Annotated in this window: 53 protein-coding genes, 1 pseudogene and 1 riboswitch; of the genes and pseudogenes, 18 read left to right on the top strand and 36 right to left on the bottom strand. The window is 45.9% G+C overall.

From position 1 onward, the window contains the following. The first annotated feature begins 655 nt into the window (after positions 1-655). Entirely contained in the window at positions 656-1,111 is a 456-nt protein-coding gene (locus NL647_RS25780) for an RNA-binding protein (protein ID WP_005451980.1), read from the top strand. Here NL647_RS25780 and murI read toward each other — a convergent pair. The 3 genes from murI to NL647_RS25765 all read right to left on the bottom strand — a co-directional run bounded on the left by murI (position 1,074) and on the right by NL647_RS25765 (position 4,540). Further along, positions 1,074-1,880 (bottom strand): glutamate racemase, encoded by an 807-nt coding sequence (gene murI, locus NL647_RS25775; RefSeq protein WP_005451981.1) that lies wholly within the window; start codon positions 1,878-1,880, stop codon positions 1,074-1,076. The genes NL647_RS25780 and murI overlap by 38 nt on opposite strands. Before the next feature lie 40 nt (positions 1,881-1,920). Continuing rightward, complete coding sequence (locus tag NL647_RS25770) at positions 1,921-2,604, bottom strand: ATPase (RefSeq protein ID WP_050937483.1); 684 nt, start codon at positions 2,602-2,604, stop codon at positions 1,921-1,923. Between the two features lie 82 nt (positions 2,605-2,686). Further along, positions 2,687-4,540 carry a TonB-dependent receptor gene (locus tag NL647_RS25765; protein ID WP_253650809.1) on the bottom strand — a complete coding sequence of 618 codons (1,854 nt, stop codon included), beginning with the start codon at positions 4,538-4,540 and terminating at the stop codon, positions 2,687-2,689. A gap of 57 nt (positions 4,541-4,597) precedes the next feature. Further along, positions 4,598-4,799: riboswitch (cobalamin riboswitch) on the bottom strand. 184 nt (positions 4,800-4,983) lie between these two features. On the opposite strand from NL647_RS25765, the gene trmA reads away from it, so the two are divergent. Further along, positions 4,984-6,093, top strand: coding sequence for a tRNA (uridine(54)-C5)-methyltransferase TrmA (trmA, locus tag NL647_RS25760; RefSeq protein WP_005451984.1), 1,110 nt, complete (start codon positions 4,984-4,986; stop codon positions 6,091-6,093). Between the two features lie 65 nt (positions 6,094-6,158). Here trmA and NL647_RS25755 read toward each other — a convergent pair whose 3' ends face one another. Beyond that, positions 6,159-6,524 carry a YijD family membrane protein gene (locus NL647_RS25755; RefSeq protein ID WP_005430908.1) on the bottom strand — a complete coding sequence of 122 codons (366 nt, stop codon included), beginning with the start codon at positions 6,522-6,524 and terminating at the stop codon, positions 6,159-6,161. Beyond that, positions 6,524-7,165 carry an HTH-type transcriptional repressor FabR gene (gene fabR, locus NL647_RS25750; RefSeq protein WP_005430912.1) on the bottom strand — a complete coding sequence of 214 codons (642 nt, stop codon included), beginning with the start codon at positions 7,163-7,165 and terminating at the stop codon, positions 6,524-6,526. Before fabR ends, NL647_RS25755 begins: the two co-directional genes overlap by 1 nt. A gap of 261 nt (positions 7,166-7,426) precedes the next feature. On the opposite strand from fabR, the gene sthA reads away from it, so the two are divergent. Next, a complete protein-coding gene (gene sthA, locus NL647_RS25745) occupies positions 7,427-8,857 on the top strand; it encodes a Si-specific NAD(P)(+) transhydrogenase (RefSeq protein ID WP_275661150.1) in 1,431 nt (476 codons plus the stop codon). Positions 8,858-8,925: 68 nt separating this feature from the next. Here the strand turns inward: sthA and dinF are convergent, their stop codons facing one another. The 3 genes from dinF to lexA all read right to left on the bottom strand — a co-directional run bounded on the left by dinF (position 8,926) and on the right by lexA (position 11,974). Further along, a complete protein-coding gene (gene dinF, locus NL647_RS25740) occupies positions 8,926-10,269 on the bottom strand; it encodes an MATE family efflux transporter DinF (protein ID WP_253650808.1) in 1,344 nt (447 codons plus the stop codon). 55 nt (positions 10,270-10,324) lie between these two features. After that, positions 10,325-11,119, bottom strand: a complete 795-nt coding sequence (locus NL647_RS25735; protein ID WP_253650807.1) for a class I SAM-dependent methyltransferase — start codon at positions 11,117-11,119, stop codon at positions 10,325-10,327. A gap of 234 nt (positions 11,120-11,353) precedes the next feature. Next, a complete protein-coding gene (gene lexA / locus NL647_RS25730; RefSeq protein WP_005438488.1) occupies positions 11,354-11,974 on the bottom strand; it encodes a transcriptional repressor LexA in 621 nt (206 codons plus the stop codon). Positions 11,975-12,342: 368 nt separating this feature from the next. On the opposite strand from lexA, the gene plsB reads away from it, so the two are divergent. Continuing rightward, positions 12,343-14,769 carry a glycerol-3-phosphate 1-O-acyltransferase PlsB gene (gene plsB, locus NL647_RS25725; protein ID WP_045491459.1) on the top strand — a complete coding sequence of 809 codons (2,427 nt, stop codon included), beginning with the start codon at positions 12,343-12,345 and terminating at the stop codon, positions 14,767-14,769. 84 nt (positions 14,770-14,853) lie between these two features. Here plsB and ubiA read toward each other — a convergent pair whose 3' ends face one another. Beyond that, positions 14,854-15,708 (bottom strand): 4-hydroxybenzoate octaprenyltransferase, encoded by an 855-nt coding sequence (ubiA, locus tag NL647_RS25720; protein WP_253650806.1) that lies wholly within the window; start codon positions 15,706-15,708, stop codon positions 14,854-14,856. After that, positions 15,709-16,248 carry a chorismate lyase gene (locus NL647_RS25715; protein ID WP_009695930.1) on the bottom strand — a complete coding sequence of 180 codons (540 nt, stop codon included), beginning with the start codon at positions 16,246-16,248 and terminating at the stop codon, positions 15,709-15,711. 153 nt (positions 16,249-16,401) lie between these two features. On the opposite strand from NL647_RS25715, the gene NL647_RS25710 reads away from it, so the two are divergent. After that, the gene (locus NL647_RS25710; RefSeq protein ID WP_005451996.1) at positions 16,402-16,812 is read left to right on the top strand and encodes a flagellar basal body-associated protein FliL; all 411 of its coding nucleotides are present in this window, start codon (positions 16,402-16,404) and stop codon (positions 16,810-16,812) included. Between the two features lie 103 nt (positions 16,813-16,915). On the opposite strand, the gene glpG is transcribed toward NL647_RS25710, so the two are convergent. The 6 genes from glpG to ftsY all read right to left on the bottom strand — a co-directional run bounded on the left by glpG (position 16,916) and on the right by ftsY (position 22,411). Next, positions 16,916-17,758: a rhomboid family intramembrane serine protease GlpG gene (glpG, locus tag NL647_RS25705; protein ID WP_005451997.1), complete on the bottom strand. Its 843-nt coding sequence runs from the start codon at positions 17,756-17,758 to the stop codon at positions 16,916-16,918. Then, positions 17,758-18,078 carry a thiosulfate sulfurtransferase GlpE gene (gene glpE / locus NL647_RS25700; protein WP_005452002.1) on the bottom strand — a complete coding sequence of 107 codons (321 nt, stop codon included), beginning with the start codon at positions 18,076-18,078 and terminating at the stop codon, positions 17,758-17,760. The genes glpG and glpE overlap by 1 nt, the downstream gene beginning before the upstream one ends. A gap of 412 nt (positions 18,079-18,490) precedes the next feature. After that, positions 18,491-19,348: an RNA polymerase sigma factor RpoH gene (rpoH, locus tag NL647_RS25695; protein WP_005452003.1), complete on the bottom strand. Its 858-nt coding sequence runs from the start codon at positions 19,346-19,348 to the stop codon at positions 18,491-18,493. A gap of 175 nt (positions 19,349-19,523) precedes the next feature. After that, entirely contained in the window at positions 19,524-20,492 is a 969-nt protein-coding gene (gene ftsX, locus NL647_RS25690) for a permease-like cell division protein FtsX (RefSeq protein WP_053049954.1), read from the bottom strand. Further along, a complete protein-coding gene (gene ftsE, locus NL647_RS25685; RefSeq protein WP_005452005.1) occupies positions 20,482-21,156 on the bottom strand; it encodes a cell division ATP-binding protein FtsE in 675 nt (224 codons plus the stop codon). The genes ftsX and ftsE overlap by 11 nt, the downstream gene beginning before the upstream one ends. A 22-nt stretch (positions 21,157-21,178) precedes the next feature. Then, positions 21,179-22,411, bottom strand: a complete 1,233-nt coding sequence (gene ftsY, locus NL647_RS25680; RefSeq protein WP_017817453.1) for a signal recognition particle-docking protein FtsY — start codon at positions 22,409-22,411, stop codon at positions 21,179-21,181. Between the two features lie 223 nt (positions 22,412-22,634). Here ftsY and rsmD point away from each other — a divergent pair, with 223 nt between their 5' ends. Both rsmD and NL647_RS25670 read left to right on the top strand, forming a co-directional pair. Beyond that, positions 22,635-23,234, top strand: coding sequence for a 16S rRNA (guanine(966)-N(2))-methyltransferase RsmD (gene rsmD, locus NL647_RS25675; protein ID WP_187992635.1), 600 nt, complete (start codon positions 22,635-22,637; stop codon positions 23,232-23,234). A 25-nt stretch (positions 23,235-23,259) separates the two neighbouring features. Next, complete coding sequence (locus tag NL647_RS25670; RefSeq protein WP_005438504.1) at positions 23,260-23,526, top strand: DUF1145 domain-containing protein; 267 nt, start codon at positions 23,260-23,262, stop codon at positions 23,524-23,526. A 65-nt stretch (positions 23,527-23,591) separates the two neighbouring features. Here NL647_RS25670 and NL647_RS25665 read toward each other — a convergent pair whose 3' ends face one another. The 4 genes from NL647_RS25665 to NL647_RS25650 all read right to left on the bottom strand — a co-directional run bounded on the left by NL647_RS25665 (position 23,592) and on the right by NL647_RS25650 (position 26,586). Then, a complete protein-coding gene (locus tag NL647_RS25665; RefSeq protein ID WP_005452008.1) occupies positions 23,592-24,176 on the bottom strand; it encodes a YhgN family NAAT transporter in 585 nt (194 codons plus the stop codon). A gap of 112 nt (positions 24,177-24,288) precedes the next feature. After that, complete coding sequence (locus NL647_RS25660; protein WP_187992634.1) at positions 24,289-24,510, bottom strand: YecH family metal-binding protein; 222 nt, start codon at positions 24,508-24,510, stop codon at positions 24,289-24,291. Positions 24,511-24,579: 69 nt separating this feature from the next. Further along, the gene (locus NL647_RS25655; protein WP_005452011.1) at positions 24,580-25,200 is read right to left on the bottom strand and encodes a lysoplasmalogenase; all 621 of its coding nucleotides are present in this window, start codon (positions 25,198-25,200) and stop codon (positions 24,580-24,582) included. A 1,020-nt stretch (positions 25,201-26,220) separates the two neighbouring features. Continuing rightward, on the bottom strand, positions 26,221-26,586 hold the full coding sequence (locus NL647_RS25650) for a hypothetical protein (protein WP_005430355.1): 366 nt from the start codon (positions 26,584-26,586) through the stop codon (positions 26,221-26,223). Positions 26,587-26,827: 241 nt separating this feature from the next. On the opposite strand from NL647_RS25650, the gene NL647_RS25645 reads away from it, so the two are divergent. Then, complete coding sequence (locus tag NL647_RS25645) at positions 26,828-27,157, top strand: DUF2500 domain-containing protein (RefSeq protein ID WP_009695938.1); 330 nt, start codon at positions 26,828-26,830, stop codon at positions 27,155-27,157. A gap of 1 nt (position 27,158) precedes the next feature. Here the strand turns inward: NL647_RS25645 and NL647_RS25640 are convergent, their stop codons facing one another. Continuing rightward, entirely contained in the window at positions 27,159-28,172 is a 1,014-nt protein-coding gene (locus tag NL647_RS25640) for an acyltransferase (RefSeq protein WP_009695939.1), read from the bottom strand. Between the two features lie 250 nt (positions 28,173-28,422). On the opposite strand from NL647_RS25640, the gene NL647_RS25635 reads away from it, so the two are divergent. Then, positions 28,423-28,803, top strand: coding sequence for a cystatin domain-containing protein (locus NL647_RS25635; RefSeq protein ID WP_253650805.1), 381 nt, complete (start codon positions 28,423-28,425; stop codon positions 28,801-28,803). Positions 28,804-28,892: 89 nt separating this feature from the next. Here the strand turns inward: NL647_RS25635 and arsJ are convergent, their stop codons facing one another. From arsJ to rhtB, 6 genes are all read right to left on the bottom strand, one after another. Further along, positions 28,893-30,110: an organoarsenical effux MFS transporter ArsJ gene (arsJ, locus tag NL647_RS25630; protein ID WP_038897950.1), complete on the bottom strand. Its 1,218-nt coding sequence runs from the start codon at positions 30,108-30,110 to the stop codon at positions 28,893-28,895. Between the two features lie 258 nt (positions 30,111-30,368). Then, on the bottom strand, positions 30,369-30,863 hold the full coding sequence (locus NL647_RS25625; protein WP_047517568.1) for a cyclin-dependent kinase inhibitor 3 family protein: 495 nt from the start codon (positions 30,861-30,863) through the stop codon (positions 30,369-30,371). A gap of 11 nt (positions 30,864-30,874) precedes the next feature. Beyond that, positions 30,875-31,876: an ArsJ-associated glyceraldehyde-3-phosphate dehydrogenase gene (locus NL647_RS25620; protein ID WP_253650804.1), complete on the bottom strand. Its 1,002-nt coding sequence runs from the start codon at positions 31,874-31,876 to the stop codon at positions 30,875-30,877. 27 nt (positions 31,877-31,903) lie between these two features. After that, on the bottom strand, positions 31,904-32,239 hold the full coding sequence (locus NL647_RS25615; protein WP_005452016.1) for a metalloregulator ArsR/SmtB family transcription factor: 336 nt from the start codon (positions 32,237-32,239) through the stop codon (positions 31,904-31,906). A gap of 102 nt (positions 32,240-32,341) precedes the next feature. Next, the gene (locus NL647_RS25610) at positions 32,342-33,565 is read right to left on the bottom strand and encodes an EAL and HDOD domain-containing protein (protein WP_005452018.1); all 1,224 of its coding nucleotides are present in this window, start codon (positions 33,563-33,565) and stop codon (positions 32,342-32,344) included. 28 nt (positions 33,566-33,593) lie between these two features. Beyond that, positions 33,594-34,208, bottom strand: a complete 615-nt coding sequence (gene rhtB / locus NL647_RS25605) for a homoserine/homoserine lactone efflux protein (RefSeq protein ID WP_005452019.1) — start codon at positions 34,206-34,208, stop codon at positions 33,594-33,596. A gap of 65 nt (positions 34,209-34,273) precedes the next feature. On the opposite strand from rhtB, the gene NL647_RS25600 reads away from it, so the two are divergent. Both NL647_RS25600 and NL647_RS25595 read left to right on the top strand, forming a co-directional pair. Beyond that, complete coding sequence (locus NL647_RS25600) at positions 34,274-35,263, top strand: alpha/beta fold hydrolase (protein ID WP_005452020.1); 990 nt, start codon at positions 34,274-34,276, stop codon at positions 35,261-35,263. A gap of 171 nt (positions 35,264-35,434) precedes the next feature. After that, a complete protein-coding gene (locus NL647_RS25595; RefSeq protein ID WP_253650803.1) occupies positions 35,435-36,259 on the top strand; it encodes a Cof-type HAD-IIB family hydrolase in 825 nt (274 codons plus the stop codon). 69 nt (positions 36,260-36,328) lie between these two features. On the opposite strand, the gene NL647_RS25590 is transcribed toward NL647_RS25595, so the two are convergent. Beyond that, the gene (locus tag NL647_RS25590) at positions 36,329-36,799 is read right to left on the bottom strand and encodes an EVE domain-containing protein (RefSeq protein WP_005452022.1); all 471 of its coding nucleotides are present in this window, start codon (positions 36,797-36,799) and stop codon (positions 36,329-36,331) included. Between the two features lie 41 nt (positions 36,800-36,840). Between NL647_RS25590 and NL647_RS25585 the strand changes: the two genes are divergently transcribed. Next, the gene (locus NL647_RS25585) at positions 36,841-38,391 is read left to right on the top strand and encodes a COG3650 family protein (RefSeq protein ID WP_253650802.1); all 1,551 of its coding nucleotides are present in this window, start codon (positions 36,841-36,843) and stop codon (positions 38,389-38,391) included. Beyond that, entirely contained in the window at positions 38,391-38,987 is a 597-nt protein-coding gene (locus NL647_RS25580; protein ID WP_253650801.1) for a tRNA-uridine aminocarboxypropyltransferase, read from the top strand. The genes NL647_RS25585 and NL647_RS25580 overlap by 1 nt, the downstream gene beginning before the upstream one ends. Positions 38,988-39,095: 108 nt before the next feature. On the opposite strand, the gene NL647_RS25575 is transcribed toward NL647_RS25580, so the two are convergent. From NL647_RS25575 to NL647_RS25545, 7 genes and pseudogenes are all read right to left on the bottom strand, one after another. Continuing rightward, complete coding sequence (locus NL647_RS25575; RefSeq protein ID WP_180824382.1) at positions 39,096-41,582, bottom strand: EAL domain-containing protein; 2,487 nt, start codon at positions 41,580-41,582, stop codon at positions 39,096-39,098. Between the two features lie 138 nt (positions 41,583-41,720). Beyond that, a complete protein-coding gene (gene yigB, locus NL647_RS25570) occupies positions 41,721-42,437 on the bottom strand; it encodes a 5-amino-6-(5-phospho-D-ribitylamino)uracil phosphatase YigB (RefSeq protein ID WP_005430399.1) in 717 nt (238 codons plus the stop codon). Between the two features lie 12 nt (positions 42,438-42,449). After that, the gene (gene xerC, locus NL647_RS25565; RefSeq protein WP_005430404.1) at positions 42,450-43,391 is read right to left on the bottom strand and encodes a tyrosine recombinase XerC; all 942 of its coding nucleotides are present in this window, start codon (positions 43,389-43,391) and stop codon (positions 42,450-42,452) included. Continuing rightward, the gene (locus tag NL647_RS25560; protein ID WP_005430403.1) at positions 43,357-44,088 is read right to left on the bottom strand and encodes a DUF484 family protein; all 732 of its coding nucleotides are present in this window, start codon (positions 44,086-44,088) and stop codon (positions 43,357-43,359) included. Before NL647_RS25560 ends, xerC begins: the two co-directional genes overlap by 35 nt. Further along, on the bottom strand, positions 44,082-44,912 hold the full coding sequence (gene dapF / locus NL647_RS25555) for a diaminopimelate epimerase (protein ID WP_012126593.1): 831 nt from the start codon (positions 44,910-44,912) through the stop codon (positions 44,082-44,084). Before dapF ends, NL647_RS25560 begins: the two co-directional genes overlap by 7 nt. A gap of 10 nt (positions 44,913-44,922) precedes the next feature. Then, positions 44,923-46,176, bottom strand: a complete 1,254-nt coding sequence (gene lysA, locus NL647_RS25550; protein ID WP_005452029.1) for a diaminopimelate decarboxylase — start codon at positions 46,174-46,176, stop codon at positions 44,923-44,925. Between the two features lie 61 nt (positions 46,177-46,237). Further along, positions 46,238-46,449, bottom strand: a pseudogene (locus NL647_RS25545) (lipoprotein). Between NL647_RS25545 and cyaY the strand changes: the two are divergent. Further along, complete coding sequence (gene cyaY, locus NL647_RS25540; RefSeq protein WP_005430390.1) at positions 46,429-46,743, top strand: iron donor protein CyaY; 315 nt, start codon at positions 46,429-46,431, stop codon at positions 46,741-46,743. The pseudogene NL647_RS25545 and the gene cyaY sit on opposite strands and share 21 nt — an antisense overlap. Positions 46,744-46,816: 73 nt before the next feature. Here the strand turns inward: cyaY and NL647_RS25535 are convergent, their stop codons facing one another. Next, positions 46,817-49,345, bottom strand: a complete 2,529-nt coding sequence (locus NL647_RS25535) for a class I adenylate cyclase (protein ID WP_005452031.1) — start codon at positions 49,343-49,345, stop codon at positions 46,817-46,819. Positions 49,346-49,693: 348 nt separating this feature from the next. Here NL647_RS25535 and hemC point away from each other — a divergent pair, with 348 nt between their 5' ends. The 4 genes from hemC to NL647_RS25515 are packed head-to-tail and all read left to right on the top strand — an operon-like array spanning position 49,694 to position 53,743. Next, complete coding sequence (hemC, locus tag NL647_RS25530; RefSeq protein WP_005438556.1) at positions 49,694-50,632, top strand: hydroxymethylbilane synthase; 939 nt, start codon at positions 49,694-49,696, stop codon at positions 50,630-50,632. A 2-nt stretch (positions 50,633-50,634) separates the two neighbouring features. After that, entirely contained in the window at positions 50,635-51,363 is a 729-nt protein-coding gene (locus tag NL647_RS25525) for a uroporphyrinogen-III synthase (protein WP_017817444.1), read from the top strand. A 17-nt stretch (positions 51,364-51,380) separates the two neighbouring features. Then, positions 51,381-52,562, top strand: coding sequence for a uroporphyrinogen-III C-methyltransferase (locus tag NL647_RS25520; RefSeq protein ID WP_253650800.1), 1,182 nt, complete (start codon positions 51,381-51,383; stop codon positions 52,560-52,562). Beyond that, on the top strand, positions 52,562-53,743 hold the full coding sequence (locus NL647_RS25515) for a heme biosynthesis protein HemY (RefSeq protein ID WP_045401048.1): 1,182 nt from the start codon (positions 52,562-52,564) through the stop codon (positions 53,741-53,743). The genes NL647_RS25520 and NL647_RS25515 overlap by 1 nt, the downstream gene beginning before the upstream one ends. The last annotated feature ends 917 nt before the right edge of the window (positions 53,744-54,660 follow it).

The following is a 54,660-nucleotide window of genomic DNA, read 5'->3' as shown; positions in this document are numbered from 1 at the left end:
GCATGTGTTAGGCCTGCCGCCAGCGTTCAATCTGAGCCATGATCAAACTCTTCAATTTAAGATTTTGTTCGGCTCAATGAATACTGAACATTACATAAGTAATGTTTGAATTGACTGTGCTCTTATTGGTTTTCACTTTAAAAAGTGAAATAAAACAGCTCAAGGCTGCTTCCCAATTCGAATGGTCACTTCGTTTCATTGAAACCTAATTTGATACCGAAGTATCTAATTGGATTATCATCAACGAGTGCCCACACAGATTGATAGGTCTATATTTTTAAAGAACTTTTCTAACTAACTTGCCGCCTCAGCGCCTCGTCGTTAGGGGTGCGTATCTTACGCTTCCCGCTTTGAGAGTCAAGTATTTTTTCAAATTCTTTTTTCTCTCTTCCGACTCGCTGTGTGACTTTCGTCTCACTCCGTGTCGGTGGATGCGCAGTATAGGGAGTTGAGAAATTAGCGCAACCTTTTTTTGAAAAAAACTTTCTAAGCGGTTATTTATCCACCAAATGCGTTATATCTGCATATTTCTTCGTCACATTTGAGACATATCACAGCAATTGGTTGGAAAAACACCAACCATATACGTAAGATTCATGTGTCTATTTTGTTAATAGGCAGCCAATCTCTTTATCATCTATATGTAGTAATCAAAATGACGTCTAAAAAAAATCTGATCTTGTGTGCTGGGTTGGCGGTCATTGGGGGAATCATCTTCTCTCAGTTACCTGTGTCACCTGCCTTGAGCTTTGTTATCGGTGTTGTCGCTACTGCTTTTCTTTTTTCACTTTCTAGCAAAACACCTGTTCTTCAATCTTCGGATTCCGATCCTTCAACTAAAACGCTGTATGTCGGCAACCTTCCTTATAAGGCAAATGAAAGTCACGTTCGAGATTTGTTTGCTGAGTATGGTCAGGTCTATGCAGTACGCTTAATGAAAGATAAGCGCACTGGTAAAAGGAGAGGGTTTGGTTTTGTAGTGATGGCTGCGGCAGATGCAAAACCTGCTATCGCTAAACTTAACGAGAAGGAATATATGGAGCGTACACTTAAAGTGCGTATTGCTAACGATCCTAAACACCCTGATGGCGGTAAACCTGAACAGGATTAAACCCTAAGGTCGCCAAACAGGTATTCAGTGCATCTTCTTGCCAAGGAGGTGCACTGGCATAAATCTTCTTACTCCCTTCCTCTTGGCTTTCTTCCTTCATATCGCTGAGTAGTAATGCTTTCACTCGACGAGCAATGGCTTCGCCAGAATCAATTAACGTAACCTCTCCACCTAACGCTTGATGGATTTCCTCTTTAATCAAAGGAAAATGAGTGCACCCCAATACAGCTACATCGACTTTATTACGTAATGGGAGAAGAATGCTTTCGAGCTCTGGAATAGAAATACTTTCGCCACGCAGCTTTTCTTCTGCCATATCCACTAAGCGAGTGGAACCTAATAGTTCGACAGGTTTGCCTTGAGCAAAGTCACGGATCAGTTCATGAGTATATTGACGAGTCACGGTCGCGGGCGTAGCAATAAGTCCTACACCCTGAGAAGCGAGTAATGAGGCCGGCTTGATCGCAGGCACCACTCCGACAACCGGAATGGATAGATTCGCACGCAATGATGGCAACACTATGGTACTTGCGGTATTGCAGGCGATGACTACTATGTCAGCTTGATGCTCTTCAACCAATGCTGCCACCAGCTTATTAACGCGAGTGATCAGCACATCTTGGTCTAGCTCGCCATATGGGTAAGCTTCGTTATCGAACAGATACAAGTAATCCATGTTTGGTAGAAGTCGGTGGATTTCTTGGAAGACCGATAGCCCTCCGACACCGGAATCAAACACTAGGACTTTTTTCTTACTTGATGCTCGCACGAGTCTTACCTGCAAATTAGAGACTCGGCGATCATACTGGTTAGATTTGTTTTGGCAATGCTTTGGCTCGGTATCTTTGATGACTGAATCGCTCCCCTGTTTCCACTTCAAGCTTAGCCAACTCTATATGTCCTTGAAATGATGAGGTTGATGTCACCAATGTATGGAATTCGCCATCTTCGCCACAGGGATCAATATGACCGGGTAATGACTCAATCAACGTTTTGTCATACCAACATCCACACCACTCCGGCGGCAATACATTTCCATCGGTGGTAATCAACATGGTTTGAATTCCACGCTCGATAATTTCAAATGCCAATGCCTTGCTTTCTTCCCCCAACAAAGGGAATACACATTCCCAGCCGGCAGGTTCAATATAGCTGCGTCGATAATCAGCAATACCATTACAAAACATATCACCGAACGCGACAGCTTCTACATTCAGCCCACTGCTTTGTAGTGCATTAACGATCGTCGATTGATAAATGTCGTTATTCGGGAACACTTCAGGCAGTTCGATAGTAATGAGCGGAAGGCCAAGTAAGTCCGCCTGCATTTGCACGACCTCAAGCGGGGTTGCTTGAAAAGGGACTTCTTTATCAACATAAGTGGTGTACAAGCCAACTACCTGATAATGCGGATCTTCGTTTAGACGCTCCAACGTTAATGTAGAGTCTTTTCCGCTTGACCAGCTAATCACAACACGTTTTGGTTTAGTCATCGTCTTTCCTTGTTACCTATTTCCACCAGCGCTTTACTTACAAAAAGAAAGACCGCCGATATGGCGGTCTCGTTTAGCTTGATTAAAAGCGGTAGTCTGCCGAGACAAAGTACTGACGCCCTGGCGTCGCGTAACTAGTGTACATCTCGTAGTTTTTATCGAAAGCGTTGCTTAGCTTCGCATTAATATCCCAGTTTTGGTTCACGGCGTAAGAAGCAGTGAAGTTCCATAGGCTGTAGCTCGGTAGTCTGGTACTGCCATTAAAGCGTTCACCTTGGTACAGGTACTGCGAGCCCAACGTCCATTGGTCAAACGTTGCGTAGGCGTTCCACTTAGCACCACGCTTGGAGCGGTACGCTAGCTGAGTATCTTTTGCCCCAGACTTATCGACAGGATCTTTATAATCTAAGTAAAACTCGTGAGAAACGATATCCGTGTCGAATTTCACCTCTAGTTCGACACCTTTGATCTCAGCTTCACCAACGTTTTGCATGCCAGAGCCTTTCCAAATCAACATGTTCTCAATTTGGTTGTAGTAACCCGTCACCGTCCAATCAACAATCGATACAGCACCTGATAGCGACAGCTCGGTATTTTCTGATTCTTCTGGTTTTAGGTTTGGCATTTCGTAGCCTGGGTAATACAAATCAACAAAGCTCGGCGCACGGAAAGCAGTACCATGACTCAGGGTTAACTCGTAACCTTCGTAAAAACTCCAACCCGCAGCGGTTTGCCATGTGGTGTTGTTACCAAATTGATTGTTGTCGTCATTACGTACGCTTGCTTCTAACGTCCATACGTCATAAACATATTGAGCAATGGCACTAACACCAAAGTTAGTTCTTGGGTTCTTCTCTGGATCATAGTCTTTAGCTGGTCCCCAACTGTTCGCCGCAATGTAGCCTTTTGCTAGCTTCTCAGTACGGTAATCCAAACCGCCACCAATACTCAGTTCTTCGTTAACGCTGTACGAGTTCAACCAAATCGCGTTGAACTGCTCAATAGCAACATGATCGCCAGTAGATTTGTTTTGACCTGATTTATGGTCGTAGTTGTCTTGTTGACCATAAGCCAATTTTAATTCAGATGAGTAAACGTCTTTGTTGTATTCCAGCGATAAGTCGGTGCCTACATACTCTACTTCACCAGTTTTTTTCTCATGACCACTCCAAATACTACTGTTGTCGTAATCGTATTCATTGTTGTAAGCACTCACCCCAACGTAACCAGACAAGTTGTCAGAAAAGTTTTGTTGGTAACCCAACTTCAGGTTTAGCGTTTCGAAGCCATGCTCATCGCCATCATTCAATCCTAGCTGAGGCTTAACATTAAAACCATCGGTTTTCTCGTATCCTAAGACACCCTTAAAGTGTTTACCTTCACCCACAGGTTTAGAGACCACAAACGTGCCTTTTTTATGGTTATTTGAGCCATAACCTGCAGACACTCGACCTGAATCGTCATTAATAGGCGCACGAGTAATAATGTTGATTACGCCAGAGATCGCTTCTGAACCATAGATAGAGGCTCTTGCACCACGAATGTAATCGATACGTTCGACAGAGTTGATTGGAAATTGGTTAAAGTCGATACCACCCATGATTGCACGAGGCATACGCACCCCATCAACTAAAACGAGTACTTGAGACGAGCTACCACCTCGAACGTAGATAGATGCGGATTGACCACGCCCACCGTACTGAGCAACTTCAACACTCGGCAGTGTACGGAACACATCAAACAGACTATTTGCTTGCAGGCGTTTAATGTCTTCTTTGGTTACCGTGACGGTTTGTGCAAGAACAGCACCATCAATTTGCTTGAAGCGGTTTGCCGTAACCACAACCGTTTCATCTGCGGAAACTTCTTGGGCCTGTGAATAAAAGGTAGGTGAAAGCAGCGATGCACACGTGATCGCAAGAAATGTTTTTCTCATTGTATTGTCCTAAGTCGCGTAATTCCTACCGAGCCCTACTCGTGTTGAGCAGTCCAGTGCAGTGGCTCAGTTGCTGGCAGGTATTCGGACTTAAGAGCAAGGTTGTACCGCCTACTTACTCGACTTCCCACATAAACTAATGCAGTGTCTTGATGAGCGTTCGTTCTCTTTTACCGCTGCGCGTCAGTTCTGGATTCTCACCAGATTCCCATTTCAGCCATCTAGATTGCTAGATAGCACCAGCTTGGGGCAAATACTATTAAGCTATTGATTATTTGTCCAGCCAATATTACCTCTGACAATTGTAACGATTTGGTTCATTGGTGTATCAACTGACACAGAACACACTATCTTTAAATCAATTGGGGCACAAAACTGGACATCCTATTGAGATTGAATAAAATCTGCGCTCTTAAATTGAATGCACCATAAAAGGTAAGATCATGGCTACTCTTGATGTAAACCCACAACGCTACCAAGAACAACTGGCTGAAAAAGTCGAACGTCTGAACGATATGTTCGCGCCATACAACGTGCCAGAACTGGAAGTGTTTGAATCACCAGAGCAGCACTACCGTATGCGTGCTGAGTTCCGCGTTTGGCATGAGGGTGAAGACCTTTACTACATCATGTTCAACCAAGAAACTCGTGAGAAATACCGCGTTGACCAATTCCCAGCAGCAAGCCGTCTGATCAACGACCTGATGCCACTATTGGTTGAAGCGATGAAAGACAACGAATCGCTACGTCGTAAACTGTTCCAAGTGGACTTTCTATCAACGCTTAGCGGTGAGATTCTGGTTTCACTGCTTTACCATCGCCAACTGGATGAAGAGTGGATTGAAAACGCGAAAGCCCTTAAGCAGCGTTTGAATGATGAAGGCTTCAACCTAAACATCATTGGTCGTGCTCGTAAAATGAAGATTGTCTTAGACCGTGACTACGTGATCGAGAAGCTAGACGTAAATGGTCAAAGCTACATCTACCAACAAGTAGAAAACAGCTTCACTCAACCAAACGGCAAAGTCGCTGAGAAGATGTTGGAATGGGCAGTCGACTGTACTCAAGAAAGCACTGGTGATCTCCTAGAGCTATACTGTGGTAACGGTAACTTCTCTTTGGCGTTGGCACAAAACTTCGATCGCGTTCTTGCAACTGAATTAGCGAAGCCATCTGTGGTTTCTGCGCAATACAACATTGCAGCGAACGAGATTGATAACGTTCAAATCCTACGTCTATCTGCAGAAGAGTTTACTCAAGCAATCGAAGGTAAGCGTGAATTCCGCCGCCTACAAGATGCAGGTGTGGATCTGAAGAGCTACAACTGCAACACGATTTTTGTCGATCCACCACGCTCAGGTATGGATGTCGACACTTGTAAGATGGTGCAAGGTTACGAGCGCATCATGTACATCTCTTGTAACCCAGAGACACTTAAAGAGAACTTGGACATTCTATGCGAAACCCACAACGTGACACGTTTTGCTCTGTTTGACCAATTCCCTTACACACACCACATGGAAGCAGGTGTACTGTTAGAACGCAAAGCGTAATCCACCAGCATCAAACATAAAAAAAGCGAGCTCAATGGCTCGCTTTTTTGTTGGATTCGTTTTGCTTATTCAGCGGTGGTCTTCTTTTCCATGAAACCCAGTTTCTTACCGATCCACGCTAGGAGAATCATTGAAACCAGAATTGCGAAGAAGTTAGAACCTGCTTCTGGGTATTGCGCTTTGATAAACGCAGAGTGACCAAATGCACCTACGAAGAAACACGCCAGACCAACAAGTGGGATATCTTCTGATACTGGGTTGTTAAGGTATTCTTGGTACAGCGCCTGTACAGCTAGCACGAGTGCAATCAGAGGGAAGATTGAAAAAGACACTTCGCTCATGGTCAACCATGACAACAAAGCATCACCACACATACCTGCAACCAGTGCCAAAATCAGCGTTTTCTTTTCAGATTTATTTCCATTCGACATTATTCTATCCCGCCTTTTAATCGGTTACGTTCACGTTCTTTGCGATACCAATAGGCCCCTTTGGCTATCATTCGCAATTGCATGATCAATCGCTCGGCGAGTTCATCGCGCTCGCGTCGATCTAAATCTAAAGCTTCCGCACCAGAGCTAAACACCAAAGTAACCGACGCCTCTGCTTGAGTGAACGCCTCTTCTTTGGTCATTCCGGTGCTCATTAAGTACTCAGTTAATTCTGCCGCAAAATGCTGAATTTCTCGAGCGACGGCAGTACGAAATTCAGAGGAAGTGCCGGAGCGCTCACGCAACAATAAGCGGAAAACGTTAGGACTACTTTCAATGAATTCCATAAAGGTTTCAACTGAAGTTCGAATCACACTGCCTTCTTTGACAATACGCTGACGCGCCTGACGCATCAGTTGTCGCAACAACAGACCACCTTCATCAACCATGGTTAAGCCTAGCTCGTCCATGTCTTTGAAGTGACGGTAAAAAGAAGTTGGTGCAATTCCTGCCTCTCGGGCAACCTCACGCAAGCTGAGATTGGAAAAGCTGCGATCCGCACTGAGTTGATTAAATGCCGCATCGATCAACGATCGACGTGTTTTTTCTTTTTGCTGCGCGCGGATTCCCATCGATTTCATTCTTTAACTTGCTCTTTTTCTATTGGGTACGAGAGCTTCAATATAACGCATATCGCCCCCACGTATAAAGCGACGTTATCTGCCGATAAGCGGCGAGCACGTTACTATCGCCATGCATCTAATTGCAATCGCCTCACTTCAAATAGTAGACATACAGCATACCAATTAGTTCTTTTGGGCGATTCTGCGTGATCACTTCCACTCTCTAGCAGGCATTACGTGTTCCCAATAGAGTAAATGAGTTAAAATCCCGCTACAGCAATGTTAAGCAAATATAACAAGGAAGACATCATGGCGCATGCTAATCACTATGACGTGATCGTAATTGGTAGTGGCCCTGGCGGTGAAGGGGCGGCAATGGGATTGACCAAAGCCGGACTGAATGTTGCCATCGTAGAAAAGGAAAGCAGTGTTGGTGGCGGTTGTACGCACTGGGGAACCATACCATCCAAGGCATTGCGTCATGCGGTTAGCCGTATCATCGAATTCAATAGCAACCCATTATTCTGCCGTAATAACACCAGCCTTCATGCAACATTTTCTGACATTTTAGGTCATGCGAAATCGGTCATTGATAAGCAAACTCGACTTCGTCAGGGCTTTTATGACCGCAATTCATGCACACTGTTGTTTGGTACTGCGCGCTTTATCGATAACTACTCCATCGCCGTCATGCAAAGCGATGGTACGGAAGAAGTGTACTCAGCAGATAAATTTGTTATCGCGACAGGCTCTCGTCCATACCAACCAAATGACGTCGACTTCTTGCATGAACGCATCTACGACAGCGACTCTATCCTGAGCCTGAAGCACGACCCTCGCCACATCATCATTTACGGTGCGGGTGTGATTGGTTGTGAATACGCATCTATTTTCCGTGGTTTAGGCGTGAAGACCGACTTGATTAACACTCGTGACCGCCTGCTCTCTTTCCTAGATAACGAAGTCTCGGATGCATTGTCTTACCACTTCTGGAACAGTGGCGTGGTCATTCGTAACGATGAAACATTCGAGAAAATCGAAGGCACCGAAGATGGTGTTATCGTGCACCTTCAATCTGGCAAGAAGATGAAAGCAGACTGCCTGCTGTATGCTAACGGTCGAACGGGTAACACAGACAAACTTAACTTACGTGCGGTTGGGCTTGAGGGTGATTCGCGCGGACAGCTCAAAGTAGATGGTAACTACCGTACAGAGGTAGAACACATCTACGCAGTCGGTGATGTAATTGGCTACCCTAGCCTAGCGAGTGCAGCGTATGACCAAGGTCGTTTCGTGGCACAAGCCATCACTAAAGGGCAAGCTGACGGTAATCTGATTGATGACATCCCAACGGGTATCTACACCATTCCAGAAATCAGCTCAGTGGGTAAAACCGAGCAAGAACTGACTGCGGCGAAAGTGCCTTACGAAGTGGGACGTTCTTCGTTCAAGCATCTAGCTCGTGCACAGATTGCAGGTAAAGACATCGGCAGTTTAAAAATCCTCTTCCATCGCGAAACCAAAGAGATTCTTGGTATTCACTGCTTTGGTGAGCGCGCTGCGGAAATCATCCACATCGGTCAGGCCATCATGGAACAAAAAGGCGAAGCCAATACGATTGAATACTTCGTCAATACCACCTTTAACTACCCGACGATGGCAGAAGCGTATCGCGTAGCGGCGCTAAACGGTTTGAACCGATTATTCTAATTCAATTGGGTTGCCATGATCCAAAAGCTAAAACAGCAGGTTTCGACCTGCTGTTTCTATTTGAGTGACTAGGCAAGAAAGCTTCCCTTACGCCATTGATAAAAGAAGATAGCGCCGAGTCCAATCCCTCGCATTGCCATGAAACTGGTCATCGCAAACCATAGTGCATGGTTTTGCCAGCCAGAGAACAAAAAGAAGATTGCAAAGAAGCAGCAAGTCGCCACGAACATACTGTTTCGCATGTCTTTACCTTTGGTGGCACCAACAAAAATGCCATCAAACAGGAAGCACCACATCGACGCCAATGGCATGACCACCAGCCACGGCAGATATACCGCCGCTTGCTGCTGCACCGCTTCAATCGAAGTGATCATGGCGATCAAGTGCGATCCCGCCAAACCAAATACCGCAGTCAAACCTAAACAGATGATAAGGCTCCAAAAGAAAGTACCAATCAGCGAAGCATTGAGCTGCGCTCGGTCTTTGGCACCAATCGCTTTGCCAACCATGGCTTCCATGGCGTAAGCAAAACCGTCCATGCCATAAGAAATCATCATCAAGAAACTCATCAATACCGCATTAGCCGCAACCACATCATCACCAAAGCTCGCACCTTGGAAAGTCATAAAGCTAAACGTAGCTTGTAAACAGAGCGAGCGTAAGAAGATATCGCGATTGAGTTTTACGAAACGCCCTAGCCCATGTTGAGTATCAGTTAGCAGGCTTTTGGGTGATGGCAACAGACGGGCACACCACGTCCTCCATACACACATCAAGCCAAACGCCATGCCAGAGTAATCAGCAATCACCGAGGCTAGCGCTGCCCCTTCAACTTTCCAACCCAAACCAATCACAAACAGTAAATCGAGCGCGATATTGGTCACGTTAGTGATGATCACCATCCACATTGGGGCTTTGGAGTTTTGCGTTCCGAGCAGCCAGCCCAACAGCACAAAGTTCATCAGCGCAGCGGGGGCACTCCATACTCGGATAGAGAAATATTGCATACCGTAGTGCTTCACTTCAGCACTGGCATCACTCCAACCAAATATCAGATCCGCGATCGGGTTATGGGCAATAAGGAAGACTAACGCAAACAGCAATGCCATGAGTGAGCCTTGCATAAACACCAAGGCGAGTTGTTTTCGGTCTTCACCACCATAGGATTGCGCCGCTAATCCAGTAGTCGACATACGTAAAAAGCCAAGCAACCAAAACGTCACACTGATCATGGTACTACCAAGCGCAACACCACCTAGATACCAAGCGTGTTCAAGGTGACCGATCACCGCAGCGTCAACCAAGCCCAATAGTGGAACAGTAATATTCGACAGCACCATAGGGATAGCGAGCGCTAACACTTGGCGATGCACTTGAGGATTCAATAAAGGAGAGAAGATAGAGTTTGTCACAGGCACCTCGTTGTTTAGATCAGCGAGTGTACCTGAGTGTTCAATGCCTAGCCAATTACCACTTGATGTGAACGAGAACTGGCGTGAGACGATGCTTCAACATTGGGATCTTATTCAGCCAGCGCTGCCATGCTTTCCAGCGTGAGCAAAATCGGTCGAATGGCGAGAAGGCTTTGACCCATTGCGCCCATGGCAGCCAATGCAGTACTTGTTGTGCTGGTACTTCAAAACCATGTGCATACGTATCTGAGCCGAGCTTCTGACCCCATTTACTTTCGGTTAAGTCACCTGCTAGTACCATGCACACTTCTGCCGATACAAAATGACGACCCAGAGTTTGGATGAAAGTCGCAACGCGCGATTCATCACAATCGAGTAAAGCCATCTCACACAGAATCAATACTGGTGCTTTTTCGGGAATGCGTAGTTCATCTAACCAACTCATGTCTTCTACGCTGCCGCAACGATGCTCGTAACGTTCATTTTTGTGGAACAATCGCTGACGCCAAACTAGATTCTCAGTGACATCCAGTTCAATCCAGTGACAACGACCATTGTCCAAACGGTAGAAGCGTGTATCTAAACCTGCACCAACATTGATGATCCAAGCGTCTGAGTGTTGTTGAAGAAAGTGACTGACCTGCTGATCGCACAGCTGAGTTAAAGTCACGTGCAGCAGCTGCTTCTGATCGACGTCGCCACTGATGCAATCTGGTGCCATCTTGCAGCTCAAGCACGCTTTTGCAGCGATCGGATCGTACACCAAGCCGTTATCGACCAAGCTTTCGCGGCTACGCAAAAACAACGGTTTCAACAGATGATTGGGTACGTGATGTTGAGGCTTGGACATGGGCATTTCCTTGCGCCGAAAAGAAAATGGTTAAATGGAATTAGATGATAATAAATCTCAATATCACTTGCAAGTTTTAACGCAACAGCCAAACGCTCTGAATCAGTGCGAGCGTAACTATGCTCGGAAGAAAAGAAATATGCTTTGAAGAAAATAAAAGTGGGAATAGAAAGTGCAGAAAACACAAAGCCCAGCAGAACACTGGGCTTTATTAGAATGCTTGAGGTAAGAAACCTACATCCAGTCAGTGTTACGGATGATGCCAACCGCCAGACCTTCAATCGTCAGGTGTTGCGATGTTAGGTCAACTTGGATTGGTGAAAACTCTTCATTCTCTGCATGCAGTAGAACAGTAGAACCTTTACGCTCTAAACGCTTCACCGTCACATCATCATCAACACGTGCAACCACAACTTGACCGTCGCGCACATCTTGAGTTTTGTGCACAGCCAGCAAGTCGCCGTCCATAATACCGATGTCTTTCATACTTTCGCCGTTTACGCGAAGTAAGAAATCTGCTTTTGGTTTGAACATCGCAGGGTCCACTTGGTAGTGAGACTCCACATGCTCTTGAGCCAGAATCGGCTCACCAGCAGCAACTTGACCAATCAAAGGCAGACCTTGATCGTCGTTTGCCGCATCTTCGAGTAGGATTCGGATCCCGCGAGATGCGCCTGGAATAATTTCAATCGCTTGTTTACGAGCAAGCGCTTTTAGGTGTTCTTCTGCGGCATTCGCAGAGCGGAAGCCAAGCTCACGCGCAATCTCTGCACGAGTTGGTGGCATTCCGGTGTCTTCGATTTTGCTTTTAATCAAATCGAAGACTTGTTGTTGGCGTGGCGTTAACGGCTTCATATGTCACCTGTCTTTTTATACAGTTAACTGTGAGTATATCCAGTAAATGAACAAATGAAAACCCAATTGGTTGTTTTTTAATTTATTTGCGCCAGTTTCAGATCCCACCCACAAACCTCAAGTGAACATGCGTTTTAAACGCGCAATAGCCAATTCGTCTAATGAAAGCAACAACCTAGGGGTTCGACTAATTTCCGCTCAATAAAATTAAAAGGTTTGACCAGTTTCTGGTATCCTTGCTGCGCTTAAAATTTATCGCCTAGGCTTATTTCTATAGCCGTATCTATTTCCTTTCCTATAGAAGAAGGGAAAGCGGACGCAGAAATAAGGTTAGGCTTGTTTGAATACCTATTGAGGCTGTGAACTTTATGTCTTCTGGACAATCATTTTCACGTTCATTACTAAAACTACCTTTATCGGTAATGGTAAAGGGCACCACAATCCCATCGAATCCGATTGACGATCTCAACATCGACCTAGCGAAACCGATTGTGTACGCCTTACCGTTCCGTTCGAACGTGGATTTGCTGACACTACAAAAACAAGCTTTGAGCCTTGGTCTCCCAGACCCGCTTAGCCCGCTAGAAATCAATGGCAAAAAACTGACTCGTTACGTGTTTATTGCCTCTCGTCCAACCGTGATGAGCAATGATAACGACGTACCGAGTGAGTCTGTTTCTCTGTTTACTGATTTACTTGAATTGCACAAGCTCGATAGCGAGCTAGACGTACAAATGATTCCAGCGACCGTACTTTGGGGTCGTAAGCCAGGTAAAGAAGAAAACCATAAGCCGTACCTGCAACCAATGAACGGTCCGCAAAAAGCAAAAGCGGTAATGGCAGCAGGTCGTGACTGTTTGGTGCGCTTTAGCCCAGTGGTTTCACTGCGTTACATGGCAGACTCTCACGGTACCGACAGCGCTATTGCACACAAGCTAGCGCGCGTTGCACGTATCCACTTCTCTCGTCAGAAGCTCGCAGCATCGGGTCCAAACCTGCCTCAACGCCAAGTGCTGTTTGCACGCTTAATGAAATCGCCAGCAATCGAAAAAGCGATTGAAGACGAAGCGCAAAGCAAAAACATTTCTATCGAGAAAGCACGCAAAGAAGCCCATGACATCATGGATGAGATTGCAGCGGACTTCTCTTATGGCTTGGTGAAAAACGGCGATCGTATTCTTGGCTGGTTGTGGACGAAGCTGTACCAAGGTCTACACATAAACAACGCTTCGACTGTTCGTCGCCTAGCGCAAGATGGTCATGAGATCGTGTACGTACCATGTCACCGCAGTCACATGGACTACCTACTGCTTTCTTACGTTCTATACCATGAAGGTATGGTGCCACCGCATATTGCTGCGGGTATCAACCTGAACTTCTTCCCAGCGGGTCCAATCTTCCGTCGTGGTGGTGCGTTCTTTATTCGTCGTAGCTTTAAAGGCAATAAGCTGTACTCCACGATTTTCCGTGAGTACCTATCAGAGCTGTTTGCTAAAGGTTACTCGGTTGAGTACTTCAGTGAAGGTGGTCGTTCACGTACTGGTCGTCTACTTCAAGCAAAAACCGGTATGTTGGCAATGACGATTCAAGCCATGTTGCGCGGTCTAAACCGTCCAGTAACGTTAGTGCCTGTGTACATCGGTTACGAGCACGTAATGGAAGTGGGTACTTACGCCAAAGAGCTTCGCGGTTCACGCAAAGAGAAAGAAAACGCAGGTCTTGTTCTGCGTACTCTGCGTAAGCTGCGCAACTTTGGTCTTGGTTACGTGAACTTCGGTGAGCCGATTCAGCTAAACCAATACCTGAATGAACACGCGCCAGAATGGACCAAAGACATCGACCGCATGGGCGGTAGCAAACCACAATGGATGAACCCTGTGGTAAACGGCCTAGCAAACAAGATGATGACGCACATTAACGATGCAGCAGCAACTAACGCGCTGACTCTATGTGCGACAGCGCTATTGGCGTCTCGTCAGCGTGCATTGTCTCGTGACTCTCTAATCAACCAAATTGAATGCTACCTGAAGCTACTTAAGAACAACCCATACTCAAACACTTCAACGGTTCCAACAGAAACGGCTGAAGAGTTGGTGGATCACGCTATCTCACTCGATAAGTTTGTAATTGAAACCGACACCATGGGTGACATCATTTCGCTGGATCGTAGTCAGTCGATTCTGATGACCTACTACCGCAACAACATCATTCACTTGTTCGCTCTACCATCATTGATTGCTCAGATGATTATTCGTCAGCGCAACGTGACGATTGAGAAAATTCAAGAAAACGTCGCTCAAATCTACCCATTCCTGAAAAAAGAGCTGTTCCTAAGCTACAAGGAAGAAGAGTTGAACGAGCTGGTCGTGAAGATCTTGAACGAGTTCATTGAGCAGAAGATGGTTTGCCAAGATGGTGACAAACTGGAAATTAACCAGTCAAACAACCAATCATTGGTTTTGTTGGGTCGTACTATCACTGAAACACTGCAACGCTACTCTATTGCGATGAACTTACTGGTAGCTGACCAAGAACTGGGTAAATCAGACCTTGAACAGCAGAGCCAAGACATTGCACAGCGTTTGGGTCGTCTACACGGTATTAACGCGCCAGAGTTTTTCGACAAAGGTGTGTTTGCTGCAATGTTCAATACGTTGAAAGAGCAACAATACCTAGATAGCGACGGCAACTGCGATCTTGAGAAGACACAGCAATTTGCCAAACTACTCTTTGCTTTGCTCTACCCAGAAGTGAAATTGACCATCGAAGAGAGTATCCACCAGCTGCAAGCATAATTGGCTTAAGCTCGATATTCATCTCGACAAAACATAAAAGGCATCCAATTGGATGCCTTTTTCTATCTGAACGTTTGTACTGAGTTACCAGAAAGCGATAAACAGACCGACCGCAATCACCATTCCCACATAGTTGTTGTTAAGAAAGGCTCTGAAGCACAAGTCGCGCTCTCGGTGGCGAATCAAGTGTTGCTGGTATACAAACAAAGAAGCCGCAACCAAAATCGTCCAATAGTAGCTTTGCCCAAGTTCGTAATGTTGACCAAGCAACACTAACATCGCCAAGGTAATCAACTGCAGAACACCAATCACCAGCTTATCGTGACGCCCGAACAAGATAGCCGTTGATTTGATACCAATCTTTAAATCATCATCACGGTCGACCATCGCATATTGAGTATCGTAAGCAATGGTCCACAAAGCGTTAATCACAAACACAAACCACACAATCCAAGGCAATTCGCCTGTTTGTGCTGCCCATGCCATCGGAATCGCCCAACTAAAAGCCAAACCTAAAAACAGCTGAGGCAAATGGGTGTAACGCTTCATAAATGGATAAATGAACGCTAAAAAGATACCAGCAAAGGATAGCTTGATCGTCAGCGGGTTCATGGTCAGCACCAATAAGAAAGAGCTGATACCTAGAACTAAAAACAGACCAATCGCTTCTTTCGAGGTCACTTTACCTGAGGGTAAAGGACGCTGCTTGGTACGTTTCACATGACCATCAACTTTACGGTCAGCAAAATCGTTAATCACACAACCGGCGCTTCGCATTAGGAATACACCTAACACAAACACGATGAGTACATTCCAACTTGGCATGCCTTGGGCGGCAATCACAAGTGCCCAAACCGTCGGCCACAATAACAAGAGTGAGCCAATTGGGCGATCCATTCGCATCAGTTGCCAATATGCTTTGGCTTTGTCTGCGGACATTTACACCTTCTCCTTAGCGTAAACTGGTGAATTGGGTAAGAATAGCTCAGCAACCAGCATGGGTTTGTGATTCATCCACAGTCTTGAGCGTCGCGCTAAAAGGCGCCCCTGTGGCAAATTAACCCATCCCATTTGCAGAGCATCGCGTTCAACGTTATCGGCGCTGAACACAGTTAAGCCCAGCGGAATATCTCCTTGCTGAGCTAAGTCATACTGTTGATCGACCAAGGTTGAACGAGGAATGAGCGTGCGTCCAATGACCCAATCTGTATTGTCGCCACATAAAATCACCTCTCTCAGTAGGCAATCTTGCTCAGACAATAGCTGGCTCTCATCCTGTTTTAACGTCTTGGCAGTGACGATCTGATTGTGCAGCAATTCCACTGTTAAGCGTTGGCAGTGCTGACCTAAACGACGTGACAAAGAGCCCTTTTCTTCAAGCCAATGCTTGGCGAATTCGTTAGGGAATTCAAAATCTTCGGGGTTTTGCCACTCTACTTCCAATAAAGAAGTAAGATAGAGTGATGTCGGCTGATTCATACTAGTATTCAATTGGAGGCTTTATGCGTACAATAAAGCAACAACTTACCGTCTTATTGAAACTGTAAGTTCCGTTATTTGTTATAGACGGTCTATTGTATCAAGACTGAAGCGATTCGAATATCGCGATCCAGAGAAAGAAAAGTTAGAAATATGTACAAACGTTATATAGCCCAAATTATTTTCGCGCTAAGTCTGCTTATTTCAGCACCGAGTTGGGCTGAATCTGAAGAGGCAGCACCTAAGTTAGCCTACTTTACGCTCGAACCCGATTTAACTACGAACTTCTATACCAAGGGTAATAAACTGGGTTATGTACAGGTGCGTATCGATATCATGGTGATGAGTCAGCAAGACCTCGCCGTTGTCGAACACCACCAACCATTAATCCGAGATGCGGTGATTGAACTATTGGGTAAACAAACAGAAGATACGATTAAGTCTTTATCTGGTCGTGAGGATCTGCGCAAAACGTTGGTGAAAGAACTCAATGAAACCCTACTGCCAGAGACGGGTAAAACCATCATCGCTGATTTGCTGTTTACCAAATACCTTTACCAATAATATGAACAGTTAAAGCTGACGAGCTGCTCCTATTAAACGAAAGACAGATAAACAAAAGACCACCGATTGGTGGTCTTTTTGTTGGTGTCTGTAAATCATTAACTTAGGAGGTTTGTTGGTATTTCTGTTTACCAGAATCAAACAACGCTATCGCCATACCAGAAAGTAAGCCAACTAAGTGGGCCGTGTTGGCAATCGCCATAAATGGTTGAACATAGCCAAGAACCAACCACACCAGCATAAAGCCAATAATAGGTTTAGGAAGTGTTAAGCCAAGATGTGGACAACGGTAACCAAGGATCCACAAGTAACCAAGTAGCGCATAAACCACACCAGATAAACCGCCGAAGTTTGCTCCTTCAACATAAAACTGACCCGCGCCGGAGAGCGCTGCAGAAATAAGGAAGATTTGCAGTAACTTTCCAGAGCTTAAACGGCGCTCGATATCACCTCCCAATTGCCACCACCACAAGAGGTTGAACACAATATGGGTAACAGAGAAGTGCAATAACGCATGGCTAACCCAGCGCCAGAGCTGCCATTGCTGCCCTTCGAACGCAGGAAAATGCAATAAAGCAAACACACCATCACCAAAGCCGAACATCTGCAAAAAGTAGATAACGGCACAGACAACCATGATCAGCAAGGTCACTGGGCCCGCCTTAGCTTTCACCATACCCATAATGCTCGGGCTGGAATAATGAAATTTGCTCTTACGAGTATCGGCAACGTCCCACGAAGCGGCGCTATATTTCGACGCTGATGGATTGGCTAAGAATTGTTTTAGCTCGGCTTCGACTTCAATTTCATGCTGCGCATCCGTCAGCCAAAGTGCAAACTGTCCTTCACCTTCCGGCATCATCTGAATATCAATCTTGCGTGATGCCATGTAATCAATGAAGGCTTGCGCCATACGTGGATTATTTAACGTTACCAATCTCTTCATTAACTTCTCACTATCGGTAGTTCTGCTCGTTGCCAGGCTTCAAAGCCGCCATCCACACTGTACACCTGTTCGAAGCCTTGGTTAACCAAATATTGTGCCGCACCTTGGCTACTGATGCCGTGGTAACACATCACTAGGATTGGTTGTTCGAATTCCACATCGTCCATGAAAGGAACGATCGAATCATTAGTCAGATGAAAAGCGGATTCTGCATGCGCGACAGCAAAAGATTGAGGGTCACGAATATCTACAAGTTTTGCTTCACCTTGTTCGAGCAATGCCTGAGCGCCTTGAACATCGATATGTTGAAACTGGTCCATTTACTTTCTCTATGTCGTTTTCGTTATTGACGCCATTGTAACCTATCCAAAGCCAAACTTAGACACAGAGATAGTCAGGTCATTGAAAGCTGTACACATTCGCACCGTTTGTGGATAAATCTGTGAATTGCGTTGATAAAGTATATTTGGATCATTTGATCCACAAGATGTAGTAATGATCTTGATCTAACTGTGTGTATATTTACAACTATCCCCAAGTGAAAAACCACGCCTAAGCCTTATTTAGTCCGGCTTTCGAACAGTTGATGAATAATTACTTCACAGAGTTATACACAGGTAGCACAGATAAATTAGATCGCAAACACTATCGATTTTCGATCGAAAACAAAAAAGCCGAGATCACATGATCTCGGCTTTCTATGAAAATCTTACTTTAGATTAGAAGCGAAAGTTAGAACTCACCGACAGCAAGTTTCAGTTTCTTCATCGCGTTCTTTTCTAGCTGACGAATACGCTCGGCAGATACACCAAACTCATCCGCTAGATCTTGAAGTGTTGCTTTCTCGTCATCCAACCAACGAGAACGGACAATACGTTGACTACGCTCATCCAAACTCGCAAGAGCGTGGCCTAAACGATTATTAGTATGCGTTTCCCAGTTAGCAGCTTCAATATTATCTGCTACATCAGACGATTTGTCCTCTAGGTACAACATTGGCGCTGTGTACGAGTTTACATTGTCATCGTCATCCATTGGCATATCGAACGTTGAGTCCACTGCCGCTAGACGCGATTCCATTTCACGTACTTCTGAAGGCTCGACACCTAGCTCACGAGCTACGGTTTCAACTTCACCGTTGTTGAACCAACCTAGACGCTTTTTCGACTTACGTAGATTGAAGAACAGCTTACGTTGCGCTTTGGTTGTCGCGATCTTAACAATACGCCAGTTACGCAATACGTATTCATGGATTTCAGCTTTGATCCAGTGAACAGCGAAAGAAACCAAACGTACACCCACTTCAGGGTTAAAACGCTTAACCGCTTTCATAAGACCGATGTTGCCCTCTTGTACTAGATCTGCCATTGGCAAACCGTAGCCTGAGTAGCCACGAGCAACGTGAACAACGAATCGTAGGTGTGACAAGATAAGGCCTTTCGCCGCGTCAATTTCACCCTTGTAGTGTAATCGTTCTGCAAGCTCACGCTCTTCGTCTGCAGTTAGCATTGGGTAGCTGTTTACAGAACGGATATAGCTATCAAGGCTATCTTGCGTGACTAGAGCCATCGGATACGCTTCTTTTGTCATTCAATTCCTCATCAATCTCTGATCTGGAGCATTACATTGCAATTTAGCTTGGCCATCTTGAACTTAAAATGAGCAAGTTTCAAGAAGGGCGAGTAATTATCCATAAACAAATTGTCTAAACAAGAGGTAAAAATTAGCTTGTGCTAATAAATTCCAAGTATAAGACCTTTATCACCTAAACTGGTTCAATTTCTTTTAGATGACGCTGCGCGGATACTCGTGCGGCGATACAACCCAGCAAACTACCAGTGATAATTAATAGCAGAGATTCATCCCAACTCAGACCAATCAAACGGAACTGACTGTCGTATAGTGAAGCCAATTGCTCAACGGCATTGTTCATCACCACAGTAATCAATGCGGTGACTAACCAAGCAATGCTCGCCCCCAGCACACCGAACCACATACCCGTGTACAGGTAAGGACGCAGAATGAAACCGTCGGTCGCACCAATCAGCTTCATGGTTTGAATCTCTTCTTTGTTCGCCAGCACATTAAAGCGCAATGTATTGCCGACGATTAAAAATACAGCACCTAACATCAGTATTGTCAGGGTGATGACAATAATACCAGCAAGGGTTTTTATGGCATCAAGACGCGCCAGCCAATCTTCATCGAGCCTAACGTCAGTAACGTCTTGTTGCTCACGGACTTGCTTGGCTATCGACTGAATATCACTCTTTACTTCTGAATCTGGTGTGATCACCAACACGCCTGGTAGTGCGTAACCACTCAACAGACTCAACGCTTGGTCAAAGCCAGCGTATTGGCTTAAATCAGATAGACCTTGTTGCGGCGAAATATATTCCACCTCTTTTACCAAAGACCACGTTTCGATTTGGTCTTTTAACACCATCACACGCGCATCAGGCATGCCTTCTACTAAGTAAGCACTAACTTGCGATGGTGAAGCGACGTCTTGTGCTGCGCTCGCCACGTTTTTACCCAGCAAGTACAAGCAAGCTGGCATCGCTAATGCCACTGAAATAACAGCTAAGGTAAGAATGTTACCTAAAGGACGACGCCATAACGCGCCAAAAGAAGATTTTGCTTGTTTTGCATGGACAGAGAAAAAACCATCGGTATTTGCACGCTTGGCACTGCGACCTTTCCCTTTCTTCTGGGTGCGCTTGTTACCTACCATAGTCTTCTACCTCACTTAGGAAGCCTTGGTTCAATTCAAAATGGCGATATTGTGGGCGAGTGTTTACTAACCCGATATCGTGCGTCGCAAGGAGAATCGTTACGCCAGCACGGTTAAATTCTTCAAACAATCGTAACACACGGTTAGACAGCTCTGGATCAAGGTTACCAGTTGGCTCATCGGCCACCAGTAGAGTTGGTCGGTTTACGACAGCGCGTGCAATACCAACACGTTGTTGTTCACCACCCGAAAGTTGACTTGGCAAACAACGGGCTTTATCTAACAAGCCCGTTTTATCCAACGCCGCAGAAACACGGCGTTTGATTTCGTTTTCAGAAATCGATTCGATGCGCATCGGCAGTGCAACGTTGTCGAACACACTGCGATCCATCAATAGACGGTGATCTTGGAAAACAATCCCGATATTGCGACGCAAGAAGGGAATGTCTTTGTTTGGGATACGAGTGATATCGTGACCATTGAAATGGATTTTGCCATCGGTTGGTCGCTCTATCGCACATATCAGTTTCAACAAGGTACTTTTACCTGCCCCGGAATGCCCACCTAAAAACGCCATTTCTCCGCGTCGAAGGTGAAAATCGACTTTCTGTAAGGCTTGTCGACCACCTCGGTAAGCTTTGCTCACTTGCTGAAATTTGATCACCGTTGATTTCCTCTAACTCTTGTTACTCTTCACGACTAAACAGAGCGTCAATGAACTCTTGAGTTTCAAATGGACGCAAGTCTTCGATGCCTTCGCCTACACCAATGTAGCGAATTGGGATTTCGAACTGATCAGCGATAGCGAAGATCACGCCACCTTTCGCTGTACCATCCAGCTTAGTCAATGTAATCCCGGTTAGAGGGGCAACATCACTGAAAAGTTTCGCTTGGCTAATTGCATTTTGACCTGTACCTGCATCTAGCGTCAGCATGATCTCGTGTGGCGCTGAGTCATCAATCTTCTTCATTACACGTACAATCTTACGCAGCTCTTCCATTAGGTTCGCTTTGTTTTGTAGACGACCGGCAGTATCGGCAATCACGACATCGACGCCACGCGCTTTTGCCGCTTCAATCGCATCATAGATAACCGAGGCACTGTCCGCGCCAGTGTGCTGAGCAATCACAGGAACGTTATTACGCTCACCCCATACTTGTAGCTGCTCAACCGCAGCCGCACGGAAGGTATCACCCGCCGCAAGCATGACTTTCTTACCTTGGTTTTGGAATTGCTTCGCCAGCTTACCGATTGTGGTGGTTTTACCGACACCGTTCACGCCAACCATTAAGATAACGTAAGGGGTTTTGCTGCTGTCGATTTCGAGAGGCTGTTCTACTTTCGCAAGGATTTCTGCCATCTCTTCTTTCAGCAGGCCATAAAGTGCTTCACCATCTTTAAGATCACCGCGAGAGGCTTTTTCAGTCAGATTGTTGATGATTTTTGTGGTGGTTTCCATGCCTACATCAGCAATCAACAGTTGTTCTTCTAGCTCTTCGAAAAGGTCATCATCGATCTTCTTACCGCTGAACAAACCAAAGAAACCCGCACCGATGTTTGCTTTTGTGCGGCTTAGGCTACGCTTCAGGCGAGCAAAGAAGCTCTCGGTTGGTTTTTCTTGTTCTTGAACGCGAGGTGCAACTGGTACTTGTGGCTCTTCTGCTTCTGCTTCTGCTTCTGCTTCTGCTTCTGCTTCTGCTTCTGCTTCTGCTGGGGCAGCCTCGGCTTTCTCCGGCTCCGCTTCAACCGCTGTTTTTTCTTCTGCTTGCTCGGCAACGTCTTCTGTTGGTTGTTGCTCGGCGGCAGGAGCTTCCGCTGCTTCTTCTTTTACTGATTCTTCAGTTGTCGGTTTTTGGCTTTGCTCTTCATCACCAAAACCTAGCCACGAAAGTAATCCGCGCTTCTTTTTTTCCGTCATCTGGGGCTATCCTAGATTGTCTTCTTATCTATTAATGACTCTTTTCTGACAAGAATATTAACTTTACAGAAAAGGCGAATGACAAAGTTGTGAAAACTTTCCAATTAGGTAAATCTAATCTTATTAGTGTTACACTCTGTCATCTTGAATATTCTGGGCTGTATCCAAGCTCAAAGCTTGGGCGATTGGGTATAGTATCACTTTATTAGCGGTCAAAAAATCTATGGTAAGACGTCGCCAGCAAAACTCATCACAAAAAACGCCAACAACGGGCTTTGTACGCATTATTAGTGGGTTATGGAGAGGTAGAAAGCTCCCTGTTCATGATGCAGAGGGCTTACGCCCAACCACGGATCGCGTAAAAGAAACCCTGTTTAACTGGTTAGCTCAAGATGTACCGCAGGCGAAGTGTCTCGACTTGTTTGCGGGCTCAGGCGGTTTAGGCTTTGAATCAGCTTCACGCCAAGCTAACCAAGTAACTATGATTGAGCTAAATCCACAAGCATTTCAGCAACTGCAAAAGAACGTAACTTCCTTGAATGCCAACAACATTCAAGTAGTGAACACGGATGCAATTAGCTTTTTGCAGCAACCAGGGACACCTCACCACGTAGTATTCATCGATCCGCCATTCCGCAAAGGATTATTGGATGAAACCGTGACCTTGCTAGAGCAAAACGGCTGGCTTGCTGAAGATGCGATGATTTATATTGAAACTGAAAAAGAGCTGAACATTGCTGGGCTACCAGAGAGCTGGCACCTACACCGCGAGAAAACCGCAGGTCAAGTGAGCTACCGTTTATACGAACGCTCACCAGCTTAAAGCCTCGATTTAAAAGGATAGTTAAATGAAAGCATTATTGATACTGGCTAAAGCGGCCATCGCCTTTGTCTGGTTCGTGTTGATCCTCAACTTCTTTATGCCATTCCCTGGCAAAGCAGCGATTGCGTTGTACATCATGACCGCATTCTTGTTCATCATGCACGGTTTGCAAATGGCGATCTTCATTGGTGCATTTGGCGACAAGATTAAGATGAGCGCATGGGAAAAGTACTCCATTTTGATTTTTGGTATTTTTGCTCTGCTCGATATTCGTCGTAAGCACATGATGTAATAAGACAGATAAACGAAAGCCGCTCATAAGAGCGGCTTTTTTGTATTTATCATCTCGGTAATGGCTCAGCCCATGTAGCTCTTCACCCCATCAAGGAACATTTGGGTAGATATCATCACTAGCAGTAGTCCCATCAATCGCTCAACGGCTTTTAAGCCACGCTCTCCTAGGATACGGTGGAAGAAGCTGTAGAACATCAAAATAAAGAAAGTCGCGCCCCAAGCAATTAACACGGCGGCAGACAGCTCCATAATCTTATCGGGATGCTGAGAAGAAAGTAAAAGCAGCGCTGCAATCACCGAAGGTCCCGCAATCATCGGAATAGCCATTGGTACAATAAACGGCTCTTCGCCGGCAGCCAATCCAGTAATGCTGCCAGCACTTGGGAAAATCATCTTAATGGCGATGATAAACAGAATAATACCACCAGAAATACTCAAGGTTTCAGGCTGAACATGAAGGAAGCTCATGATGCTCTGCCCTGCAAATAAGAACAGCATCAAAATCATCAAGGCAAACACTAACTCACGGATCAGTACTTTGCGACGACGCTTTGCATCGAGATGTTTGAGAATGGATAGCACAATCGGCAAGTTGCCGAGCGGGTCCATAATAAGAAACAGCATGGTCGCTGCAGAAAGAATGTCCATGTTCTGACCTCGACAGGAAAATTGGCGGCCAGTATAACAAAGTGACTACATGAATATATGTTTGAAGGCGAAATGCATTTATCGCCTTCACAGAACAACGCTTAACCGCCGCTTAGTGATTGCAAACGCGCGCCATGTTTACGACAAACTTACCTTCTAGCTCGCGTACTTTTTCTCGCTTTAGCAAAAACTCTAGCAATGCCTCTAAGTCTAGATCATTCAGCTTACAGGTATGAAAGCGTGCCTCAGAACCAAAGTGACCCGCAAGCTCATCACGGTTCATTGGGGTTTCACGAAGTAGGTTCAGTAGATTGTGAGCATGAATTTCAGTCATTATTGACTCCGGTCATCAAGTTGAATTCGTCCAGTTTACTGAAAAAAAGACGAGGTACTTTGACCTGAGTTAGTAAATGATAGAGGCAACAATTAACGCATGAGCAAAAAAGTAGCTGCCACTCACCCAGACATAGGCGCGTTTCATCGGCTTACGATAACCATGTATTGCATAAGCTAAGGCGGAATAAATCATCACTAAGGTGCCGCTAAACCCGAGCGCATTAGCAAAGCTCGGCACTTGTAACCACACCTCTCCCGCAGCCCAAGCCAGTTGAACCAGCATAATGCCCATAATCACGACCGGAAAGACCATGGAATCCAATTGTGGCAATAGTAGGAAAAACGCGACGATACTTGCAGCGAGAAGCAGAGCTAACAACCACCAAACGATGTCACCATTGAGCTGAACCCAAAATGATTTGCTATAGCAGATTTGTGCTAGGAGATAACCCGCGAAATAAAGAGGTTTGCGAGATTTAAATGAATGAAGAGTGTCAGCAAACATCGAAACCACTAAACCACCAACGATCCAATATGTGTGTGGTGCTGAAGAACCTTCGGTCAGTGCCAAAATCAGCAGCAATAGCAGAGTAAAGATTTTAAATGTGAGAGACTGCGTTGGATTGGCTTGTTTCGCCCCCAACACGGAATACATCCCCGATAGCCCTATCGCTAACCAACTCCACATGCCGATACACCTTTCACGTAATCTCGCCGCTAGTCTAGGTAGACCAATCTTGATGTAAAGATGCAATCAGTGAAAGTTGGATCTCGATAGCGAATCGCAACATTTTGTAGCCGCAACTTACTCAATTAATGGTTATCGTTTTTCTCGCAATCATTGAGGTGAATGATTTAGTCAAAGCAATCAACGGCAGCGAAATAAATTCGCTGACTTTCAATAAATTGAAAAACAAACCGCCAATTTGTTCGCCATGCAACCGTTATGGATAAATAACCGACACAAAAACCAAATCCACCACCCCTGACCACTCAGAAAGCTAAAAACACCGTTCCATAACAAGACTCGTAACTACCAGAGTAGTAAAACCTCAGGTTAAAAGTTCAAACAAGAACACCTAACCATCTGATATAAAAAAGAATAGTTAACAAAAGCGATAAAAACCTAACCTTAGCTATTGTAGATTATAGCTAAAGCCTTTTGATACTGTAGTTTTCTCATTAGATAGGAAAAATAAGACGAAATGGACGTCCATAAGTGTTCACTTCATTAGCACAAAACCTAATTTTCTCAACTTTTGAGAAATTCAGCAAAAATAGCCAACCAACATCATCACCCAGACAAGAAACACTATTTCATCATAAGATTACTCATATTTAACACATTAAAATCATACACTTAAAAACAAAAAGAAGAGAAAAACAACAAGTCGAACACTTAAAGAACAGCACAAAAAACACAGTTTTATTAGTCAATTTAGGGTAAAAACACTTAAGTTAAGTGCGAGTTTTGAAAACTTTTCTGCTTTGAAGTTGATCAAAGCTCAAAAACAGTGCTATATTATTTACATCGAGTTCATCAATGATTTTAGGGGTAGTGTTATGATTTCTTCTTCTCAAAAACAAGGGCTGGTAATGATTGCAGTGGTTGTTGGTTTAATGACACTGCCAATGATGTACTAAGTTACTGTTTAAAATAAAAAAGGGACGCTTTCGCGTCCCTTTTTTATTATTCAAATTTTATCGTCTACAAATGCTTAACCAGAATGTCCCAATGCATGTAGTAGAAACCAAGTGCAGCGAGCGTAATCAAGGCCATTAACAAAATCGCCGCTCGCCAAATAAAGCGTGAACTTCGTGGTGTTAGCTCCTTTTCGCATGCATCGCACGCAGCTAAGAAACCTTTTCGATCGTCCAGCTTGTAATCCTCTTCGTGAACAACCTTGTTTCTTACGGTCGCAATAAACCGCAACTTAGCAACAACGTCATGCGGCAAGCGCTCTTCACAACTAGTGATAAGCTGATGTAACCCTTTCCCTTCCGCGTGGTATTGCGTACGCAGAAGTTTCTCGATCGTTCGGGTACGCATGACTACTTTCTCAATATCTGACATCGTAACCCTCCTTACTTGACCCTTCCTTCGTCAGTCATTTCATTCTTCTATAAATTTAGAACTTTTTCGAGCCAAAAGGTGCAAATTTCCTTTTAAATTGTGCTCTTGAACGCATATAAAATGTGAAGTGCGCCGAATAAAATCTACGACGCTTTTACTAGATCACGAATAATTTATCTCAACTCATAGTTTAATCAGGGAGTTCTGTAAAATAGGTGCCAATGAAACATTGGAGGTTATCATGCCAATCTCACTTATTTTGGCTTTGTTCGCTCTGATTGCGCTCGGCGCATGGGCGTTTTTCCGCTTCTATAGCAAACATTACTTTGGCGAAGATGCACCTGAGCAAAGTGCTCAAGTGACCATCTTAGACAAACAAGCAATAGAAGTACCGGATGCAGAGCCAGGTCAAGACGATCAAGAATATTGGATTTATGTACAACGCGGTTCGATTGGACCAAAACGCGAATTTCAAATCGGTGTGCACTATTACCACGCACTCAATCCGGGTGATAAAGGCACACTGACTTACCGTGGCGATAAGTTCTTACATTTCGCCTTAAAGCGCTAATCTACGGTAGCAACCAGCGAGTCTTGGCGGACTTGGAGAACAGATAGCTCATCGCCAAGGCTCCAGCACCACTCAATACAATCCACACAGGAATCACCCATGCAGGGTGACCTTGATACCAACCGAATGCTTTCATCGGCCATAAGAAGATTGGGTGAAGAAGATAAATACCTAAACTGTGCTGGCTAATAAAACTCACCACTTTTTGCGCTTTCGGTGCCAAGCCCTCTCCAAAGTAACGACACAACATAAAAATCATCGATGCTGCGAGAATCACATTCAATGTTTTGTATGAGAACCAGCGCCCTACTGTGTATTTGTCTGCTTCTAAACTGTTGGTCACAACCATAGTAAACGTCACTGCTAATGCCACCAACCCAAACGCAGTAAACGCCGTCACAACGGAACGGTTTAATGGAATTTTCTTAAACAACACATAGCCTAACGGTAAATACCCCATGTAAAGCCAATATTGATTACTCCATGGTCCATCAATTTTGAATAGGAATAAGGTGCTCGTGAACAACCAAAACGCTAAATAGGTGTAAATAACGTTGTCATCGACATTGCGAACCATCCATTGAAACAACGGAATCACAAAATAGAGTGGAATAAAGTAGTAGAAAAAACCAAGGTGATAATAAGTTGCATGATACGGACTGTTACTCACCACTTCTTTTACCGTGGCAAAATCAAAACCTTGCGCTGTCCAACCCGATAAATACGCGTAAAACATCGACCAAACCAAAAAAGGCACCAGCACTTTGCCTAAACGTCGTTTGACGTAGTATTTGGCATCAAAAGGACGCGTATCGCTGAGCATCAATGCACCAGTTATCAAAATAAACACTGGCACCGCCCAACGCGTCACGCTGTTCACTCCGACTGCCGTCGCCCATTGATCGAATGGAATCACGCCCAATTCATTACGATATGGCGCTAACACGTGAATAGCGATCACTGCCACAGCAGCGACACAACGTAATAAGTCGAAAAACAGAACCCTTTCTCTCATACCCTTTCCTAGTTTGTGTAACTTCACGTCTATAGCATAGGGTAATTTTCGCTCAGTTAAATAGTTAACAATCTGTTTTTGCTTATTTTTAACTCAGCTATGAAGCTCTAATAACATTGATTTGCACAATAGTTAGCGATAAATCCTATTGTACAAATAGGATCAGCACCCCTAAGCTTTCTCGGATATGAAACAGATTTAACCGTTTTATTCCATTAGGATGCTGGACAGATTATTAAGAGAGGTCTTTATGAAGAAAACATTATTAGCGTCACTGGTTTGTGTAGTGGCTTTAGCTGGATGTAATCAAAAGGAAGAGACCGTGGCACCAACACAATCGCAACCGGAAGCGAACCCTATCTGCAGCACGGAAAATCTTGCTGGCGGCTGGTCACAAGGTGAAGTAACACCTGAGGCTCAGCAAGCGCTCGACTTTGTTCTTGGGCAGATGAATACCGCTGCTAAACTAAAAGAAATCTTGAGCGTACGAACTCAAGTCGTGAATGGCATTAACTACGCGATTGAGTTCGAAATGGACAATGGTGAAGTCTGGAACACCATCGTTTACCGTTCGTTAAAAGGTGATATGGAAATGACGCAACCGGCACAACAAGGTCGCCTTTGCCCATAACCAAGATTTACTGATTTGCGATACTGAATCGTAAATACAAAAATGGCTCCCAATATGGAGCCATTTTTATTTCTAACTCGTAAATCGATTTAAGCCGTAGCTACTTTGGTTTTTGGTAGCTTGATAGAAATGACCGTTGTCAGCGCTAAGAAGGCAAAGGACACCCACAAACATGCAGCAAGCCCTGCTTCTTGGTAAATCCAACCAGAAAGAACCGTACCGATCAAACGTCCCATCGCATTCGCCATGTAATAGAAACCGACATCCAATGAAACACCGTCGCCTTTTGCGTAGCTGACGATTAGATAAGAGTGCAAAGATGAGTTCACCGCAAATACGGCACCAAAAATCATCAAGCCCACCACAATGACCAGTTCTGGTTGCCAGCCAATCTGCACGCCGTAAGCAATTGCACCAGTGATAACAGCAAGGATACCAGCCCAAATTAATGCCGCGCTGCCATCTGGCACTCGACCTTGCGCTTTACCGGTAATACGAGGTGCAAAGCCTTGAACGAATCCGTAAGCAATCACCCAAGCTGCCAGGAAGCCGCCCACCATCAGGTGATCCCAACCAAATACGCTGCCAAGGTAAATCGGCAGTGCAACAACAAACCACACATCACGAGCACCAAATAGGAACATACGCGCTGCAGAAAGGATGTTCACCGATTCTGACTTAGAGAAAATCTGACGAAATTTAGGTTTGCTCTTCGCCTTACCCATATCCGCTTCTAACCAAACTAAACTGCACACGAAGACAATCGCCAGCACACTTGCCATGATGATCATCGAAGTTTGGAAACCAAACGCTGATAGCAATAAACCACCAACAAAGAAACCCGCACCTTTCAGTGCATTCTTCGAGCCCGTTAAGATCGCAACCCACTTATAAAGTGCACCTTGCTGTTCGTCTGGCACCAAAGTTTTGATCGCACTCTTGGCACTCATCTTATTTAAGTCTTTGGCAATACCCGAAATTGCCTGCGCCGCCATTACCCAAGGAATGGTCAACCAAGCATTGGGCACTGCCAGCATCAGCAAGGCGAAAATCTGCATCCCTAAGCCGACGTTCATGGTTTTGTTCAAACCAAGTCGAGCACCTAGCCAGCCGCCAACCAAGTTGGTCACTACGCCAAAAAATTCATAGAAAAGGAACAGCGAAGCAATGGCTAAGCTTGAGTAACCTAAGTCATGGAAGTAAAGCACCACCAGCATACGTAGTGCACCATCCGTCACGGTGAAGTTCCAATAGTTGAACGTCACCAGCATATACTGACGGATACTTTTGCTTAGTTTTGAAATCATAACGACCTCAGATGTACAGCATTTAGAGTATTTAGATCATGATGTTCCAAATGCTCCATGACCTGAACACCAACATTGAGTCATCTCAATACTGGCGCTAAATAGTGAAACAAGAACTGATGAGATATCTAAATATTATTCATTAACAAACAATAAGTTAAATATAAAACCAATAAACAAGAATCACATAAATTGGTAAGCCATTACGGCATAAAGAGAGCTTTTGGATCATGATGTACCAAAAGCCCTATAAGCCGATCAAGCGTTTTGAGCTACACGCTCGATGTACTCAACTTGTACAGGCTTTGTGAAAGCACCAGGACGTAGCGCTTGCACTTCACGCACGATGTCTTCTAGCGCCCAATCTTTCTCTAGCAATAGGTGTGCAGCGAACAAACCTGTGCGACCAGAGCCACCCATGCAGTGCATTGCAACCTTGCCACCTTGAGCTAGAATCGCGTGCAGTTCAGGGCTCGCTTGTGACCATTTTGCAACGAACTCTTCGTCCGGAGCACAGTCATCTTCAATCTCAATTTGGAACCATTTCATGCCCAATTGTTGGGTTAATTCGCCCAACGCAGACACGTCTTTTGCTGCTAATTCAGCATTATCAAGAGCAGTAACAATTGCTTCTACGCCTTGCGCTTTTAGCTGCTCTAGCGAAGCTTGCAGTTCAACACCTTTGGTGCCTGGACATGGAGTCAGTACCAACGCGCCCGCTTCTAAATCTAATTGCCATGTAGGATGAGACATCTTAAAGCTCCTTATGCCATACCAACGTTACGAACCAATTCTGCAGTACGCGTCGCGTAACCCATTTCGTTATCGTACCAAGCGTAAATCTTCACCATACGAGAACCCACAACCATGGTTGATTGCGCATCAACGATCGTTGAACGTTGGTCGCCTTTGTAATCGATAGAAACCAATGGACGCTCTTCAAAGCCAAGGATGCCTTTTAGTTCTCCTTCAGAAGCTTCTTTCAGTAATGCGTTAACCTCTTCTGCTGTGGTATCACGTTTCACATCAAAAATAATGTCAGTGAGTGAGGCGTTTGCCAGAGGAACACGAACCGCGTGACCGTTAATCTTGTCTTTCAACTCAGGGAAGATTTCAACAATCGCTTTTGCACTGCCCGTTGTGGTTGGGATTAGGCTCATGCCACATGCACGTGCACGACGTAGGTCTTTGTGCGGCGCATCCAGAATCGTTTGTGTGTTAGTTAAATCGTGAATCGTTGTGAATGACGATTGTTCAATGCCCAGTTTTTCGTGAATCACTTTCACAACAGGTGCAATACAGTTCGTTGTACAAGACGCTGCGGTTACGATGCGGTGCTGCGCAGGGTCGAAGATGTGGTCGTTCACACCCACTACGATGTTAGCTACGCCGTCTTCTTTTACTGGTGCGCTAACAACAACACGTTTTACGCCTTGCTCTAGGTATTTGTTTAGGAATGAGGTTTTGCGATGAACGCCCGTTGCTTCAATCACAACATCACATTGACCCCAGTTCACAGCATCGATATCACGCTCTTGTGAAGTCGTGATGCGCTTACCGTTGATCAACATGTCTGTGCCTTCAACTTGCACTGCATGGTTCCAACGACCTTGAACTGAATCGAACTCAAGTAAGTGACCCAGAGTCGCCGCATCACCCGCTACATCATTGATGTGTACGAACTCTAGTTCTGGCCAATCAAACGCTGCGCGTAATGCCAAACGACCAATTCGACCGAAACCGTTAATACCTACTTTAATCGTCATAATCTTCTACCTTTAAGCTTTCGCTGGTTAACAGCACGCTGCGCGAGCTTTGTCGTGCAAACGTGAAATATCTTCTTGGTACTCTTGCTTCAAGCAGTTCGAGGCTACCAAGTCATCAATCAATTTTTGCATCCATCCCGGTAATTGATCTGACAGCTCGTAGTACACCCATTGCCCCTGACGTTTATCAACCAAAATACCATTTGATCTTAGCTGAGCCAGATGGCGAGAAATCTTTGGTTGGCTTTGTTGTAGCGCATGGGCTAAATCACCAACACAAGTTTCCCCTTCACGAACCACCAGCATTAAGCAACGCACACGAGTCTCGTCGGAAAGAAGTTTGAAAAACTGATGTGGAAGCATGCTTACATACCTATATATGGATATGCATATATAGTTGTTTAAAAATAGAATAACGTCAAGCGATCGTGCTCGACTGTAATAAAAGTTTAATATTTGATCAGATTAGGCGCCAGAAAAGGTCTGGCTCCAGCGAACGGCTTCGCCAAGTTCAGACTTAACATCATCCACAGAAAGTCCGAGTTGCTGGGAGAATTGCTCAACGCCTGCCCAATCGGCACGTTCGTAGCACTCCTCAATTGCCAACAACGCGCCGTATTCACCTTGGCGATGCAACAAGGCTTGCTGCACGGAAGGACTTAAAGGCAGCTGTCCCACTAAAGATTCCACAGACAAGTCAAGCATGGCGTCGAGAATCGATAACAAGCCAACCATAAAACCCTGCTCGTTGAGATGTGCAAAAGGTTGATAGCGCGACATAGCTTCGCAGAATTGAGCGCGTTGCAAAGATAAGTTGTACAACTCGCGCGGCTTCTGCCCGGAGATATATGACGCAACCACCAGTGAGACAAACATTTTGAGCTTTTCTTGTCCAAGATAAATCAAAGCTTGGCGGAATGAAGTGATGGTCACTTCTAACGTGGTCGATTGTGTATTCACAAAACGCAGTAACTTGTACGACAGCGTGACATCTTGAGTAATGATGTTTTCAATCCGGTCAAAGTCTGGATCGGGGACACACACTTCTCGAAATAGCTTGAGCGCCAACACTTGCTCGGGACTCACGTATTTAGTCTGCATCACTTCAGGCTTGCTGAAGAAGTAGCCTTGGAAGAATTTAAAGCCTGCCTCTTTGGTCGCTTCAAACTCAGCTTCGGTTTCTACTCGCTCAGCTAAGAAATGGTATTTGGTGCGCTTTTTAGTGTGCTTCTTAACTAAGTCGCATGCCTTTTTTAGCCCCATCGCCATGATATCGAGTTTCACGATATGGACATACGGTAAGAAGCGACGCCATTCGTCAGTCAACGTGAAGTCATCAAGCGCGATCAAATAGCCTTCACGGTACAGTTCGCGAATGGCTTCAAGCAGCTCATCGGTTGGTTGGCAGGTTTCGAGTACCTCAACCACGATTTTGTTTTTCGGCAAGCTTCTTGGCAGCCGACGCAGCAAACTTTGGTGAGGAAAATTGATGAAGCATCGTGAAGATGCAATCAGAGGATTGGTTCCGACAGAGAGAAAGTTCTCTACTATCAATCGGTATGTCGCCCTGTTTGAATCGATGTGCGCAGGATAGGCATTACTTTCACCATCGCGGAACAACAACTCATATCCCAGCGTCTGTCTTTTACGGTTAAAGATTGGCTGGCGGGCGACATATGCGTTTTTCATTCGAAATTATTGTGCTTTTTATAACTTGTTACTTAGCTGCCGCTAATAATGCACCACATCCCATGAACATTGAACCGAATACTTTATTAATTTTGCCCATGATCTTATCTGAGCGAATAAAGCGTCCCATTTGTGCGGCCAAACTGGTGTAGCCCAGCATCACAAACGCGTCAATGGTCACCGTCGTCACGCCCAATACCAACAGCTGAGTTAGTTGGTCTTTCGCTGGATCGATAAATTGTGGAAACAGTGCCACCAAGAATACGATCGATTTCGGGTTAGTCAGGTTGATAAGAATGGCTTTGTACAACAGAGAAGTACCTGACATGGTTTGGTGACTTTCGGTCGCAACCAAGCCGGATGTATCACGCCACTTTTGAATGCCGAGCCACACAAGGTAAGCTGCACCAACCCATTTGATCACAGTAAATGCCGTTGCCGATTGCGCGACTAAAGCACCAATGCCAGCGCCAACCAAAGCAATATGAATTGCCAAACCAATCTGTAAACCAACGATAGCACCCAATGACTTGCGCGTGCCGTAACTCAAACCATTGCTGATTGAGTTGACGGTACCAGATCCCGGAGCCAGACTAAAAACGATTGCTGTTACCACATAGGCTAACCAAACATGGGTATCCATTGCATTTCCTCAATAATTCTTCGATGATACATCGCGTAAACAACGTATCTTCAGGTAATCGACTAATGGCTATTAACCATTCACCTTTGACTTATACTCAAGAGACCTTATTTGAGCAAGCAATAGGTGGTCCGATCGCAGCACTTTGGCAAGAACGCCAAGAAGGCTTTGTAAAAGGGACAGAGAAAAAGAAAATCTACTGGTGCAAACTCACCAATCCCGAACACACCAAAGCCGTACTGATCGTCAACGGTCGCATTGAAGCCTCCTGGAAATACCAAGAACTGTTCTACGACCTATATCGACAAGGTTATGACGTGTATTCGTTTGACCACCGAGGACAAGGTTTATCAGATCGTCTGCTACCAGACTCAGACATGGGTCACGTCTATGACTTTAATGATTATATTGACGATATGGAATTGGTACTGCAGCAACTCAATTTGAGTGGATACCAGCAGCGCTTTGTCATTTCCCACTCGATGGGCGGTGCAATTGCAACACGTTACCTGCAAACTCACCCAGACCACAACTTTGACGGTTTGATTCTGAGTGCTCCGATGTTTGGTATCAACCTTCCTTGGTATCTCAGCCCTATCGCGATTCCAGTCACGCAAATCCTTGCAGCGGTTTCCCCGCAACCAAGCTATGCGCCAGGTCATAAGGAATACTACCCAAAGCCGTTTGAAGATAACCCACTTAGCCAAAGCTACGATCGTTATCACTGGTTCCGTGGTTTATACCGCGATAAACCAGAGCTACAAGTGGGCGGTCCAAGCACACGCTGGGTATGGCAAGGCTTGATGGCAGCCAAGCAATGTATTTTGCTGACACGCCAAATTAAAGTTCCGGTTTTATTGGTTCAATCAGGTAACGATCGCATCGTGAGTAACGCCGCGCAGCAACGCTTTATCGATAAGCTAAGTAAGACTAACCCCAATGCCAGCCTAGTTTCTATTGCTGGCGCAGAGCACGAAATCTTGTTTGAAAAAGACCAGTATCGCAACCAAGCACTTGATGCGGTTTTTGCCTTCATGCGTGAGCACAGCCAATAAATCAGATTAAAGAGGAAATACGAGCTCAGCGATTTACCCTCTTTTTCCTCCTTATTTTGGCGTAGACTTCATCATGTTCCCCGCACTCGGAGCAGTACGATCTAGTCAATCTACTGCGCTCCGTGTGCAATCAACCTGTTCTACTCTATCCGAACCGTTTACGAGGGCTTCATGAGCACATCGCTACCTTGCAAAGAGATCACTAAAATCGTTGCCTCAGATCTGGATGGCACTTTACTCGCACCAAACCACCAGCTAAGCGCTTACTCGAAAGAGACGCTCAAAGCGCTGCATGAACAAGGCTACACATTTGTCTTTGCAACGGGTCGCCACCACGTAGACGTCGCAAGCATTCGTCGCACGGTAGATATTCCGGCTTACATGATTACTTCGAACGGAGCACGTGTGCACGACCAGAATGATCAAGAGATGTACAGCCAGAACGTACCTGAAGATTTGGTTCAATCAGTGATCGACACGATCAAAACGGATCCTGAAATACTTATCCACATGTATCAAAACGACGACTGGTTGTTGAACAAAGATGACGATGAGTTACGCGAATTCCATGAAGAGTTCACTTATAAGTTGTACGATCAAGACAACGCACCAACTGATGGCATTGCGAAAATCTTCTTCACTCACCCAGCAAAAGATCACGACCATCTTGTGACCTTCGAAACTAAGTTACGTGAGCAATTTGGCGATCAACTAAACATCGCATTCTCAACACCTTGGTGTTTGGAAGTGATGAGCGCTGGTGTGTCTAAAGGTGATGCGTTGAAGGCAGTTGCGGAGTCTATTGGGCTAACACTGGAAAACACCATCGCCTTTGGTGATGGCATGAACGACGTAGAAATGCTATCCATGGCGGGTAAAGGATTGGTGATGGGCACATCTCACGAGAAAGTGATGAAAGCACTACCAAACAATGAAGTAATCGGCAGCAACGTCGACGATGCGGTTGCACACTACCTACAAGATCATCTGCTATAACCTGTATTGGCTATCAACAACAGGTTATCGGCAAAATCACAAAGGGCTGCACTATGCAGCCCTTTTCTTTTATCGCTGACTCGGCAACTTCTCTTTACCGAGGATTGCTTGCCACTCTTCTTCGCTCACAGGCATGATCGATAAGCGATTGCCGCGTTTCACCAATGGCATGTTTTCTAGTTCTGGCATCGCCTTCATGACCGACAACGGAATCAAGCGTTCAGTCTTACGCACAAACTCAATATCCACCATAATCCAACGCGGATTTTCTGGGTCGGATTTCGGGTCGTAATAATCGCTCTCAAGGTCAAACTGGAAGTGATCGGGATACGCTTCACGAGTCACTTTGGCAATACCTGCCACACCCACGTTCTTGCAAGATGAATGGTAAATCAGCACCAAATCGCCCAATTTGACTTGGTCACGCATCATATTACGCGCCTGATAATTACGAACTCCCTCCCAACATGAAACCTTTTGGGTTCGAAGCGTGTCAATAGAAAAGGTATCTGGTTCTGTTTTAAATAACCAATATGCCATAATGCCATCCGATGCAGATTAAGTAATGAGGAAGATATAACATGAAGGCTTTGAAAAACCCAGTGGCATTAGCCACACTGCTGGTCCTGCAAGCATGTAGCATGCAACCGCAGCAGTCCGATGCAGACACCCCAACCACTCCGCCTGCATCCTTAGATAAGCCGGAAACCATCTTACCTCAAACCTTTATGCTGCGTGGTGAAGTAGTGATTGGGCATGAAAGCCAGTACATCACACCTTGTGGCAGCGACAAACAATACTGGCTGCAACTGTCACCGCAACAAATCCAACGTGCAGTAGCCATCACCAATGAACCTTATCAAACCATGTATGGTGAAGTGATTGGTCATCTCAACCCGCCGGGCATCGACGGTTTCTCTGCAGATTTCGATGCTAACTTTGTGGTTGAGCAGGTGAACTTCCTCACCACAGAAAATCCGCATCGCTGCAAACAAACCAGTAAACCCACTCGCGTATTTGGTAATGAACCTTCGTGGGCTGCCAACTTTGAAGGCAATACGCTCAAGTTCCAGCAAATGGGCAAGTCGACACAAACACTCGAGATTAAAAGCAGCAAACTGCAACCTCGTCAGCGTACTTACCAGTTGGATGACGGTGAACTGCGCATGACCGAGAACTTGTGTTCAGACACCATGAGCAACTCTCTCTACGGCTGGAAAGCAACACTAGAGCATGGCGATAAAACCTATCAAGGCTGTGGTATGACAGCCAACGTAGATTCAACATTAGAATGGGTGAACACTTACGTCGCGACGTCGACCCAGTCACAAGGCTTCGAAGTGCAAATGACACTCAACAGCGACCACAGTGCCATCACCAAATACAGCTATTCAGACGGACAACCGCCATTGGTTGAACGCGGCTACTGGCAACAACTGAGCCCATCGCAAGTACAAGTATTGATGACTCACCACCAGCAACAACGCTTAATGACCGAGCGCCTATTTACTCGCGAAGGCAACCAGCTGAAAGCAGTCAAAGAGAAAGTGGGCAATTTGGTTTATCCCATTGCCGATGGCGGCTTAGTGCTATACCCAGCAACAGTGCGTAACTCAGGCATTGAGCAAGAAGCGCCTGAACGCGGTAGTGCGCCAATTGCAGCTGCGGACATTCCATCCAGTGCCGAATTTAATTCAAAAGTGGATGCGGCGGTACGTAACTACTTTTTCATTAATCAAACCAACCCAAGCAATAACCAATACCGTTGGCTGACTTACGATCTGAATGGCGATGGTGATGAAGAATTACTGGTGCAACTTGATTGGTGTGGCTCTGGCGGTTGTACTCTGCTGATATTCGAAAACCACGAGAAAGAGTGGCGTTTCAATAGCCGTATGACGCTAGTGCAAAGCCCAATTATGCTTGGTCAACAAACCTCGCACGGCTGGCGTGATCTCATTTTCAATGTCAGCGGTGGCGGCGCAACGCCTGGGCAACACGTGATGCAATACACAGGCGTAAGTTACCCAATCAACCCAAGCTTGGCGCCAAAAGCGAACAAAGAGCAAGTCAGCGGCGTACGTCTGTTCTCAGACGGCATCAGCCCTGTTCGCGATGGAGTGCGCTTGTAATGGCGCAGCCTTGTCCACATTGTAGCTTCAAGTTCAACTGCATCTGTTCACTGCTGCCGAAGTTAAGCAGTGAACAATCGCTGATGCTGTTAATGCACCCTAATGAACTGACGCGCGATACCAACACTGGCAAACTGCTCGCCCAGTGCCAACTGAATGTCACTCAAGTCGTTTGGGACCGAAAAACGCCACCAGCAGAGTTGTTAGAAACGCTAGCGAATCCAAGCCTGCTGCCAGTACTGCTATTCCCAAGTGAAGAGAGCCTAACGCTTGAACAAGTACAACAACAAAGTACCGAGCAAGACAGACAACCGTTGTACATCATTCTTGATGCAACTTGGCAAGAGGCGCGCAAGATGATCAACAAAAGCCGATGGCTAGAAGGTATCGCGATGATGGGCTTAACCACTCAAGTCGATTCCCAGTATCAACTGCGTCGCAACCAACAAGAAGGTAACCTATGTACCTTTGAAGTAGCTGCGCAATTGCTCGGACAACTTGGTGAAGAGCAAAACCAGCAACAGATGCTGGACTTCTTCGAGCAATACCTTCCTCGTTTCCAAGCCGAGAAAAGTGATCACGAGTTCAAAGTCTAACGCCCTTAAGAATCAAAAAACGCAGCTTTAACGCTGCGTTTTTTATTGGATGCTGTTTCACGTGAAACAAAACGTTAGAGCTCTTAAGCTCAATTAGAGCAAAGCACATTAAAACAAACGTGTCGGTTCACCTAAGTAATAACCTTGCAGATAGTCCACACCCATGTCCTGAGCAATATCGCACACCTCTTTGTTGTGCACGAACTCAGCGACGGTCTTAGCATTAAATACCTGACACAAACGCACCAACTGCGAAGCAATCTTGCGCTGCTTTTGGTCTTTGTCGATGTAGCGAATCAAACTGCCATCAAGCTTAATGACTTCCGGCTCTAACTTGAGGATCTCATCAATATTGGAGTAACCCGAACCAAAATCATCCACAATGATGCGTGCACCTAGGCTTCTAAAGTGGCTGCACACCTCAATCATCCTTCCGTAATCTTTGATTTGCTCTGATTCCAACACTTCTAAACCAATCCGTCTTGGGTCGTTAAGTTGGGTAATGGCATGTTCAAGCAGCATCAAGGTTTTATCACTGAGTAAATCCTGAGGTGACAAGTTTATTGAGAAGTCACCATGCTGATCTTTCATGTAGTTGAGCGTTGAGCGAATCATGTGACGGCTCAAACGCGTGTACAAATGCGTGTCAGAAATGATGGGTAAGAAACGCCCCGGCGCAATGATGCTGCCATCCTCTTCCATGATGCGCACCAAACACTCTTGGCTCGCGGGACGATGGTTGTAAGCGTGCACAATTGGCTGACTGTAGGTAATGATGTTCTGCTTGAGAATGGCGCGGCTCACACAGCTCAACCAACCCAACTGCTCTTTTCGCACATCTTCATTGACCTCAATGTCTTTGGCATTACAGATATGAGTATTACTTCGCACCCCTGCTCTTCGCGCTTCAATGCCTTTGAGGAGCAATTCATCCGGCGATGCGGTTGGAAAATCACGACGGCTAACTAAGCCACCGCACAATGAAATCGAAAGGTAATCAATATCTCGTAAGCCACTTGGTTCAAAGTTGGTTTGCTCAACCGCATCAGCAAAGCGAGTAAAGTGTTGCTTAATCATTTCACTGCTTCCATCAGCTTTAAATAAGAACGCCCACTCACCGACACCAATGCTATAAAGTTGCAGCGCGGCAGGTTTACCAAGCCGTTTACGCAGGCGATTACTAAAGTGCATCGACAAGTCTTTCAGCAGTTGGTCGCCAACGCGATAACCGTACTTTTCGTTGATATGGCTAAAGTTAAGCAGTTTGAGCGTCAGTAAATGCTCATCGGTATCAATGCTGATCAAACGCTCTTGCAGCGCAACACGATTTTGTAATCCTGTGCGGCTATCTCGGCGGAAGCTCTGTTCTAGCTTTTTCGCTTGGCGATCGAGTTGATACCCCATATGAGCATTCATGTTATTTAGATCGCCAATCGCATTGCGGATCAGGCTAAACAAGGGAGAGATAGAAGTGCTCACTTCTTGCTGTGGCATGTTAAGCGCAGTAACTTCATCCCCTTCACGCATCGCCAAGTAAGTCAGGCTATGGTGCAGAATTTCTTGTTGGTGATTCTCGCCGTACAACTCACCCATGCAGTAACTGCCCGACGTGTGGGAAATGTCCGTGAAGGCGCGAACTTCATCACTGCTATCAATAAAATCAAGTCGCGATGCGCAGTTATAAATCATCACTGCTTCAGGTTGATGCATGGAAAGCTCCACCACCCCATGGCGAACTTGCTCAAGCGTTAACGAAGGATGGTTGTAACAGAACTGAACTTCATCACCCAAACACCAAGGACGGTCGAAGCTCATGCTGCCGTCGGGATGGATTTCCGTCACGGCACACACCTCTTTTCGCCCAATGGATTCTCGATAAAGTGGGAAATTCAGCAGTTGATTGAGCGATAGGTCGTGCCCGTCAGCAAGGTAATGTTTGTACACTTCCAACGCTTTACGCTCGCCCAAGCGATACAAGCGCGTCCCTTTGGCGTGAGTAACCTTATGCGGCATACCAATCGGGTTCCACTCAGAATACGCGCTCGTCCATGTTTTCAAAGTATTGCTGTGCAAGGCAACCGCGACAACCGCTTCATCATAAACTTGGTCTTGATGCAGAACCCAACAACCGTCATCGATGGTTTGAGCCAAACCGCCAGAAACCTTCGGACCATCGGCATCAAATACGCGATACACCGGATAATCACGGCGTTCGATTTGGACAGAAAAGCTAATAATGGCTTTGGAGTTATCTTGCAGTTGTAAAGCTTGCTTGAGATCGTAGCCATCGATATCTGGCGAGAAGGAATAATGCTGAACCGCAGACGTGAGCGTGGTTTGTTCAAACTCCATCACACACACTAAGCAGCCATGGTTGATGATCTCACCTTCCAAGATAACGTGACGGGTGCTGTGACCGATGATGTGCGTGTTGGGTAATCTTTCGAGTATTGCCCGAGCGAGCGAGACGGCGGAGTCGCGTGATTGGGTGGATAGGAGTTGCACCAGATAACGTTTATCTGCACAACACTGAGAAGTGACTAAAAAGTCATTAAGCTGATCCACATTTTGAACCAGTTGAGAGAATGCTCGCATTTACCCTACCACTGCCGTCATCAAGCCACACCACATGAAAGAGGTTTTATTATTTTACTTTGATGAGAGTAATTTACGTGGCTTTAGACGGCTTTTCTAGAGTCAGAATGAAGATTGAATGGATTAATGCGAAAGTGATTACAAAAGCGCGAGTAACGACTGCAAGTTATTGATTTCAATGTCAGGTAACGTTCGCGTTTTTGCCTGAGTAATGACATTTTTATTCATGTCATTAAACCAGCATGCGGCAAAACTCGCGAGTTTTGCACCTTGAACATCCGTCACCAGATGATCGCCGACATGAAGAATGTGCTCACTAGGCAAATCCAGAAACTGCTGCGCTTTGGTGAACATATCCGGCGCAGGTTTCGCGCTGCCATCCGGTCCTGCTTTCAGCACTTGCTGGAAATAAGGCGTAAGACCAATTCGATCTAAATCCACATTACCGTTGGTGATTGCTACCAGCGGGATTTCTTGCCCGAGTTCAGCAAGTACATCGAGGCTTTGCTGTGGTACTTCAAAACGGTTACGCCAGTCTAAAGCAACCTCGACTGCGGCTTGCGCAGCGGTATGCGCCGCTTCGTTATCGTATCCAACTTGAGAGAAGGCTTGCTTAAGTTGTACTAAGCGCCACAAAGTGACGTCACTCTTCAGCTCAGGTTGTTGCTGCACGACACGTTGCTTGAGTGCAAACCAATCGGCTTTATCCATGTGAGCGACCGCCGGATGATGGAGTTTAAGCCAAGACAACAACTCACGCTCCATACGAACTATCACTGGATAGTTATCATAGAGGGTGTCATCAAGGTCAAACGTCATCGCCTTTACAGGCGCAATACGGCGGTAGAATTTCATGAGATTCCTTGGTTAGTCCGACTTATCGTCGTTTCTCTTACGGGCTCTTGGATGCGCCTGATCATAAGCTTGTGCTAAATGTTGGAAATCCAAGTGGGTGTAGATTTGGGTAGTGGAAATGTTTTCGTGCCCCAATAGCTCTTGCACCGCACGTAAGTTATTGCTCGATTCCAACATGTGCGTCGCAAACGAGTGACGCAGTTTGTGCGGGCTGATATGGCTCGCTACCGACTGTTTCTGCCCCCATTCCGCCATACGCTTTTGCACACTGCGATGTGAGATTCGTGTACCCAGCTTAGAAACAAACAGTGCCGGTTCACCCGGCGCGGCTAGATCACCACGCACACGCAGCCACTTGCCAACCCATTCGGTTGCCATACCAGAGAATGGCACTTTACGTTCTTTATCGCCTTTACCAATCACTCGTAATTCGCCACTGCGCAGCTGAACATCACGCACGTCTACGCTCACCAGTTCTGCCAAACGCAGACCAGCGCCGTACATTAGCTCCATCATGGCACGATCGCGTACCGCTAACGGGTCGTCCTCGTTCACTTCGAGCAATTGGTTTACTTCATCCACATCGAGGTTCTTTGGTAGTGGACGTTTCTTACGTGGCGCAGAAACCCCTTTGGCTGGGTTAGCTGACATTTCTCCACGTAGGATCAGGAAATCGAAAAAGCTGCGTAGAGAAGATAAGCGCGTCGCTAAGCTGCTGGCTTTCATGCCTTCACGCATGCCTTTACCTGCCAATTGACGAACCCAACCAGCATCGACTTGAGACCAATCTTTCAACCCCATCTCAGCCAAGTGGTGAGCCATGGTTTCCAATTGTTGTTTGTAGTTGCGTTGGGTGTGCAGGCTAAGCCCCTTTTCGCTTCGCAGGAATTCGTAGAAGCGTTCAAGAGGCTTTTGAAGACTATTTGGCAGAGGAGTGTTGGGAGTTGTCGTCATCGTGACTTTGCCATACCAATGTTTGAGCGAGATGTGCCACTACTAAGGATAGGTGACGCAAAAACAAGGTATCCATATCTGGTTGGAAATGACCGCCATCTTCGCTAGAAAACGCCAGTACGCCAAGCGTCTGCTTTTTCACAAGCGGTAACACCACATAGGAACCCATTTCTGGAACGTCCATATCTCCAAACAACGCTTCGCGATCCACTTTACGCAGACGACCTAAATACGCCTCTTTGCCATTTAAGTGGTTGGTAGCAAAACGTTGGTAGCTTTCCTTACTCAATTGAGTCGCAGCATCACACTGGCTCAATAGACGCACATACGCCTTCAAGCCAAGGTCTTTGGCTTTCAGCTCAATGGCGTTGATGACTTGCTTAAAGTCGCCGCACTTAAGGATTTGTCCTTGCAGATCCATGAACTCGTAGAAGGTGCGATCATTGTTCGCCGCTAAAGACATCAGTGTGGTGATCTCTTCTTCTAGCTCTTCAATTCGTTGACGTTGGCGGTTCATTTGAATGTGAACTAACGAGACCGTGCCTAAATCTGCATGAGGCATAGAAAGGCGATCAACCAATTCTGGGCGTTGAACGAAGAAGTCAGGATGATCTTTTAAATACTGAGCAACGACTTCTGCGGTCAGCGCATCCGCTTCAACTTCTGGGATTTGGTTTTCTTGTTCTTCAACTAGCACGACAATTGACCATCAAATACGTGAGTTGCTGGACCGGTCATAAACAATGGTTTGCCTGGACCTTGCCAAGATATGCGTAGGTCACCACCAGGAAGTGAAACTTTCACGTTTTCATCCAATAGACCTTGCAGGATGCCCACCGCAACTGCGCCACAGGCACCGCTGCCGCAAGCTTGTGTTTCACCCGCACCACGCTCATACACGCGTAGGCGGATGTGATTGCGATTCACAACTTGCATAAAGCCCGCGTTCACACGCTCAGGGAAGCGTTCGTGTGATTCTAATAGCGGTCCGAGTGTTTCCACTTCTGCCGTATCCACATCGTCGACCACAGTCACCACGTGCGGGTTACCCATGCTCACTGCGCCACAGAACAGGGTCTTATCGCCTGCACGCATGATGTAGGTTTTCTCTTTCTGCTTCGCTTTGAAAGGGATCTTGTTCGGCTCGAATTCAGGTACGCCCATGTTCACCGTGACTTCACCATCATCTTCAACATCAAGAATCATCTTACCTTTCTTGGTGCTAACGCTGATGCTGTACCTATTCGTCAAACCTTTCAAACGGACGAAACGCGCGAAACAGCGAGCGCCATTACCACACTGCTCAACTTCACTACCATCGGCATTAAAAATGCGGTAGTGGAAATCGGTTTCTGGATCATAAGGCGCTTCAACCACGAGCAATTGGTCAAAACCGACGCCCGTGTGACGATCCGCCAAACGACGGATCAAATCTTGCGAGAAAAACACGTTCTGGGTAATGCAGTCGACGACCATAAAGTCGTTGCCCAAACCGTGCATTTTGGAAAAGTGGAAATGCATTTGTTGTGTGTTACTCCGGTAGAATCTGTTCCAGCTGCCACAAACTGGTCAGCTCCTCACGCTGGCGAACAAGGTGGCTTTGGTTGCCATCCACCATCACTTCCGCCGCTCGGGTACGAGTATTGTAGTTCGAAGACATCACAAAACCATAGGCGCCAGCAGAGCGAACCGCGAGTAGATCACCTTCTTGCAGTACTAGTGCTCGATCTTTGCCCAAGAAATCGCCCGTTTCACAGATAGGTCCGACTAAATCGTAAGTCTGTGCTTCACCTTCGCGTGGTGAAACTGGGACAATATCTTGCCATGCTTGATACAGCGCAGGACGCATTAAGTCGTTCATCGCCGCATCGATAATCGCAAAGTTTTTGTGCTCAGTGTGTTTTAGGAATTCCACACGCGTCAGCAAGATACCAGCGTTAGCTGCAATTGCACGACCTGGTTCGAAAATCAGTTCAAGATCTTGATGGTTCTCAAGACGACCTAACAGTGCTTTCGCGTAATCAGAAGGCTGTGGTGGCAATTCATCACGATATACCACACCCAGACCACCACCAACGTCCAGATGACGGATGTTGATGCCTTGTGCTTTCAGATCATCAATCAGAGCCAAGAGGCGATCTGTCGCGTCGATGAAAGGTTCAATCTCAGTCAACTGAGAACCAATGTGGCAGTCAATACCTTGCACGTTGAGATTTGGTAGGCTCTGAGCAAATTTATATACTGCCGGAGCACGGTCAAAAGCGATACCAAACTTGTTGTCGCGCAGACCAGTCGAGATGTAAGGGTGTGTTTTTGCATCTACGTCAGGGTTAATTCGTAGAGAAATCGGTGCAACCACACCTAACTCACCTGCGACTTTGTTCAAGCGCTCAAGTTCAGGTTCTGATTCCACGTTGAAGCATTTGATGCCCAGCTCCAGTGCGCGTTTCATCTCTGCTGGCGTTTTACCAACACCCGAGAACACCACCTTCTTCGCATCACCGCCAGCCGCGATAACGCGTTCAAGCTCACCACCCGATACAATATCGAAACCTGAACCCAAACGAGCCAGTGCATTCAATACGCCAAGGTTAGAGTTTGCTTTTACTGCGTAACAAACAAGATGAGGATGCTGACCCACAGCGCTATCAAACGCATTCCAGTGACGCTCTAGCGTTGCTCGTGAGTAAACATAAAGAGGAGTGCCATGTTGCTCGGCGAGAGCTTGGAGTGAGACGTCTTCGGCCCAAAGCTGGCCATCATCCTGATAGTTGAAGTAATCCAAAATTTGCTTCCCTTAATTAATTCGACTGCTAAACCCTGTTTTCACCCGAAGGTGTGGCTGATTATTGTGACTGCTCGTTTTGTTGAGCGTCATCTGGGATATAAAGTGAACCTGATTGACCACAACCAGCAAGGGTCGCTGCAACCATCACAAACAACACCGTAAGTAATTTTTTCATTTTGCATATCGTGATTATTAAACCAATGCCCCCTATAATCGCACCACACTCAGGAAAAGCAATAGGATAGACGGATGAACGATACTGAATTTCATCAACTGGTGGATGCGCAGATGCAACTCATCGAAGAATCCATCGATGATTCAGGTGCAGACATTGATTACGAAGTCACTGGCAACGTAATGACATTAGAGTTTGAAGACCGCAGCCAAATCATCATTAACCGCCAAGAGCCAATGCATGAGATCTGGTTAGCATCGAAGTCTGGTGGCTTCCACTTTAAGCTAGTCGATAACAAATGGACTTGCTCTAAAACGGGCATGGAACTGTTTGCAATGGTGAAAGAAGAGTGTGAAAAACACGCTGGTGAAACGATCGATTGGGCATAAGCCAAATGGGTCTTCGTGGCGACCAGTCACCTAAACGACAAAAGAGCACCAAGGTGCTCTTTTGTCGTTCGTTTTACGCATTTACCGCTTTGGTTGGGCGAGTCGGCGTACAGCCATCATTGCGGTAAGGGATAATGTAGGTATTCCCTTCTTCCGGATGAATAATTTGGTAGTACTGCGGCAAGTTAAAGTTAATAAACTTCGACGATACACGACTGTCGTCTTTCACTGAGGTGTAGAAGCTGTTCACTGACGCAATCATTTCATCTTTAGAGCCACTGAATTGATGGTAAACCTCAACTTGGTTTGACTCATCCAATACATAGATATTGAAACCATCGTCAGTATCTTCAAAGAAGAACTGCACCAAACCTTCACTGGCAAAGCCATCCACTACTTCTGGTAGTTGGTACTCTTGTTCACGATCCAGCATCAACAGCGGTGAACCTTTCAGCTTGTTGGTTGAAATGCTGCGGTAGAAATCGACCGAGTTTTCTAGCTTCTGAACCGATACACCACGACGCTCAAAGAACAGACCGTAAGTTTGGTTAGCGAGACGCATGGCTTTAAAGCGACGGCGTTTCTCTTGCTCAACCGGCTTCAAACGTAAGTCGATACACTCTGCCAATAGCTGATACACCATATTGCGCATCACGCCACGCATGTTCTTCGCGTAGCAGAATACATCCACCGACTCTGGCGGAATCGCATCTTGGTGCATTTTGCCAAGAATGGTCTTCAATGCATCCAACATCGCGGTTTCACCTTTGAAGTGCAGGGTACGCACTTCGTGCCATGAGTTGCGATAAACCAAATCGACACTGCCGACCAAGTTAATTTGCTCAGGACCAAAGCTGAAGATATCGGTGTTTTTCACATCCACTTTGAGTGAGCGACCAGACAACTCTGCCGTCGGGTCATTTTCAAAGTTGATGAACATCGCCATCTGACTAATTTCACACGGGCTACCCAACGCTTGCATAGTTGGGCGACGTTTACGTAACGAGAAGGTGTTACGTAGGTCACTCACCATTTGGTAGAACTTATCGATGTCTAACTGCGCCTCACGCACCACCGCGTGCAAACGCGTTGACTCGGTAATCAAACCGTTGAAGAACGCCCAAGAAACCAACTTACTCAAGTACTCATGATGCTCAAGACAAGGCTGACCAAGAATGCGGTGCGCAATCAGTGGTTGCTTGTACAAGTACCAACCTGATTTGTTCACCCCCCCCTCTTTTACTTCAATGAAGCTCAAGTCGGGTTCGTGCAAATCTGGCGAGATCTGAGGGTTAAGCAAAGTAACTTTACCCGGCAGCACTTCGAATGCCGCGTACAGCTTACGAGCAAGAATACTGATGTCTTGCGGACTGATCGCTGAAGTAATGTCGTTACGACGCGCAAACTGAATCAAGTTACGGTAGCTTTGCATCAAAGCATCCAACAGTGCATGGTGCACCACTTTCACTTGTTCTACTTTCCAGTTACGGCGATCGTCGAGCTCTGCCAATACCACTTCATCCCAATCCCATTTCGCAATCATGTCGCTCAAGGCTTCACGACGCCAAGCTACAGAGCCTACATCAGGTTCACGAGACAGTTTTTCATGGGTTTTAAGGTAGAAACAGCGACGAACTAAATCCAAACGTGTGTCGTCTTGGATTCGCTCTAGGTAACGCGTTACTTTCTCTAGCATCAAGTAGTACGCATCCATGCCGTACAAGTCAGGCTCGTGGGCAAAGAAGCGACGTTTGGTGTCGATACTGAGAAGTTGTGTGTGCGGGTATTCCCACGAGTAAGCTTCAAGCAAGATCGCTTTCAACACGGACTTGTAAGGGGAATCGATACTCTTGTACAGCTGCCACAAGTTCGAACCGAAGTACTCTTCAGCAGGAATGCGGTTAAGCTGACCAAAATTGATCCACTCATCACAGTTGATGTAACCATCTTTACAAAGCTGTGCAACGTACTCGTCGTAACACTCTTCCATTTCTGGTGGCACGATTTGCCACAACAAACGCTGTCCAGCTAGACGTACCGCAGAACGGTAGAACTCATCCAGCAATAATAAATGCTGAGAAGAACCACAGTTATCGCCGGTCATCTCTTCTGAACGGTTGCTACGAAAACGCTCTTCATCCATTAAGAAGAAGTTCGCTTCTACACCTTGGCTTTGTGCCCAATCGGTGATCAGCAAGCATTTGTTGGTCAGCAGTTCACGTTGGTCGTTATCCATCTCCGGTGAAATACACACCCAAATATCCAAATCACTTGAGGTACTTTGACCAATAGAAGAGGTACTGCCCATGGTGTACAAACCTAAGATTGCAGGTTGCTCTGCCGTCTTAAGCGGTTGACCAATTGTCAGTTGGGTATCATCAAGGAATTGCTGCTGGAGATCGTTCAGCTCTAGACCAAACACACCATAAGGTACGTCTGCATCATAGTAGCCGGGAATAACAGGATGGTTGTAGTTCAACAAGGCAGGAATCAAGTGGAAGACTTGCTGGCTTTGCGAATCCATAAGCGCCAGCGCACGGTCGATCCGTTGCTGGTTCAGGTTATCTAATCGCTGAATAAGTTTTTGGGTGTAAGCCTGCAAGGGAAGTTCCTTGGTTGAACAATCACGAAAATCTGCTGATGTTTTAAACCAAAATGGTGTAAAAACGTGATCAATTTAACACTTTCATCAGGGTTGGTAAAGATTTCCACCCGCAAATAGTTGTGGTCTGAAAACCCCACACTAGTCGCAAAAATCGATAGCGCAGTAGTGTCGCTTGTATTCACCTATAACTAATAATAGTCCTTAGCCTAAATGAGAATCCAGTCACACTATTTTCATAACGTCATGTAATTCGATTCATGACACCAAGAGAAGCCTAACTAACATTAAGACTTTCACGCGTTGAGTGGTAGGATTAGGCAAAACTAAAACAGCATTGAGAAGACCATGACACAATCTACGCCAATTCGCATTGCAACTCGAAAAAGCCCTCTTGCCCTATGGCAAGCTCACTATGTAAAAGACGCACTTCAAGCCGCTCATCCAGGTCTGGAAGTTGAGCTGGTTACTATGGTGACCAAAGGCGACATCATTTTGGATACACCGCTAGCTAAAGTCGGTGGTAAAGGCTTGTTTGTGAAAGAGCTAGAAGTGGCAATGCTCGAAGGTCGTGCAGACCTTGCGGTGCACTCAATGAAAGATGTACCTGTAGACTTCCCTGAAGGTCTTGGCTTAGTGACGATTTGTGAACGTGAAGACCCACGTGATGCGTTCGTTTCTAACACTTACAACAACATTGATGAACTGCCACAAGGCGCAGTTGTAGGTACTTGTAGCCTGCGTCGCCAGTGTCAGTTAAAAGAATACCGCCCAGACCTAGTTATCAAAGAGCTGCGTGGCAACGTAGGCACTCGTCTAGGTAAGCTAGATGCAGGTGAATACGACGCAATCATTCTTGCAGCGGCAGGTCTGAAACGCCTTGAGCTAGAAGAGCGCATCCGTAGCTTTATCGAGCCAGAGCAATCACTGCCAGCAGTAGGTCAAGGCGCGGTGGGTATTGAGTGCCGTGTGGATGACGAACGTCTACTTAAACTGCTTGAGCCACTAAACCACCAAGATACAGCAGATCGCGTACGCTGTGAGCGCGCGATGAACCTCACCCTTGAAGGCGGCTGTCAGGTGCCTATCGGCAGTTACTCACTGCTTGATGGTGACAACATCTGGCTACGCGCACTGGTTGGTGAACCAGACGGCAGCCTAATTGTGCGTGGTGAAATTCGCGGTCACCGCAACGATGCCGAAGCACTCGGTGTTCAACTGGCTAACGAGCTACTTGAAAACGGTGCGCGCGACATCCTAACCAAACTGTACGCAGACCACGAATAATCATGGCAGTGTTGGTCACTCGTCCGGGAGAGCAAGGCATGGCGCTTTGCTCTCTGCTCGAAAGGCACGGCAAAACTGCAATTCATCATCCTCTGATCGACATCGTCGCCGATCTCAGCGACACACAACTCTCCAAATACATTGAAACCGCTCAAATCATCATTGCTGTTAGCCAACATGCGGTGCAATGCGCAGAGCAAATCTTGCAGAACCACGCTAAATCATGGTCTAAGCAGGCTATATACCTTGCCGTTGGTCAAAAAACAGCACACTATTTGAGCAAATGTACCCAACAGAAAGTACACTATCCACAAGTCAGTGATAGTGAGCACTTGTTGCAGCTTCCCGAGCTAAACAATGTAGAAAAACAAACAGTTCTGATCCTTCGTGGCAACGGTGGTAGAGAGCTGATAAAAGATGCATTGGTGAGACGTGGAGCAAAAGTTCACTATAGTGAGACTTATAAGAGAGAATTTATCCCATTCGATCCAGTAAGCTGTGTCTCACTATGGAAAATCCAACAAATCGACCAGATTATCGTCACCAGTGGTGAACAACTGGATTATTTGTGCAGCCAATTGACGTCAGAGCAATTGACTTGGCTTAATCAACAAGAGTTGTATATCCCCAGTCAGCGAATCGCTGACATCGCAATTCAACGGGGCTTCACTCAGGTCAGGTGCACAGGAAGCGCATCCAACCAAGAATTACTGGCTGCTCTCCAGCCCTAGCTACACAGGATATAGGCATGACAAGTAAAAATAACGACCAAAAGAATAACGATAAAAACCTTTCCGAAGAAACCACATCGGCACCGCTAGCTGAAAAAGACACGCCTAAGAAGGAATCTGAGCCAACCAAGCCAGAACAACCAAACAAAGTTGAATTTGAAGAGAAGCAAGGCAAACGCGGCGTCAAGCTGGGTACTGTCGCTATCGTCTTATCACTGATTTTTGGTGGCGGTCTCACTTACAAAATGCTTGAGCAGCAATCTGAATACCAAACTCAGATCGCTCAGCTGCAAAGCCAACTGGCGCAAGCTCAATCAGCAATGAAGCAAGAGCTTAGCCAAGTAAAAGAAGAAACCATTGAAAAAGCGACCACAGTCACTCACAAAGCAGAAGTGGTACTGGGTCAGCAACAAAAGAGCATCGAAAGCCTGCAACTGGCAGTCGCTGATGTGAAAGGTCGTCGTCCAAACGACTGGTTACTGGCAGAAGCTGACTACCTAGTAAAACTGGCAGGTCGTAAATTGTTCTTAGAGCACGATGTAGAAAGTGCTACTCAATTGATGGAAAACGCGGATCAACGTATCGCAGCGCTGAACGACCCAAGCTTGGTCGGTCTGCGTAAAGCCATGGCAAACGACATTACTAAGCTGCGTGTTGTTCCTTTAGTAGACCGTGATGGCTTGGTATTGCGCCTCACGGCACTACAACAGCAAGTAGACAAACTGCCACTTGCGAATGCTTTACTACCTGAAGCAGCTGCGGTAGAGAAACAACAAGTGTCTGAAGACATTGCAAACTGGCAAGATAACCTGATGACGTCATTGAAAGACTTCTCAGAAAACTTCATCACCTTCCGCACTCGTGACGGCAACGTAATCCCTCTATTGTCACCACAACAACACTTCTACTTGAAAGAGAACATCAAAGCGAAGTTAGAGACGGCAATTAAAGCGGTTTACCAAGAGCAAGGTGAAATCTACGCCACCTCTTTGGAAACGGCAGACAAGTGGGCAATGGCATTCTTCAACCAAGACGACAACTCGGTGAAAGAATTCAACAAAACACTGAGTCAACTGAGCAAGCAAGACATTCAAGTTGAATACCCTGCGAAGCTAGAAAGCCAAAACCAACTCTCTGACGTGATTCGTGAACGCCTACGTCGTGAAGTGACCACAATGACAGGTACGGAGGATAAGTAATGGTTCGTCTTATTTTCCTATTTGTTGTTCTTGGTGCCGGTCTGTTCGTTGGCACTCAATTCTCAGGTCAGCAAGGTTATGTCCTAATCTCAATTGCTAACAAAACCATTGAGATGAGTGTAACCACTCTAGTGATCTTCGTGATTGCGGCCTTAGCGGCACTGTTCTTCCTAGAATACGTGGTCAAGAAAGTGGTTTACGCAAGCTCAAGCACATGGAATTACTTTAGCGTGCGCAAAATGCGTCGCTCTCGTCGCTACACCAACGAAGGCATCATCAAGCTACTTGAAGGTGACTGGAAAGGCGCAGAGAAGAAAGTAACACGCTGGGCAAACCACCACGATATGCCTCTTCTGTGTTACTTAGTGGCTTCAGAAGCAGCACAAGGTCAAGGTGACAAAGCGAAGCGTGACCAGTATCTAGAACTGGCAAGCCAGCAAGAAAACGCGCACCTAGCAGTAGAACTGACTCGTGCAAAACAGTTTATTCGTGATAACGAATTCGAGTCTGCATTCGATACGCTACAAGCGCTGAAAGGTCAGTACGCGAATAACTCGATTGTTCTTAACCTGCTAAAGACCACTTACATGCAGCTTAAGCTGTGGCAACCGCTGATCGATCTGATGCCTCAGCTAAGCAAAGCCAAACTGGTAACTGAAGAAGAGCAAGCGGAACTGATTCAGAAAGCACAATGCGGCTTGCTACACGAAGTGGCTCAGCAACAAGGCAGCGAAGGTCTTATCTCACACTGGAACGGTTTGCCACGTAAGGTAAAACAAGACGCTCATTTGATCGGTTGTTTTGCTCACGAGCTCATCTCACGTAAAGCAGATAACGAAGCATTCACAGTAATCAAAGAAGCACTGAAGAAGAGCCCAACACCAGAGCTCTACCAATTACTGCCGGAGCTAAACCTGCCGGATAGCCACCCAGTCATCGTATTCTTGGAAGGTATCTTGAAGCGTGAACCAGAAAACGCAGCGGCGCAAAGTGCTTTAGCGCACTTCTTCTTCCGCCAAGAAAAATGGCAAGAAGCACAAGAGCACTTCGAGGTTGCGCTAAAACTTCGCTCAGACGTTTCTGACTATGCTTATCTAGCAGACACACTAGAGAAGCAAAACCTAACAAAAGCGGCTCACGAGGTCTCTCGTAAAGCCTTAACGCTAGTTCAAAACAACTAAGCGATTCAGAAAGTAGAAAGCCGACAGTTTACTGTCGGCTTTTTTATTGCCAGTAACTCTTCACGTCCCTTTATCGCTCCAACTAACTCTCCAAAATTTGTGCTCCTCTGCTGGCTACTCTTCATTAGAGGCAATCATCAAAGCTTCTGTCGTTCATTCCAAGCTGCTCTTCTTCGTGTCATTAAGAAGCACGTGAAGCAATCGCGATCACTTTCTGCAAGACATAGCGATTGTCTTTAAATGGTTAGGAGGGAAAACCTCCTTCAGAGCACAGTAAAGCGTAGTGATGGCCAAAGAAGTAACTAGGAGTAATGTTATGCACTTATTCGATGTGAAAGCCCCATACAGCGCTTGGGTAGCGTTTGTTAATAAAAGATAAAGCAAAGCGACAGCAAGTATCAGAAGGTGCTCAGAAGCTCTAATACACATGAATGCTACAGTGAGTAGAAACGCTCTTTTGTTAAAAGAAACACTGCTTCGATATAGAGAGGAATAATAAGGGGAAAGCTCAATCACTTTCGCTAGAGGGCAGTTTCTATAACCCTACAAGGCAAAGAAAGTAGAAAGCCTCAAGGTACGGCTAAACGCTGGGCAGCTTATTGAGTGGAGAGCAGAAGCGCTAGTTTGGAACTGCACTCGGTTAGGAAGTCACTTCATTTATTTGCCAGCACTAGAAACGACGAAAGCCCATTGGTTTCTCAACAGGCTTTCTTTGTAGTGACTGAGTTCGAGGACGACTAATCCTAAGTCGCGACTGACTTGGGACTTGATACAAATCCCGTCTAATTCTCAAACATCAGAAATGAAAAAAGCCTCGCTATTTCTAGCGAGGCTTCTTAATAGTGGCGGAGAGATAGGGATTTGAACCCTAGATACGCTATTAACGTATGCCGGTTTTCAAGACCGGTGCTTTCAAC

Source organism: Vibrio sp. Y29_XK_CS5 (assembly GCF_024181835.1).
GTDB lineage: Bacteria > Pseudomonadota > Gammaproteobacteria > Enterobacterales > Vibrionaceae > Vibrio > Vibrio harveyi.
This window is presented reverse-complemented; position numbering and strand designations above follow the sequence as displayed.

Bases quoted from the DNA above. Each gene is read 5' to 3' on its own strand.
- NL647_RS25520 (WP_253650800.1), top strand. From the start codon at position 51,381: ATGACAAGTAAAAATAACGACCAAAAGAATAACGATAAAAACCTTTCC.
- NL647_RS25595 (WP_253650803.1), top strand. From the start codon at position 35,435: ATGAGCACATCGCTACCTTGCAAAGAGATCACTAAAATCGTTGCCTCA.
- NL647_RS25715 (WP_009695930.1), bottom strand. From the start codon at position 16,248: ATGAATCAGCCGACATCACTCTATCTTACTTCTTTATTGGAAGTAGAG.
- NL647_RS25640 (WP_009695939.1), bottom strand. From the start codon at position 28,172: ATGAGAGAAAGGGTTCTGTTTTTCGACTTATTACGTTGTGTCGCTGCT.
- ftsX (WP_053049954.1), bottom strand. From the start codon at position 20,492: ATGGTAGGTAACAAGCGCACCCAGAAGAAAGGGAAAGGTCGCAGTGCC.
- sthA (WP_275661150.1), top strand. From the start codon at position 7,427: ATGTTAAGCAAATATAACAAGGAAGACATCATGGCGCATGCTAATCAC.
- rhtB (WP_005452019.1), bottom strand. From the start codon at position 34,208: ATGGATACCCATGTTTGGTTAGCCTATGTGGTAACAGCAATCGTTTTT.
- rsmD (WP_187992635.1), top strand. From the start codon at position 22,635: ATGGTAAGACGTCGCCAGCAAAACTCATCACAAAAAACGCCAACAACG.
- trmA (WP_005451984.1), top strand. From the start codon at position 4,984: ATGGCTACTCTTGATGTAAACCCACAACGCTACCAAGAACAACTGGCT.
- arsJ (WP_038897950.1), bottom strand. From the start codon at position 30,110: ATGATTTCAAAACTAAGCAAAAGTATCCGTCAGTATATGCTGGTGACG.
- NL647_RS25625 (WP_047517568.1), bottom strand. From the start codon at position 30,863: ATGTCTCATCCTACATGGCAATTAGATTTAGAAGCGGGCGCGTTGGTA.
- NL647_RS25665 (WP_005452008.1), bottom strand. From the start codon at position 24,176: ATGGACATTCTTTCTGCAGCGACCATGCTGTTTCTTATTATGGACCCG.
- glpE (WP_005452002.1), bottom strand. From the start codon at position 18,078: ATGGACCAGTTTCAACATATCGATGTTCAAGGCGCTCAGGCATTGCTC.
- lexA (WP_005438488.1), bottom strand. From the start codon at position 11,974: ATGAAGCCGTTAACGCCACGCCAACAACAAGTCTTCGATTTGATTAAA.
- NL647_RS25580 (WP_253650801.1), top strand. From the start codon at position 38,391: ATGGCGCAGCCTTGTCCACATTGTAGCTTCAAGTTCAACTGCATCTGT.
- NL647_RS25755 (WP_005430908.1), bottom strand. From the start codon at position 6,524: ATGTCGAATGGAAATAAATCTGAAAAGAAAACGCTGATTTTGGCACTG.
- NL647_RS25650 (WP_005430355.1), bottom strand. From the start codon at position 26,586: ATGTCAGATATTGAGAAAGTAGTCATGCGTACCCGAACGATCGAGAAA.
- NL647_RS25600 (WP_005452020.1), top strand. From the start codon at position 34,274: ATGGCTATTAACCATTCACCTTTGACTTATACTCAAGAGACCTTATTT.
- NL647_RS25660 (WP_187992634.1), bottom strand. From the start codon at position 24,510: ATGACTGAAATTCATGCTCACAATCTACTGAACCTACTTCGTGAAACC.
- NL647_RS25610 (WP_005452018.1), bottom strand. From the start codon at position 33,565: ATGAAAAACGCATATGTCGCCCGCCAGCCAATCTTTAACCGTAAAAGA.
- NL647_RS25635 (WP_253650805.1), top strand. From the start codon at position 28,423: ATGAAGAAAACATTATTAGCGTCACTGGTTTGTGTAGTGGCTTTAGCT.
- ftsY (WP_017817453.1), bottom strand. From the start codon at position 22,411: ATGACGGAAAAAAAGAAGCGCGGATTACTTTCGTGGCTAGGTTTTGGT.
- NL647_RS25645 (WP_009695938.1), top strand. From the start codon at position 26,828: ATGCCAATCTCACTTATTTTGGCTTTGTTCGCTCTGATTGCGCTCGGC.
- NL647_RS25735 (WP_253650807.1), bottom strand. From the start codon at position 11,119: ATGTCCAAGCCTCAACATCACGTACCCAATCATCTGTTGAAACCGTTG.
- hemC (WP_005438556.1), top strand. From the start codon at position 49,694: ATGACACAATCTACGCCAATTCGCATTGCAACTCGAAAAAGCCCTCTT.
- NL647_RS25585 (WP_253650802.1), top strand. From the start codon at position 36,841: ATGAAGGCTTTGAAAAACCCAGTGGCATTAGCCACACTGCTGGTCCTG.
- NL647_RS25765 (WP_253650809.1), bottom strand. From the start codon at position 4,540: ATGAGAAAAACATTTCTTGCGATCACGTGTGCATCGCTGCTTTCACCT.
- NL647_RS25770 (WP_050937483.1), bottom strand. From the start codon at position 2,604: ATGACTAAACCAAAACGTGTTGTGATTAGCTGGTCAAGCGGAAAAGAC.
- ubiA (WP_253650806.1), bottom strand. From the start codon at position 15,708: ATGTCCGCAGACAAAGCCAAAGCATATTGGCAACTGATGCGAATGGAT.
- plsB (WP_045491459.1), top strand. From the start codon at position 12,343: ATGTCTTCTGGACAATCATTTTCACGTTCATTACTAAAACTACCTTTA.
- NL647_RS25615 (WP_005452016.1), bottom strand. From the start codon at position 32,239: ATGCTTCCACATCAGTTTTTCAAACTTCTTTCCGACGAGACTCGTGTG.
- NL647_RS25590 (WP_005452022.1), bottom strand. From the start codon at position 36,799: ATGGCATATTGGTTATTTAAAACAGAACCAGATACCTTTTCTATTGAC.
- NL647_RS25710 (WP_005451996.1), top strand. From the start codon at position 16,402: ATGTACAAACGTTATATAGCCCAAATTATTTTCGCGCTAAGTCTGCTT.
- fabR (WP_005430912.1), bottom strand. From the start codon at position 7,165: ATGAAATCGATGGGAATCCGCGCGCAGCAAAAAGAAAAAACACGTCGA.
- NL647_RS25620 (WP_253650804.1), bottom strand. From the start codon at position 31,876: ATGACGATTAAAGTAGGTATTAACGGTTTCGGTCGAATTGGTCGTTTG.
- NL647_RS25780 (WP_005451980.1), top strand. From the start codon at position 656: ATGACGTCTAAAAAAAATCTGATCTTGTGTGCTGGGTTGGCGGTCATT.
- rpoH (WP_005452003.1), bottom strand. From the start codon at position 19,348: ATGACAAAAGAAGCGTATCCGATGGCTCTAGTCACGCAAGATAGCCTT.
- NL647_RS25575 (WP_180824382.1), bottom strand. From the start codon at position 41,582: ATGCGAGCATTCTCTCAACTGGTTCAAAATGTGGATCAGCTTAATGAC.
- yigB (WP_005430399.1), bottom strand. From the start codon at position 42,437: ATGAAATTCTACCGCCGTATTGCGCCTGTAAAGGCGATGACGTTTGAC.
- NL647_RS25515 (WP_045401048.1), top strand. From the start codon at position 52,562: ATGGTTCGTCTTATTTTCCTATTTGTTGTTCTTGGTGCCGGTCTGTTC.
- NL647_RS25655 (WP_005452011.1), bottom strand. From the start codon at position 25,200: ATGTGGAGTTGGTTAGCGATAGGGCTATCGGGGATGTATTCCGTGTTG.
- xerC (WP_005430404.1), bottom strand. From the start codon at position 43,391: ATGACGACAACTCCCAACACTCCTCTGCCAAATAGTCTTCAAAAGCCT.
- dapF (WP_012126593.1), bottom strand. From the start codon at position 44,912: ATGCATTTCCACTTTTCCAAAATGCACGGTTTGGGCAACGACTTTATG.
- NL647_RS25670 (WP_005438504.1), top strand. From the start codon at position 23,260: ATGAAAGCATTATTGATACTGGCTAAAGCGGCCATCGCCTTTGTCTGG.
- cyaY (WP_005430390.1), top strand. From the start codon at position 46,429: ATGAACGATACTGAATTTCATCAACTGGTGGATGCGCAGATGCAACTC.
- glpG (WP_005451997.1), bottom strand. From the start codon at position 17,758: ATGAAGAGATTGGTAACGTTAAATAATCCACGTATGGCGCAAGCCTTC.
- NL647_RS25525 (WP_017817444.1), top strand. From the start codon at position 50,635: ATGGCAGTGTTGGTCACTCGTCCGGGAGAGCAAGGCATGGCGCTTTGC.